Annotated in this window: 56 protein-coding genes, 2 tRNA genes and 1 pseudogene (1 of these 59 running past the window's edge); 32 read left to right on the plus strand and 27 right to left on the minus strand. The window is 59.3% G+C overall.

The window, feature by feature from the left end; translation table 11 throughout:
* A pseudogene (gene tuf, locus ACTG3X_RS00005) lies at positions 1-184 on the plus strand (elongation factor Tu); the annotation flags it as partial.
* A 67-nt stretch (positions 185-251) separates the two neighbouring features.
* On the opposite strand, the gene ACTG3X_RS00010 reads toward tuf, so the two are convergent.
* Positions 252-515, minus strand: coding sequence for a DUF6525 family protein (locus ACTG3X_RS00010; RefSeq protein WP_439109171.1), 264 nt, complete (start codon positions 513-515; stop codon positions 252-254).
* A 142-nt stretch (positions 516-657) separates the two neighbouring features.
* Between ACTG3X_RS00010 and ACTG3X_RS00015 the strand changes: the two genes are divergently transcribed.
* From ACTG3X_RS00015 to ACTG3X_RS00030, 4 genes are all read left to right on the plus strand, one after another.
* On the plus strand, positions 658-1,716 hold the full coding sequence (locus tag ACTG3X_RS00015) for a GSCFA domain-containing protein (RefSeq protein ID WP_439109172.1): 1,059 nt from the start codon (positions 658-660) through the stop codon (positions 1,714-1,716).
* The gene (locus ACTG3X_RS00020; protein ID WP_439109173.1) at positions 1,700-2,449 is read left to right on the plus strand and encodes a hypothetical protein; all 750 of its coding nucleotides are present in this window, start codon (positions 1,700-1,702) and stop codon (positions 2,447-2,449) included. The genes ACTG3X_RS00015 and ACTG3X_RS00020 overlap by 17 nt, the downstream gene beginning before the upstream one ends.
* A 38-nt stretch (positions 2,450-2,487) precedes the next feature.
* A tRNA-Trp gene (locus ACTG3X_RS00025) sits at positions 2,488-2,563 on the plus strand.
* A gap of 114 nt (positions 2,564-2,677) precedes the next feature.
* Entirely contained in the window at positions 2,678-3,175 is a 498-nt protein-coding gene (locus ACTG3X_RS00030) for a DUF4166 domain-containing protein (RefSeq protein ID WP_439109174.1), read from the plus strand.
* Here ACTG3X_RS00030 and ACTG3X_RS00035 read toward each other — a convergent pair.
* The 5 genes from ACTG3X_RS00035 to ACTG3X_RS00055 are packed head-to-tail and all read right to left on the minus strand — an operon-like array spanning position 3,165 to position 7,002.
* A complete protein-coding gene (locus tag ACTG3X_RS00035; RefSeq protein ID WP_439109175.1) occupies positions 3,165-3,959 on the minus strand; it encodes a dimethylarginine dimethylaminohydrolase family protein in 795 nt (264 codons plus the stop codon). The genes ACTG3X_RS00030 and ACTG3X_RS00035 overlap by 11 nt on opposite strands.
* A gap of 9 nt (positions 3,960-3,968) precedes the next feature.
* A complete protein-coding gene (locus tag ACTG3X_RS00040; RefSeq protein WP_439109176.1) occupies positions 3,969-4,664 on the minus strand; it encodes an ABC transporter permease in 696 nt (231 codons plus the stop codon).
* Positions 4,665-4,668: 4 nt separating this feature from the next.
* A complete protein-coding gene (locus ACTG3X_RS00045) occupies positions 4,669-5,382 on the minus strand; it encodes an ABC transporter permease (RefSeq protein WP_439109177.1) in 714 nt (237 codons plus the stop codon).
* A gap of 58 nt (positions 5,383-5,440) precedes the next feature.
* Complete coding sequence (locus tag ACTG3X_RS00050) at positions 5,441-6,190, minus strand: transporter substrate-binding domain-containing protein (RefSeq protein ID WP_439109178.1); 750 nt, start codon at positions 6,188-6,190, stop codon at positions 5,441-5,443.
* A 23-nt stretch (positions 6,191-6,213) separates the two neighbouring features.
* Positions 6,214-7,002 carry an ABC transporter ATP-binding protein gene (locus ACTG3X_RS00055; protein ID WP_439109179.1) on the minus strand — a complete coding sequence of 263 codons (789 nt, stop codon included), beginning with the start codon at positions 7,000-7,002 and terminating at the stop codon, positions 6,214-6,216.
* 333 nt (positions 7,003-7,335) lie between these two features.
* Between ACTG3X_RS00055 and ACTG3X_RS00060 the strand changes: the two genes are divergently transcribed.
* From ACTG3X_RS00060 to modC, 5 genes are all read left to right on the plus strand, one after another.
* A complete protein-coding gene (locus tag ACTG3X_RS00060) occupies positions 7,336-7,914 on the plus strand; it encodes a hypothetical protein (RefSeq protein ID WP_439109180.1) in 579 nt (192 codons plus the stop codon).
* Positions 7,915-8,033: 119 nt separating this feature from the next.
* Entirely contained in the window at positions 8,034-9,404 is a 1,371-nt protein-coding gene (locus tag ACTG3X_RS00065) for an aspartate aminotransferase family protein (protein WP_439109181.1), read from the plus strand.
* 72 nt (positions 9,405-9,476) lie between these two features.
* Positions 9,477-10,235, plus strand: coding sequence for a molybdate ABC transporter substrate-binding protein (gene modA, locus ACTG3X_RS00070; protein ID WP_439109182.1), 759 nt, complete (start codon positions 9,477-9,479; stop codon positions 10,233-10,235).
* Complete coding sequence (gene modB, locus ACTG3X_RS00075; protein WP_439109183.1) at positions 10,232-10,924, plus strand: molybdate ABC transporter permease subunit; 693 nt, start codon at positions 10,232-10,234, stop codon at positions 10,922-10,924. The genes modA and modB overlap by 4 nt, the downstream gene beginning before the upstream one ends.
* On the plus strand, positions 10,921-12,003 hold the full coding sequence (gene modC / locus ACTG3X_RS00080) for a molybdenum ABC transporter ATP-binding protein (RefSeq protein ID WP_439109184.1): 1,083 nt from the start codon (positions 10,921-10,923) through the stop codon (positions 12,001-12,003). The genes modB and modC overlap by 4 nt, the downstream gene beginning before the upstream one ends.
* Before the next feature lie 3 nt (positions 12,004-12,006).
* Here the strand turns inward: modC and ACTG3X_RS00085 are convergent, their stop codons facing one another.
* Positions 12,007-12,459, minus strand: coding sequence for a GNAT family N-acetyltransferase (locus ACTG3X_RS00085; RefSeq protein WP_439109185.1), 453 nt, complete (start codon positions 12,457-12,459; stop codon positions 12,007-12,009).
* A gap of 12 nt (positions 12,460-12,471) precedes the next feature.
* Positions 12,472-13,647: a hypothetical protein gene (locus tag ACTG3X_RS00090; RefSeq protein WP_439109186.1), complete on the minus strand. Its 1,176-nt coding sequence runs from the start codon at positions 13,645-13,647 to the stop codon at positions 12,472-12,474.
* A 130-nt stretch (positions 13,648-13,777) separates the two neighbouring features.
* On the opposite strand from ACTG3X_RS00090, the gene argS reads away from it, so the two are divergent.
* Positions 13,778-15,499: an arginine--tRNA ligase gene (gene argS / locus ACTG3X_RS00095; RefSeq protein ID WP_439109187.1), complete on the plus strand. Its 1,722-nt coding sequence runs from the start codon at positions 13,778-13,780 to the stop codon at positions 15,497-15,499.
* A gap of 256 nt (positions 15,500-15,755) precedes the next feature.
* On the opposite strand, the gene rpsU is transcribed toward argS, so the two are convergent.
* The 10 genes from rpsU to ACTG3X_RS00145 form a co-directional block, all read right to left on the minus strand.
* Positions 15,756-15,956: a 30S ribosomal protein S21 gene (gene rpsU / locus ACTG3X_RS00100; protein WP_439109188.1), complete on the minus strand. Its 201-nt coding sequence runs from the start codon at positions 15,954-15,956 to the stop codon at positions 15,756-15,758.
* Positions 15,957-16,282: 326 nt separating this feature from the next.
* Positions 16,283-17,833: a TRAP transporter large permease gene (locus tag ACTG3X_RS00105; RefSeq protein WP_439109189.1), complete on the minus strand. Its 1,551-nt coding sequence runs from the start codon at positions 17,831-17,833 to the stop codon at positions 16,283-16,285.
* Positions 17,830-18,327: a TRAP transporter small permease subunit gene (locus ACTG3X_RS00110; protein ID WP_439109190.1), complete on the minus strand. Its 498-nt coding sequence runs from the start codon at positions 18,325-18,327 to the stop codon at positions 17,830-17,832. The genes ACTG3X_RS00105 and ACTG3X_RS00110 overlap by 4 nt, the downstream gene beginning before the upstream one ends.
* A 63-nt stretch (positions 18,328-18,390) precedes the next feature.
* Complete coding sequence (locus ACTG3X_RS00115; protein ID WP_439109191.1) at positions 18,391-19,476, minus strand: TRAP transporter substrate-binding protein; 1,086 nt, start codon at positions 19,474-19,476, stop codon at positions 18,391-18,393.
* Between the two features lie 662 nt (positions 19,477-20,138).
* Positions 20,139-20,213: transfer RNA gene (locus tag ACTG3X_RS00120), tRNA-Phe, on the minus strand.
* A gap of 80 nt (positions 20,214-20,293) precedes the next feature.
* On the minus strand, positions 20,294-20,476 hold the full coding sequence (locus ACTG3X_RS00125; protein ID WP_439109192.1) for a DNA gyrase inhibitor YacG: 183 nt from the start codon (positions 20,474-20,476) through the stop codon (positions 20,294-20,296).
* Complete coding sequence (locus tag ACTG3X_RS00130; protein ID WP_439105160.1) at positions 20,473-21,507, minus strand: ribonuclease E/G; 1,035 nt, start codon at positions 21,505-21,507, stop codon at positions 20,473-20,475. The genes ACTG3X_RS00125 and ACTG3X_RS00130 overlap by 4 nt, the downstream gene beginning before the upstream one ends.
* Positions 21,504-22,079 carry a Maf family protein gene (locus ACTG3X_RS00135; protein WP_439109193.1) on the minus strand — a complete coding sequence of 192 codons (576 nt, stop codon included), beginning with the start codon at positions 22,077-22,079 and terminating at the stop codon, positions 21,504-21,506. The genes ACTG3X_RS00130 and ACTG3X_RS00135 overlap by 4 nt, the downstream gene beginning before the upstream one ends.
* Before the next feature lie 3 nt (positions 22,080-22,082).
* The gene (gene infA, locus ACTG3X_RS00140; protein WP_008186030.1) at positions 22,083-22,301 is read right to left on the minus strand and encodes a translation initiation factor IF-1; all 219 of its coding nucleotides are present in this window, start codon (positions 22,299-22,301) and stop codon (positions 22,083-22,085) included.
* Positions 22,302-22,370: 69 nt separating this feature from the next.
* The gene (locus ACTG3X_RS00145) at positions 22,371-23,264 is read right to left on the minus strand and encodes a carbon-nitrogen hydrolase family protein (protein WP_439109194.1); all 894 of its coding nucleotides are present in this window, start codon (positions 23,262-23,264) and stop codon (positions 22,371-22,373) included.
* Positions 23,265-23,458: 194 nt separating this feature from the next.
* Here ACTG3X_RS00145 and ACTG3X_RS00150 point away from each other — a divergent pair, with 194 nt between their 5' ends.
* On the plus strand, positions 23,459-25,339 hold the full coding sequence (locus ACTG3X_RS00150; RefSeq protein WP_439109195.1) for an acyl-CoA synthetase: 1,881 nt from the start codon (positions 23,459-23,461) through the stop codon (positions 25,337-25,339).
* 328 nt (positions 25,340-25,667) lie between these two features.
* Here ACTG3X_RS00150 and ACTG3X_RS00155 read toward each other — a convergent pair whose 3' ends face one another.
* The gene (locus ACTG3X_RS00155; RefSeq protein WP_439109196.1) at positions 25,668-27,335 is read right to left on the minus strand and encodes an acyl-CoA dehydrogenase family protein; all 1,668 of its coding nucleotides are present in this window, start codon (positions 27,333-27,335) and stop codon (positions 25,668-25,670) included.
* Positions 27,336-27,485: 150 nt separating this feature from the next.
* Here ACTG3X_RS00155 and ACTG3X_RS00160 point away from each other — a divergent pair, with 150 nt between their 5' ends.
* The gene (locus ACTG3X_RS00160; protein WP_439109197.1) at positions 27,486-28,253 is read left to right on the plus strand and encodes a sulfite exporter TauE/SafE family protein; all 768 of its coding nucleotides are present in this window, start codon (positions 27,486-27,488) and stop codon (positions 28,251-28,253) included.
* A gap of 59 nt (positions 28,254-28,312) precedes the next feature.
* Here the strand turns inward: ACTG3X_RS00160 and ACTG3X_RS00165 are convergent, their stop codons facing one another.
* The gene (locus ACTG3X_RS00165; protein WP_439109198.1) at positions 28,313-29,911 is read right to left on the minus strand and encodes a phosphoenolpyruvate carboxykinase; all 1,599 of its coding nucleotides are present in this window, start codon (positions 29,909-29,911) and stop codon (positions 28,313-28,315) included.
* 347 nt (positions 29,912-30,258) lie between these two features.
* Here ACTG3X_RS00165 and ACTG3X_RS00170 point away from each other — a divergent pair, with 347 nt between their 5' ends.
* From ACTG3X_RS00170 to ACTG3X_RS00200, 7 genes are read left to right on the plus strand one after another with little or no spacing between them, the layout of a single operon-like run.
* A complete protein-coding gene (locus tag ACTG3X_RS00170) occupies positions 30,259-30,960 on the plus strand; it encodes a response regulator transcription factor (protein ID WP_439109199.1) in 702 nt (233 codons plus the stop codon).
* A gap of 27 nt (positions 30,961-30,987) precedes the next feature.
* Complete coding sequence (locus tag ACTG3X_RS00175) at positions 30,988-32,685, plus strand: sensor N-terminal transmembrane domain-containing protein (protein ID WP_439109200.1); 1,698 nt, start codon at positions 30,988-30,990, stop codon at positions 32,683-32,685.
* A 6-nt stretch (positions 32,686-32,691) separates the two neighbouring features.
* Positions 32,692-33,129 (plus strand): HPr kinase/phosphorylase, encoded by a 438-nt coding sequence (locus tag ACTG3X_RS00180; protein WP_439109201.1) that lies wholly within the window; start codon positions 32,692-32,694, stop codon positions 33,127-33,129.
* A gap of 33 nt (positions 33,130-33,162) precedes the next feature.
* Entirely contained in the window at positions 33,163-34,059 is an 897-nt protein-coding gene (rapZ, locus tag ACTG3X_RS00185) for an RNase adapter RapZ (protein WP_439109439.1), read from the plus strand.
* A complete protein-coding gene (locus tag ACTG3X_RS00190; RefSeq protein WP_439109202.1) occupies positions 34,056-34,442 on the plus strand; it encodes a PTS sugar transporter subunit IIA in 387 nt (128 codons plus the stop codon). The genes rapZ and ACTG3X_RS00190 overlap by 4 nt, the downstream gene beginning before the upstream one ends.
* Positions 34,443-34,467: 25 nt before the next feature.
* On the plus strand, positions 34,468-34,746 hold the full coding sequence (locus ACTG3X_RS00195) for an HPr family phosphocarrier protein (protein WP_263765077.1): 279 nt from the start codon (positions 34,468-34,470) through the stop codon (positions 34,744-34,746).
* Between the two features lie 35 nt (positions 34,747-34,781).
* Positions 34,782-35,657, plus strand: coding sequence for a lysophospholipid acyltransferase family protein (locus ACTG3X_RS00200; RefSeq protein ID WP_439109203.1), 876 nt, complete (start codon positions 34,782-34,784; stop codon positions 35,655-35,657).
* 364 nt (positions 35,658-36,021) lie between these two features.
* Here ACTG3X_RS00200 and ACTG3X_RS00205 read toward each other — a convergent pair whose 3' ends face one another.
* The 6 genes from ACTG3X_RS00205 to ACTG3X_RS00230 all read right to left on the minus strand — a co-directional run bounded on the left by ACTG3X_RS00205 (position 36,022) and on the right by ACTG3X_RS00230 (position 40,259).
* Positions 36,022-36,948, minus strand: coding sequence for an electron transfer flavoprotein subunit alpha/FixB family protein (locus ACTG3X_RS00205; protein WP_439109204.1), 927 nt, complete (start codon positions 36,946-36,948; stop codon positions 36,022-36,024).
* Entirely contained in the window at positions 36,948-37,706 is a 759-nt protein-coding gene (locus tag ACTG3X_RS00210) for an electron transfer flavoprotein subunit beta/FixA family protein (protein WP_439109205.1), read from the minus strand. Before ACTG3X_RS00210 ends, ACTG3X_RS00205 begins: the two co-directional genes overlap by 1 nt.
* A gap of 255 nt (positions 37,707-37,961) precedes the next feature.
* On the minus strand, positions 37,962-38,534 hold the full coding sequence (locus ACTG3X_RS00215) for a cob(I)yrinic acid a,c-diamide adenosyltransferase (protein ID WP_439109206.1): 573 nt from the start codon (positions 38,532-38,534) through the stop codon (positions 37,962-37,964).
* Between the two features lie 4 nt (positions 38,535-38,538).
* Positions 38,539-38,742, minus strand: coding sequence for a twin transmembrane helix small protein (locus ACTG3X_RS00220; protein WP_439109207.1), 204 nt, complete (start codon positions 38,740-38,742; stop codon positions 38,539-38,541).
* 99 nt (positions 38,743-38,841) lie between these two features.
* Entirely contained in the window at positions 38,842-39,669 is an 828-nt protein-coding gene (locus ACTG3X_RS00225) for an SDR family NAD(P)-dependent oxidoreductase (RefSeq protein ID WP_439109208.1), read from the minus strand.
* 38 nt (positions 39,670-39,707) lie between these two features.
* Positions 39,708-40,259 (minus strand): SH3 domain-containing protein, encoded by a 552-nt coding sequence (locus tag ACTG3X_RS00230; protein ID WP_439109209.1) that lies wholly within the window; start codon positions 40,257-40,259, stop codon positions 39,708-39,710.
* Positions 40,260-40,428: 169 nt separating this feature from the next.
* Between ACTG3X_RS00230 and parC the strand changes: the two genes are divergently transcribed.
* From parC to ACTG3X_RS00270, 8 genes are all read left to right on the plus strand, one after another.
* Positions 40,429-42,768, plus strand: coding sequence for a DNA topoisomerase IV subunit A (gene parC / locus ACTG3X_RS00235; RefSeq protein WP_439109210.1), 2,340 nt, complete (start codon positions 40,429-40,431; stop codon positions 42,766-42,768).
* A gap of 101 nt (positions 42,769-42,869) precedes the next feature.
* Positions 42,870-44,054 carry a YjgN family protein gene (locus ACTG3X_RS00240; protein WP_439109211.1) on the plus strand — a complete coding sequence of 395 codons (1,185 nt, stop codon included), beginning with the start codon at positions 42,870-42,872 and terminating at the stop codon, positions 44,052-44,054.
* The gene (locus ACTG3X_RS00245; protein WP_439109212.1) at positions 44,054-45,181 is read left to right on the plus strand and encodes a M48 family metallopeptidase; all 1,128 of its coding nucleotides are present in this window, start codon (positions 44,054-44,056) and stop codon (positions 45,179-45,181) included. Before ACTG3X_RS00240 ends, ACTG3X_RS00245 begins: the two co-directional genes overlap by 1 nt.
* A gap of 228 nt (positions 45,182-45,409) precedes the next feature.
* Entirely contained in the window at positions 45,410-47,257 is a 1,848-nt protein-coding gene (locus ACTG3X_RS00250; protein ID WP_439109440.1) for an ABC transporter ATP-binding protein, read from the plus strand.
* Positions 47,257-49,089, plus strand: a complete 1,833-nt coding sequence (locus tag ACTG3X_RS00255; RefSeq protein WP_439109213.1) for an ABC transporter ATP-binding protein — start codon at positions 47,257-47,259, stop codon at positions 49,087-49,089. The genes ACTG3X_RS00250 and ACTG3X_RS00255 overlap by 1 nt, the downstream gene beginning before the upstream one ends.
* Positions 49,090-49,250: 161 nt before the next feature.
* Complete coding sequence (rpmB, locus tag ACTG3X_RS00260) at positions 49,251-49,541, plus strand: 50S ribosomal protein L28 (RefSeq protein ID WP_439109214.1); 291 nt, start codon at positions 49,251-49,253, stop codon at positions 49,539-49,541.
* Positions 49,542-49,639: 98 nt separating this feature from the next.
* Positions 49,640-49,987, plus strand: a complete 348-nt coding sequence (locus ACTG3X_RS00265) for a hypothetical protein (protein ID WP_439109215.1) — start codon at positions 49,640-49,642, stop codon at positions 49,985-49,987.
* Between the two features lie 43 nt (positions 49,988-50,030).
* A complete protein-coding gene (locus ACTG3X_RS00270) occupies positions 50,031-50,528 on the plus strand; it encodes a copper chaperone PCu(A)C (RefSeq protein ID WP_439109216.1) in 498 nt (165 codons plus the stop codon).
* Between the two features lie 197 nt (positions 50,529-50,725).
* Here ACTG3X_RS00270 and ACTG3X_RS00275 read toward each other — a convergent pair whose 3' ends face one another.
* The gene (locus ACTG3X_RS00275) at positions 50,726-51,418 is read right to left on the minus strand and encodes an NAD-dependent deacylase (protein WP_439109217.1); all 693 of its coding nucleotides are present in this window, start codon (positions 51,416-51,418) and stop codon (positions 50,726-50,728) included.
* Between the two features lie 80 nt (positions 51,419-51,498).
* Here ACTG3X_RS00275 and ACTG3X_RS00280 point away from each other — a divergent pair, with 80 nt between their 5' ends.
* From ACTG3X_RS00280 to rpoD, 4 genes are all read left to right on the plus strand, one after another.
* Entirely contained in the window at positions 51,499-52,176 is a 678-nt protein-coding gene (locus ACTG3X_RS00280) for a site-2 protease family protein (protein ID WP_439109218.1), read from the plus strand.
* A 272-nt stretch (positions 52,177-52,448) separates the two neighbouring features.
* Positions 52,449-52,760 carry a hypothetical protein gene (locus tag ACTG3X_RS00285; RefSeq protein WP_439109219.1) on the plus strand — a complete coding sequence of 104 codons (312 nt, stop codon included), beginning with the start codon at positions 52,449-52,451 and terminating at the stop codon, positions 52,758-52,760.
* A 35-nt stretch (positions 52,761-52,795) separates the two neighbouring features.
* Positions 52,796-54,787 (plus strand): DNA primase, encoded by a 1,992-nt coding sequence (dnaG, locus tag ACTG3X_RS00290; RefSeq protein ID WP_439109220.1) that lies wholly within the window; start codon positions 52,796-52,798, stop codon positions 54,785-54,787.
* Positions 54,788-54,903: 116 nt separating this feature from the next.
* Positions 54,904-55,205 carry the start of an RNA polymerase sigma factor RpoD gene (rpoD, locus tag ACTG3X_RS00295; protein WP_439109221.1) on the plus strand. It continues 1,687 nt past the right edge of the window, so only the first 302 of its 1,989 coding nucleotides appear in the window; it begins with the start codon at positions 54,904-54,906; its stop codon lies off the right edge, out of view.

Here is a 55,205-nt window from a genome sequence, read left to right on the forward strand (position 1 = left end):
TACAACGGACGTGACAGGCACAGTCGAGCTTCCAGCCGGCACCGAAATGGTTATGCCAGGCGACAACCTGAAGTTCGGCGTTGAGCTGATCGCCCCGATCGCGATGGAAGCGGGCCTCCGCTTCGCCATCCGCGAAGGTGGCCGCACAGTCGGTTCAGGCGTTGTTGCGAAAATCGTAGAGTAAGCTTTAGAGCTTACTGACATTGCGAAGGGCCGCCCGAAAGGGCGGCCCTTTTGCTGTGGGGGGCGCGTCAGCCCGACGCGGGGCGCTTGGCCGTTGCGGCGCGGGCCAGCGTTGCGGCTTCGGCCTTTGACAGCCTTGCGAGCACGCGCTCTATCGGTTCGCCGCGTGTGCGCGCGCGTGTCCATATTTTCTGACAGGAGGCCGGCGACCAAGGCATCTGTGCGTTGGCGATCCAGTGGCGCAGTTGCGGTGGCAGGCGGTCGTAGGTTTGCATCGGGTCCGCGGCGCGCTTCTTTTTGCGCAGCGGTGTCGATCCGAGGTTTGTCGTCATAGGGTGGCTCATGTCGGTTGGTTGGTTTGCTGGAGCTATTGTTATGTTATAACATTGCATCTGGCAAGTCTGAGCTGGGTTGTTGCTGTGCCGCTTGGGCTTTGCTACGGTTTTATAAATATATAAAAAGTAAGTTGAGCGTATGAGTAACCCCTATACATCCCTGCCGCGGAAAGCCTTCTGGCGCAAAGCGGTCGCTGAAAAAGGTGCCTTGGGGCTGGAGCAGCTTTGGCAGCCGAAGTTTCAGATCAGGCCAGATCATAAGATCGTCACGGCGGGCAGTTGCTTTGCCCAGCATATCGGACAGGCGCTTACGGCGCGCGGGTATGACTGGTTTGATGCCGAGCCTGCGCCCCCTTGGTTGCGCGCTCAGGATGCGCGGGCCTTTCACTACGGTATCTTCAGCTTTCGCACCGGCAATATCTACACCCCCAAGATGCTGTTGCAGTGGCTCACGCTGGCGTTTGAGGGCGGGGATACCGAGCTTTGGGAGCGGAACGGGCGCTGGTATGACCCGTTGCGCCCGGTGATCGAGCCTGAGGGGTTTGCCAGCCAAGACGAGCTTTTGGCCGCGCGCAACACCACGCTGGCCAGCCTGCGCCGGGCTGTGCGTGAGGCGAGTGTCTTTGTCTTTACGCTGGGGCTGACAGAATGCTGGCGCAACGCCAAGACAGGGCTGGAATATGCGCTTTGCCCCGGCACTGTGGCGGGCGCGTCCTTTGATGCAGCGCTGCACGGCTTTCACAACACGGGGTATGCGGAGCTATGCGCCGACCTTGAAGCGGCCATTGCGCTGATGCAGCGCGAAAACAGCGCCATCCGTGTGTTGCTGACAGTGTCGCCTGTGCCGCTTGTCGCCAGTGCATCGGGGGAGCATGTGCTCACGGCAACCTCTCACTCCAAGGCGCTTTTACGCGCTGTCGCGGGAGAGGTCGCGGCGAATGATGCGCAGATTGATTACTTTCCATCTTACGAGATCATCACGCAGCCGGTGTTTCGGGGCATGTTTTTTGCACCCAACATGCGCAGTGTGGTGCCGCAGGGGGTGGCAACGGTGATGGGCCATTTCTTTGCCGAGCAAGAGCGCGTTTTTGGCGCGGTTGAGCTGGAGGATGCGCCCAAACGCAAGCGCGCCCGCAAAGGGAATGTGCGGGCAGATGTGGCTTGTGAAGAGGAGCTGCTCAATGCCTTTGCCAAGTAAGCTTGTCGTTTTTGGCGACAGCAACATCGCAGCGGTGCGCCATGCTTATGATGCGGGGCTGTTGAGCTTTGAGGGCTATGAAGTTGAGTTCTGGGGCGCGGCTGGCCCCGAGTATCGCCATATCCACTATAACAACGGTGGGCTGCGGCCGATGAAGCCTGAGGCCAAAAAGCAGGTGCTGATGGTCAATGGCCACGGGCGCGAGGTGTTGCGGCCCGACGACTTTGACGTCTTTGTGTTTTACGGGGTGCGGCTACGGCTGGCGGAGTTTTTCAGCGCTTATCTTGATCTTTTGCTGGATCCTGAGCGCGCGGTGAGCGAGGCCGCATTGGCGCGGGCGGCGGCACAGTTTTTGCAAGAGCGGCGCGCCGTGCGTATGGCCGCGATGATGAAGGCGGATGGTGCGAAGCGGATTGTCTTTGTCTATGCAGGCTTCCCTTGTTGGGGCGTGGTGGATCATGCTGAGGCGGGAGGCATCCTTGAGAGCTTCCCGCGTGTGCGGGACGCGGGGGAGGCGCTGAGACTGCGACTGTGGAGCGCGCTCACGCAGGCGTTTGATGCGCTTGGCCTGGAGCTTGTGCGCCAACCCGAGGAAACGGTGGTGCAAGGCATGTTCACCGACGCGGCCTATGCGGTGGCTGGAGCTGGCGAAAGTGGCGATGCCATTCACAAAGCGCCGGGCTATCCTGCCAAGGTTTTGGAAAAGCGCTTCGGAGCGCAAAAAGCGCCTTGATTTCCCCGCCGTGTCGATTTATCTCACAGGTCGGCCTTAGGGGTATAGCTCAGTTGGTAGAGCGACGGTCTCCAAAACCGTAGGCCCACAGTTCGAGTCTGTGTGCCCCTGCCATTTTCCTTCTTTACGACCATAAGGCCTGTCCCGAAAGGGATTGGCTTTTCTGGTGTTTTCCGCAAGACACGCGTAGAAGCGCGAAGGAAGTGCGCGTCAGAAAAGGGTGATGTCATGAGGCTATTTGAGCGGATCTTGGGCACGCAGTTTGCTGAGCTCGCACCTGAGGTGCAGGCAGTTCATGCGCAAGTCGGCGTGAAAGAAGGCGAGATCAGTTTGCGCGCTTCACCTCTTATGCAGCTCTTCGGCTTTCCGCCGCCATGCAAAGATGCGCCACTCTGGTTTGGCACGCGCGAAGAGGAAGAGATTGCGATCTGGCGACGCCAGATCAAAGACCGTGAGCTGCGCTCCGAGCTTTGGCAAACAGGCACTGAGGTGAGCGAGCGCATGGGTGCTGCGACGGTCACATCAAGATTGGTGGTCAACGAGGGCGCGCTTGAGCAGGTCACAACGGCGGTGCGGCTGTTTGATATCCCGCTGCCGCGCATAGTTTGGCCGCGTGTGACAGCGCAGGAGTGGGGCGCAGGCGGCAAGTATCACTTCCAGGTAGAAGTGCGCGCACCGCTCGCCGGGTTTGTTCTGCTGGCCTATGAGGGCTGGCTCAGGCTTTAGGCGGGCTGAAGCGCAAGCTGAGGCAGGACATGCCACCATCCAGCTTTGCGGCCTCTGAATTGCCGACTTCGCGTACGGTGTAGCCAGCCTTATCAAGCGCCTCTGCGGTTCGTGGGAAGCCCGCGGGCATGATCACCAGCTCGTTAAAGCGGATGGTGTTGCCGCAGGCTTCTTCGCCCTCGGCGGTATGGATCACGCGGTAGCCCTCAAAGCAGCCGGATGCGGCGAGACGCTCTGTGGAGAGGATGGTCTCCTCGTCCAAAAGCGAGCAGTCGGTTTTGAAGTGCAAGACGCCTGCGGGGGTGGCCACTTCGCGCACGGTGTAGCCCCAGTCGGCGGTGGCGCGGCGCAGCGCCTCGATACCACCCGATGTGGTGCGGGCGGAGGTGCCGACGAGGATCTCTGTTTCGGTTGTCAGAATATCGCCGCCTTCGATGAAGTCGGGCGCATCGATTGTGCGGATGTCTTTGTAGAACTTGGCGAGTGTCGGGGCCATGATGGCCGCCTCGCCAAGACGGGAGGGTGCGCCGGGACGCATGACGACCGCACCTTCGGGCAGGCAGAGGGCCGCATCTTCGACAAACACGCTATCGGGGAAGTCTTCCAGCGCGTCGAGCAGCTCGACATGCGCACCTGTTGAGCGCAGTGCGGCGACATAGTCGGCATGATGTGCCTCAAAGAGTGCAAGGTCGGGCGTGCCTGTATCGACGGCGCGCAGGCCCTGAACAATACTTTGTGACGGTTTGCGCGAGATGGCGTGTGTGAAGCTGTATGAGCGAGACATTGGGAGCCTTTAACTGCGGGTTTGTTTGGGGATGCGGTTTTCCAGATAGCGGAAACCGAGCACAAGAATACCTGTGAGGCACAGATATATCGCGGCCACGAAGAGGAGTGGCTCATAAATTTTGTAGGTTTCCTGCCGCACGATAGAGCCGATGCCGTAGACCTCGAACACCGTGATGGTGGCGGCGAGTGGCGTGGCCTTGAGTGTCAGGATGAACTCGCCTGTGAGCGTTGGGAATGTATTTTGCAAAGCACGCGGCAGCCAAACGCGGCGCAGCACCTGAAAGGGCGTCATGCCAACAGCGCGGGCGGCTTCAAGCTCGCCCTTGGGCACACCACGGAACGCGCCGCGCATGATCTCGCCTTCATAGCCTGCCACCGAGAGCGAGAAGGCCAGAACAGCATAGGGGAAGGCATCGCGCAAGACAGGCCAGAGAAAGCTTTCGCGGATGCCGGGTATCGAGGGGAAGAGAGAGCCGACACCGTAGTAGATCAGCCAGAGCTGGATCAGCAGAGGCGTGCCGCGAATGACCGTTGTGAAGCCGCGCGCGAGCCATGCCAGCGGGCGTGGGCCTGTGACCTGAACAAGGCCAATAGGAATCGCGAGCGACATGCCAATGAGGATTGACCAGAACAGAAGCTGGAGCGTGAGCCAGAGGCCTTCGGCAAAGCGGGGCAGATATTCGGGGAGCCAGGACCAATCCATGCGCTTAACTCTGGCTTGGCTGGCCGCGGCGGAAGTGCCGCTCGACCAGAGCAAAGACGCCTGTAGAGGCGAGGGACAGGGCAAGGTAGAGCACGGCTGCCGCCACGTAGAACATAAAGTACGCTTTGGTTGCCCCGGCGGCTTGCTTGGTTTCCAGTGCCAGCTCGGAGAAGCCGACGACGGCCAGAAGCGCAGTTTCTTTGGTGGCAATCAGCCAGAGGTTTGCGAGGCCCGGCAGCGCGAAAGGGATCATCGCTGGAAGGATGATGCGCCAATGCGCCTTGAACGCGCTCATACCGATGGCGCGCGCGGCTTCGATCTGCCCGAAAGGCACAGCCTGAAACGCGCCGCGCAGAACTTCGGTAGAGTAAGCACCTTGCACAAAGCCGATGACATAGATGCCAGCCCAGAGGCCCGAGATATCCATGCGCTCAAACCCCATCGAGGTGAGCGCCATATTGAGCAGGTCGGTGCCGAGGTAATACAGCAGCAAGATCAGCACAAGCTCGGGCACGGCGCGGATGACTGTGGTGTAAACCGTGAGCGCACCGCGCAAGACGGGGCCACCGTATATTTTGCCAAAGGCGCCAAAGAGGCCGAGGGCAAGGCCGAGCGCATAGGCTCCAGCCGCAATCTGGAATGTGCTCCAGAGCCCGCGCAGCAGGTTACCGCCCCAGCCGGGGGGCGAAAGTGCGAGGAGTTCGAGCGCGTTTTCCATGAGATCCGATCAGAAGACTGCGCGCGCCAAAAAGCTCTGGCGCGCGCGATAGGGGCGTTTAGCCGCCGTAGATATCAAAGTCGAAGAATTTCTTGCCGATGGCATCATATGTGCCGTCTTCGCGGATCTGTTTGATCGCTGCGTTGAACTTGGCGGCAAGCTCTGTGTCGTCTTTGCGCATACCAACGCCAACACCCGGGCCAAAGACGGCTTCGTCTGTCAGCTCGGCTTTGACTTCCATGTCGGGTGTGGCTGCGAGGTAGTCAGCGAAGGCGATCGAGTCACCGACGACGGCATCAACGCGGCCAGCTGTCAGGTCTTGGTTGTGCTCATCAAAGGTGCTGTAGGTTTTGATATCGGCACCACCAAAATGCTTCTCGGCATAGTTCTGGTGAATGGTCGAGACCTGCACACCGATGATTTTGCCATCTGTGCTGTCTGCGCTCATGTCTGATGTCTTGGGCGCCACCAGAACGGCGGGTGTGTTGTAGTATTTGTCTGAGAAGTTGATCGTTTTCAGACGCTCTTCCGTGATCGACATCGAGGCGACGATCGCATCGATCTTGCCTGCGAGCAGGGCGGGGATGATGCCGTCCCATGCCACGTCAACAACTGTGCACTCTTCTTCCATGGCGGCGCAGAGGGCGTTCTTGAGATCAACTTCAAAGCCTTCCCATTCGCCAGCTGCGTTTTTGGCTGTGAAGGGGGGGTAGGCTTCGGCTGCGAAGCCGATTTTGATGTCGGCTGTGGCCGCTGTCGCTGTAAGCGCCAGTGCGGCGGCTGATCCGAGGATTGATGTAAGTTTCATTTTTATCTCCCGTTTTCTGTTGGTTAGTATGTTGTTTGAATGAACGAGGCAAAGCGCTCACTCGTTGGGTTCGTGAAGATGTCTTCTGGCGCGCCGCGTTCTTCGACGCGGCCTTCGTGCAGATAAACAACTTCTGACGACACATCGCGCGCAAATCTCATTTCATGCGTCACGAGGATCATGGTGCGGCCTTCTTCGGCAAGGCCGCGAATAACTTTGAGCACTTCGCCCACCAACTCTGGATCAAGCGCCGAGGTCGGCTCGTCAAAGAGCATGACTTTCGGCTCCATCGCCACAGCGCGGGCGATGGCGGCGCGCTGTTGCTGGCCACCTGAGAGGAACGCGGGATATTGCTCGCGTTTGTCATAGAGACCAACGCGCTCGAGAATGGCCTCAGCGCGCTCTCGGGCTTCGGCTTTGGGCACGCCCAGCACCTGGACCTGGCCTTCCATCACGTTTTGCAGAACGGTCATGTGCTGCCAGAGGTTAAAGCTTTGAAACACCATGCCAAGCTGGGAGCGCAGGCGCGCAACCTGCTTCTTGTCGGACGGCACACGGGCCGCACCGTTGCCTTTGAACTTCACTTCCTCACCAGACAGGCGGATCAGGCCGGATGTGGGCAGCTCCAACAGGTTGATACAGCGCAGAAATGTGCTTTTGCCCGAGCCAGACGAGCCGACAATAGACACAACATCGCCTTCACGGGCGGTCATAGAGACACCTTTGAGGACTTCTAGGTCCCCAAATGATTTGTGCAGATCGTCAACTTCAAGTGTGGCAGCCGTGCTGTTTGCAGATGTTTTATCGGTCATGCGCTTATTATTTTTCTCCCCATGCGAACAGAGAATCTAATGTTCGCAACGCGCTGAGCTTAGTTTCTTAACCCCGATTGGCAATCGTTTTCTCTGCGTCAGAGGCTTGACCCTTGGGAAACGCACAAAAAACAGGCAGCGCAAAAGGGGCCTGAAGCCACCAGAAAATCAGGGTCTCAGCCGGGTGCACTGTTGGGCCGCGCGGCCGCTGTGCCTTTTATTTCAACAGAGTGTTTACCATGTGCAGGGCTGACGCAGGAGGCCGACTGTGGTTTCACAGGGAGGGGATACGGCGGGCACTGTTTTGAAGCCACGCCGATGAAGGGGGCCAGAATGGTTGAGACAAACGGACAGCGACACGCTGTGGCAACAGGCGCTTTGGCGGCAGAGCGGCTTGCGCCGCGCGCTGCGCGTGTTGCAGGACTTTTTGGCACAGCAGAAGCGGCACGCGCACAGCTTAGGGCTGCCGCGCATGTCCGCCAGTTTGAGCGCGTTCTGGTTTTCTCGCACGATACCCAGGGCGCCGCGCGCTGCGCGGTGGAGCTAGGGGCGGCGCTCGGTCTTGACGGGGAGGTCATGACCGACGCTGCAGCTCTGTTCGGCGCGTGCGATTTTGTTGTTGGGGATGGCGCTGCGCTGCGGCCTGACTGGCTTCATGCGGGGCTGCATGTGACCCTGCTGAACAGCGCAGAGGGGATTAACGCCGATGTCCTCGCCACTGCGGATGTGGTGGCCGCTGAAAGCGCCAGTGAGGAGACGCTTGCTCTGGAGGATGTGATTGGCGGCGCGGTAGAAGGGCGGCGGTCTGAGGCGGATATTACCATTTGCGCGCTTTCGGCGGCCGCGCCGATGGCGGTTTCGCCCGATGTGGCGCAGATGATGAAGGACATGAGCGCGAAAATCGCGGGCTAGGTCAGTTTGTTCTGGAAACCCATGCCGCATTTTGGCAGGTATGAAGGTGCATTAACCCAACCATCTGCACGCTGAGCTCCGGCATAAAGGTGAGATGCCTAACCATAGGAGCAATTCGCATGCTTAAAAACGACCAACTGGAACAGTGGGATCGTGACAACTTTTTCCACTCATCAACGCATCTTGCCGACTTCGCGCGTGGAGATTTGCCACAGCGCGTGGTGACGGGCGGGCAGGGCTGCCACATTGAAGACCGCGACGGCAACCGCTTGCTTGACGCATTTGCAGGGCTTTATTGTGTGAACGTCGGCTATGGCCGTCAGGAGATCGCCGAAGCGATTGGCGCGCAGGCCAAAGAGCTGGCCTACTACCACTCCTATGTAGGGCACGGCACCGAAGCCAGCATCACGCTGGCCAAGATGATCATGGATCGTGCGCCTGCACATATGAGCAAGGTCTACTTTGGCCTCGGCGGCTCGGACGCCAACGAAACCAACGTGAAGCTGATCTGGTATTACAACAATATCTTGGGCCGCCCCGAGAAGAAAAAGATCATCAGCCGCTGGCGCGGCTACCATGGCTCGGGGCTTGTGACAGGCTCGCTGACGGGGCTTGAGCTGTTTCACAAGAAGTTTGATTTGCCGCTGGCGCAGGTGGTGCACACCGAAGCGCCCTATTACTTCCGCCGTGAGAACCTTGAGCAATCAGAGGCGCAGTTTGTGGCCCATTGTGTGGCCGAGCTTGAGGCGCTGATCGAGCGGGAAGGCGCTGACACGATTGCCGCCTTCATCGGGGAGCCTATTTTGGGCACAGGCGGAATTGTCCCGCCGCCAGAAGGCTACTGGGCGGCCATTCAGGAGGTGCTTGAGCGCCATGATATTATGCTGGTGGCCGATGAGGTTGTGACGGGCTTTGGCCGCCTCGGCACAATGTTCGGCTCCGAGCACTACGGCATGAAACCTGATCTCATCACCATCGCCAAGGGCCTGACTTCGGCCTATGCGCCGCTTTCGGGCTCTATTGTGAGCGAGAAAATGTGGAAAGTGCTTGAGCAAGGCACCGACGAAAACGGCCCCATCGGTCACGGCTGGACTTACTCTGCCCACCCCATCGGTGCGGCGGCAGGTGTGGCCAACCTCAAGCTGATTGATGAGCTAAACCTCATTCAGAACGCGGGCGAAACGGGCGCCTACCTCAACGCGGCGATGGCCGATGCACTGGGCGCACACGCCCATGTTGGCGAGATCCGCGGCGAAGGCATGCTGTGTGCTGTCGAGTTTGTGAAAGCGCGCGAGGGGCGTGTCTTCTTTGATGCGTCAGAGAAGATCGGCCCGCAGATCGCGGGTGCTTTGCTCGCCGAAGGCGTGATTGCCCGCGCGATGCCGCAGGGGGATATCCTTGGCTTTGCGCCGCCCTTCTGCCTGACACAGGCCGAGGCCGACGAGGTCGTCGGCAAGACGGCCAAAGCGGTGAAATCTGTTCTGGGCTAAGACGTTAGGCTCTGACATTATGGCCCCGATGTTTGAAAAAGCATCGGGGCTTTTTCATGAAAGGCAAAGGCTATGCTCTGGTTTGGCAGATCGGTTTTGGCGCTGTGGTTTGCGGTGATGCTTGGCAATGCGGCCTTGGCAGACCGTGTCAGCATTTTTGCGGCGGCAAGCCTGAAGACGGCGCTGGACGAGATTGCGCCTCTGATCGAAGCCGAGACGGGGCATGAGCTCAGGCTTGTTTATGCGGGCTCTTCCACATTGGCGCGCCAGATTGAGCAGGGTGCGCCTGCGGATCTGTTTATTTCGGCCAATGTCGCATGGATGGATCATCTTCAAATCAATGGCAAAGTCGATGCCTCAAACCGCGTTGACCTTTTGTCAAACGAGTTGGTGCTGATTTCGCGCCTGCCGGCCCCTGATCTGCGCCTTGGTGACGCAAGCAGCTTTGGCCCCGGGCGGATCGCCATGGGGCTGGTCTCGGCGGTGCCTGCCGGTATCTACGGGCGTGAAGCGCTCGAAACGCTGGGGCTTTGGGGCGCGTTACAGTCGCAGGTTGTGCAGACTGATAATGTGCGCGCGGCGCTGGCGCTTGTGGCGCGGGGCGAGGCGCGCTTTGGTCTTGTCTACGCCAGTGATGCTGTGGCCGAACCCAAGGTGCAGGTTGTGCTGCAGCTTCCAAGTGATACGCACAGCCCGATCATCTACCCCGTCGGGCGGCTTTCGCCCTCTGAGGCGGCGGCAGATGTCTTGGCGTCCTTGCAGGGCGCTGCTGCGCAACGTGTTTTTGAGGCGCAGGGGTTTGGCCTCCTTGGCGTGAGGCCTGCCCAGTGAGCTGGCTTGGCCCCGAAGAGTGGCAGGCCGTCGCGCTCTCGCTCAAGGTGGCACTTTGGGCCACGGTGCTCAGCTTGCCCCCTGCGATCGCTGTTGCCTATGCGTTGGCGCGCGGGCGCTTCTGGGGCCACGGTCTGCTCAACGGGCTTGTGCATTTGCCGTTGGTTTTGCCGCCTGTTGTGACGGGCTATCTCTTGCTGTTGTTCTTTGGCTCGCAAGGCTTGGGCGGGCGCGTGCTTGAGGCTGTGGGTCTTCCGCTGGCCTTCCGCTGGAGCGGGGCCGTCTTGGCCGCAGCGATTATGGCGTTTCCGCTCGTTGTCCGCGCGATCCGCCTGTCTATCGAAGCGGTCGACCCCCGCCTTGAGGCTGCGGCTGCCACGCTTGGCGCGTCGCCTCTCAGAGTGTTTGCAACCGTGACATTGCCCATGGCGATGCCCGGTGTTTTGGCGGGGTCTGTGCTTGGTTTTGCCAAGGCCATGGGTGAGTTTGGTGCAACCATCACCTTTGTCTCCAATATCCCCGGTGAAACGCAGACATTGCCCTCGGCTGTTTACAGCTTCTTGCAAGTGCCAGGGGGCGAGAGCGCAGCAGCGCGGCTGGTTATTGTTGCCATCGTCGTTGCGATGGCGGCGCTTCTGCTGTCTGAAGTCCTGGCGCGGCGTATGGCGCGTAAGGTGGCAGGCGCATGAGCTTGAAAGTGGATATCGGCAAAGCCTTACATGGCTTTACGCTCAACGCGCGGTTTGAAGCGCCCGCGGGGATCACTGTTTTGTTCGGGCCTTCTGGGTCGGGCAAGACAACTCTGATCAACGCTGTTGCGGGGTTGATCACCCCGGATCGTGGTCACATCGGGCTGGGGGGGCGCGTGCTCTATGATGCGAAATCAGGTGAGAACCTGCCGGCTCACAAACGCGGTGTCGGCTATGTGTTTCAGGATGCACGGCTGTTTCCGCATTTGAGCGTGGAGGCCAACCTCAACTATGGGCGCAAGCTCGCGCCAACACCGCCTTCGGATGCAGAGTTTGACCGTATCGTGACGCTTCTGGGCATTGGCGCGCTTCTGGCGCGCCGTCCTGCGAAGCTGTCGGGGGGAGAGGCGCAGCGCGTGGCGCTGGGGCGTGCGCTGTTGAGCGGGCCAAAAATGCTTTTGGCAGATGAGCCGCTGGCGGCGCTGGATGGCGCGCGCAAGAGCGAGCTTTTGCCTTATTTCGAGCGGCTGCGGGACGAGCGCGCACTGCCTATTCTCTATGTGACCCATTCGGTCAGCGAGCTTGGGCGGCTGGCGGACCACGTTGTGACACTGGAGACGGGGCAAGCCTCGTCCCTGTGTCGCCCCGAAGATGTCTTGGCTGATCCAAAGCTAGTGCAAGGCGGTGTGCGCGCTGTGGGCGCGATGATCGAGGCCGTTGTGGTGGCACACCATGCCGACGGGCTCAGCGAACTGGTGGCGGGGGGTGTGCCGCTGTTTTTGCCCAAAGTGCCCCAAGAGATTGGGGCGCGGTTGCGGGTGCGGATTGCCGCGAGCGATGTCATTTTGGCACGTAGGAAGCCGGAAGGGCTTTCGGCGCTGAATATTTTGCAGGCAACTGTCACGGGGCTGCGCAGCGGAGACGGGCCCGGCGCTCTTGTGGCGCTGCACACGGCGGCTGGCAAGATACAGGCGCGCATCACCCGCCGCTCTGCCAAGGCGCTGGGCCTTGATGTGGGCGTTGCGGCCTATGCGATTGTCAAAACAGTTTCGATTGCACAGGAAGATGTGGGCGGGTGAGCCTCAGCCAACGGGCTTGTTGTATTTGATGAACGGTGTCAGCTCTGCCACGCGGTCATAGAGCTTGCGCGCCGTTGCGTTGAACTCCTGTGTCATCCAGTAGACGCCTGTTGCGCCGGCCTGTGTTGCCTCGGCATGAACCGCCTCGATCAGTGCGCGCCCCGCGCCAGTGCCGCGCACCTCGGGGTCAACATAGAGATCTTGCAGGTAGCAGGTGTTTTCGACCGACCACATGTGGCGGTGAAACAGATAATGCGTAAAGCCTATGGCTTGCCCGTCTTTGAGGGCAATCAGGCCTTTGAATTCGGTCTCTGAGCCCGAGAGCAGCCGCGCAAACGAGCTGTCATAGACCTCTTGGGGACGCGAGGTTTCGTAAAAGGTCAGATAGGCGGTGAACAGGCGCTGCCATTCGGGGCGATCAGCCTCTAGGATGGGGCGTAGGGTCAGCTCGGTCATGGGACTTCCTTTTCAAAGGCCAAGCGCGCGGCGCATTTGGCTCAAGGCGGTCTTCGCCGCAGGGTGCGCGCTGCCTTTGGCAAGGCTTTGGGCGGCAAGATCATCCGCCGTGGCAAGCAGCAAGTGCGGATTGCGCGCCTCGAAGGCCTCTGTGAGAGCTGGCTCGGCCATGAGCGCAGCATCAGCGGGCGCATCAGGCAGCTCGAGCATAGCAAGGCTATCGGCCTCGGCGCGCGCGAGCGCTGCGCGGGTGGGCTCGTCGCAGGCCAGTTCAAGCGGTGTGCCTGGTGCGTGGGCCAGAAAGAGGCGGCGCAAGAGCGGTGCGCCGTAAAAGGCCAGAAGCGCCTCAAGCGAGGGCAGGCCATTGTCAAACGGTGCGCGCGGTGACGGCTCTTCGCCCGTTGCAGGGCGCACAGGGTCGATCAGGCAGACTGACAGCTTGGCTTTGCCTGCGCTCATCAGGTCGATGCCTGCCACAAGGCCCGGGGCATAGCTGGAATGATCCTTGCGGAAGACATCAATCAGCATGTCAAAACCGCGCTCTAGCTTGTCGGAGTGGTAGGCCAGATCACCGGCATAATAGGTGAAGCGCCCGTCTGCATCTGTAAGGGGCCGTGGGCGCAGATCGCCGCGCGGAACGGTATCAAGCATCAGCCGCTCGGTCTGCGTTTCTGGCGCCGGGCTGACGAGGTTGCCCGATCTGTCCATCAGCGCATCTTTGGCCGCAAAGTCGTCTAAAAGCCGTGTGAGCGCCCCGCCTGTTTCAAGGCCGCTTTCATGGGTGAACACATCAAAGCGCACATCGAGGTCTGCCAGCCCCTCGCGGATGCTGGCCATGGCCGCGTCAACGGCTGCGCGGCGTACGGGCGCGAGCCAGTCGGCCTCGGGCGCGGTGAACAGATGTTCGGGCAAGCCTTTGCGCACGGCAGCCGCCAGCGCCGTTATTTCGTCGGTGTCAAACTCTGCAGGCGCAACGCAGCGTGCATAAACCCCGCGCGCCAGAGCATCAGCCTGTGGGCCCGCATCGTTGACGTAGTACTCACGGGTCACCTCATGGCCGAGCGCATCAGCCATGCGCGCGAGCACATCGCCGATGATGGCTGCATAAGCATCTTCGCCCCGAAGGGGGCGGGACGGGTAGGCCGAGACGAACTCGACATTGATGCGCTGTGGCTTTGAGGTGGTCATAAGAATTTGATAACAGTTAAATCAGCCCGATGGGAAGCCTTGCCAGCATGAATTGGCCCTTTTCCTCAGCGCACAAGCTCGGTATGCAAAGCCCGACTTTGACACTCCCTGCCAAGAAGGCCCGCGCCCCATGCAAAAGACCCTGATTGAGACCCTTCAACAGATGGTAAACGCCGCATTTGAACGCGCGGGGTATGACACCAAGTTTGCCGCGGTGCGTGTTTCCGACCGCCCAGATCTGGCAGATTTCCAGTGCAACGGCCTTATGGGCGTGGCCAAGAGCCAAAAGATGAACCCGATGGAGGCAGGCGCGGCAGTTATGGAGGCGCTTGACCTTGGTGAGCTCTTTGAAGCCGACTTTGTGAAGCCCGGCTTTTTGAACTTCAAGGCGACAGATGCCGCGTTGCGCGGGCTTGTTGCGGCCTCGGTGGCTGATCCGCGCGCTTTGGCAGCAACCGAAACACCTGCGAAAATCATGGTTGATTATGGTGGCCCCAACCTGGCCAAGGAAATGCACGTGGGGCATTTGCGCTCTGCCATCGTAGGGCACGGGCTGATCAACCTCTTGGAGTTTGCGGGCCATGACGTTGTGAGCGATGTGCATCTGGGAGACTGGGGCTTGCAGCTGGGCCAGCTCATCACCCAAATTCAGGAGGTGCGCCCTGATCTCTTTGACGAGACAGTGACCACACCGATTACGATGCTTGATTTGCAAGAGTGGTATCCTGCTGCGTCTGCAAAGTCGAAAGCCGATGAAGCTTTCCGCGAGCAGGCCCGCGAGGCGACCTCGGCGCTGCAAGCCGGAGATGAGCGCTACATGCGGCTTTGGCAGCGCATTGTCGATGTGAGCATCGCCAGCCTGCGCCGTGACTACAACCGCTTGGGCTGTGAGTTTACCTACTTCTATGGCGAAAGCCGCTACCAAGATATGCTCGGCCCGCTTGTCTCAAGCTTGGAAGACAGTGGCACAGCGGTGCTGGATGACGGCGCGATTGTTGTGCATCTGGGAGAGGACAACAAGCTGCCCCCGCTCATGCTGCGCAACTCCAACGGTGGCTATGGCTACGGTGCGACCGACCTTGCCACGATTGTTGACCGCCTGAACCACGATAAGCCTGACTACATTCTCTATGTCGTTGATGCGCGCCAGAAAATGCACTTCCAGCAAGTGTTCCTTGGCATGGAAAAGACGGGGCTGCTGGGCACGACAAAGCTTGAGCACACGGCCTTTGGCACGGTCAACGGCACTGATGGCAAGCCTTTCAAGACCCGCGAAGGCGGTGTCATGCGCTTGCACGATCTTATGGAAGAGATGAACGCCGCAGCCCGCGCCCGCCTTGAGGCGATGGGCAAACTCGAGGGCGACGCGCTTGAAAAAACAGCCGAGCAGATCGCTATTGCGGCGATTAAGTTTGGCGAGCTGTCCCACGACCGCGAGAGCAATTATATCTTTGATATGGAGCAGTTCCTGCAGTTTGAAGGCAAGACGGGCCCTTATATCCAGTACACCTGTGTGCGCATTGCATCACTGATGGAGAATGCCCGCGCCGCAGGGCTGACGCCGGCTGCGTTTGACACAGTGTCTGACGGCGCACGCGCGCTTGTGCTGACGCTTGATGAATTCCCGGCCAAGCTCGCCCGTGCTGTCGAAACCCGCAAGCCGAGCAACATGGCGATGCATGTCTACAAGCTCGCCAACGCAACCAACTCCTTCTACCAGTCAAACCGTGTTTTGGCTGAGGGCGTTGACCCTGCCGTTGCGGCCTCTCATCTTGGCTTGCTGACGGCAGCCAAGGCGCAGCTCGAGCTTGGCCTTGGCCTCTTGGGGATCGAGGTTCCTGCAAAGATGTAAGGTATGGCAGGCTGCCCCTGCAGCCTGTTGCCAAGACAATCAGCTCGTAAAAAAGCCCCCAGCGGATGCATCCACTGGGCGCGTGGTGTGTCCCAAAATAAACCCCGCCGTTTGAACACACAGAAATGCCGCGCTCACCATGAAAGCGAGCGCGGCATTTGATCTGTTGGTCTCACGCACTTAACGGTGAGGCCGACACGGCGGTAATCAGTGCCATTGCGTCAAGCTAGACTGCTCTATCTTGACCGCCTTTGGCTTAACCGTCGCGGAGCGCCTTCTTGCGCGCCAGTTTACGCTGGCGGCTGATCGACTCTTTTTTCTCGCGTGCTTTGCGCACGGAGGGCTTTTCGAAATGTTCTTTCAGCCGCATTTCACGGAAAACGCCTTCGCGCTGTAGTTTCTTCTTCAGCGCACGAAGCGCCTGATCAACATTGTTGTCGCGAACACTTACTTCCATTTCAGCTCTTCTATCTTGCTAGTAAAATTTGGGTGCATATTGTCTCCAGCCACAGTAATTTCAAGCGAAATCTTTGAATCTGGGCGTATTGGTCCATAAATCGCCACTCAGGGCGGCGAAACCACACCATATGGCCGTATATCTCTCGCCTTCGCCTCGGGGCAGGCAACTATGTCGGCAGCATAAGCGCATATAGCCATGACTTTGGCGCTATGACGCTGCGCAACTAAGTTTATTTGCCCCGCCCACGCCGTTGGGAAGAATCGGTCACACCATTTATAGTGTTGCTCGATGAGCCATCTTGCCACAACGCAAACTGTGGCTGCTTAAAACAGAACTGACGGAAGCCAAGTGGCAAGCGTTGGCACAAACCAGATAAACACGACGCCTATGGCTTGTATGCCAATAAACGGAATAACGCCTGCATAGATATGGCGGGTTGTGATCTCTTTGGGCGCTGCGCCTCTCAGGTAGAACAGTGAAAAGCCGAAGGGCGGGGTCAGAAAACTTGTTTGCAAGTTGATAGCAATAAGGATGCCCAGCCAGATGGGGTCATGGCCCAGAAGGATCAGGGTTGGGGTGACAAGGGGTAGGACGATGACCGATATCTCCACGAAATCAAGGAAGAACCCCAAGAAGAAGATGAAGACCATGCAGAAGACAAGCGCGCCGGTTGCGCCACCTGGCATACTGCTCAGGATGCTGGCCACGCGTTCTTCACCACCCAAGCCGATGAACACGAGGCTGAAGACTCCTGCGGCGAGTATGGTGGCAAAGATCATCGAGGTCATTGTGAGGGTCGATTCAAGGGCTCCGTGGACAACTTTTTGGTTGAGTGCCGGCTTAAGCGCGGCGAGCACAGCCATCATGCCGCAGATTGCAAGGCCTGCGTAGACAAGGCCCAAGGCGAAATCGGCATTGCTAAGATCATTGCGCTGGAAGCGAACAGGAAAGGCTCCAGCGAGAACGCCTAACGCGATGAAAGCAGCAGCGCCTGTCAGGATCAGTTTGGGGCTTGCCCCCATCTTGTGACCCGTCATCAGGAGCGCGCCGATGGCACCGACGGACGCGGCCTCAGTCGGCGTTGCAATCCCGCCAAGAATTGCACCCAAGACAGCAAAGATGAGGAGAATTGGGGGAACAACGGCGCGGAGTATTTCAGCACGGTCAGGTTTGGCCAGGTCGGCAGGCGCTGGTGGCATGTCTTGTGGGCGGATCCAGCCACGCAGCAAGACATAAACGAGATAGAGGGTAACGAGCAGAAGCCCCGGAATCACGGCTGCTGCAAAAAACTGGCCGACTGACAGGGCTTCAACCGAGAACTTCCCTTGTTCATACTGTGCTTGCTGAAACGAATTAGACATTACATCCGCGAGGATGATCAAAAGTGTAGAGGGCGGAATGATTTGCCCCAGTGTGCCTGCCGTACAGACGATGCCAGAGGCCACACGCGGGTCATAGCCTGCCCGTAGCATGGCGGGTAGGGCGATCATGCCCATGGCGACAACGGTCGCACCGACAATGCCTGTTGAGGCGGCCAAAAGCGCTCCCACCAAAATGACCGAAATGCCGAGGCCACCATGCAGCTGGCCAAAGAGGCGCCCCATGGTGTCGAGCAGATCCTCGGCTATGCGGCTCTTTTCCAGTACCGCTCCCATGAGAACAAACAGCGGAATCGCAATGAGGACATTGTTGGACAACAACCCAAAGACACGCTGGCCCATCGCGCCAAGAAGGGTGATGTCCATATGGCCCGTGTACCAGCCGATAAATGCAAAGATTATACCGACACCCGCGATAGAAAATGACACGGGAAATCCAAGAAGGATCGCCCCCATAAGGGCTGCGAACATGATTAGGTCGAGATATTCCATCATGGAGTTGGCCTTTGCAGCATGAGACGGATCAGGAGGGAAACGGATTGCAACATCACGAGGACGCAAAACGCTGGAATGAGCGATTTCATGAGAAATACGGCTTCAATACCGCCGACAGACAGCGGGCCTTCCAGTATCTTCCATGAGTTGCGCACAGAGGGCCAAGACCAGTAGAGCAAAGTGCCCATGGAGGGCAGTAGCAGGAAGAGGTGCCCGAAAATATCGATACGCCTTTTGGTCTCTGGGCGTGCCTTGCTATAGAAAACATCCACGCGGACATGCTTGTCGACAAGTAAGGTGTAGCTGGCTCCGAGCATAAAAAGCGCCGCATGCATGTAAAGCACGCTCTCTTGTGCTGCGATCGAGTTCACGCCAAAGGCATAGCGGCCAAGAACAATGGTGAATTGCACAAGAACCATGAAAAGAGCGAGCCATCGAACAAAAGTGGCAACACCTGTGTTCAGTGCATCGATCGCGTTTGCCAGTTTTTCCATCATGCGCTCCCAAAGTGGCGATTGTGCCTGCGCGCAATTTCATATGCGCGCAGGCGGGTCGGTTTAGTAACCCATGACCGCTGCGCGCGCGTTCATTTGGCCGTTGTCAGCATAAACCATGTAGCTGCCAACGGAGTCACGGTATGCTACGAAGCTCTCCGCAATGCGCTTGACTAGCTCGTCATCATCTTGACGCAGCTCGTCGATCACTTCAGCGGCGGCTTTGCCCATTGCAGTGATGACATCTTCAGGGAACATTTTGACCTGCACACCCTCATCAGCAACCAGCTTTTGCAGCGCAGCTGCGTGTTTGGTCGTATATTCCGTCCAAACCGGGTTGTAGAGGCTTTCGCACGCAAGGCTGACAACCTGCTTGAGGTCATCGGGCAGCTCCTCAAAGGCAGCAGAGTTCACACCGCATTCTTCGGCAGAAGATGGCTCGCCGACACCTGGCCAATAGTAGTTTTTGGCCACTTGATGATAGCCAAGCGCACTGTCTGTCCAAGGGCCGATAAACTCGCCTGCGTCGAGCGCACCTGTTTGCAGAGCCTGAAACATGGCAGGCCCAGACATCGCTTCTGCGGCCATTCCGAGCTTTGCAGCCATTTCCGACGCAAGGCCCGTTGTGCGGAATTTAAGTCCCTTGAGGTCTTCAGCCGAGTTGATGTCGTTGCGGAACCAACCGCCCCACTGTGGGCCCGAATTACCGCAGAGGAAGGGTTTGATGCCGAAACGGCCATACATTTCGTCATAAAGGGCTTGGCCGCCACCGTGGTACATCCAACCAAACTGCTCATCGGCACGCAGGCCAAACGGCTGCGAGCCAAACAGAAGAATGCCCTTGGATTTTGAACCCCAATAGGCTGGAACCGCGTGATAAAGCTCGGCAGTGCCTTCACTCACTGCATCAAAGACACCGCGACCAGGCACGAGCTCACCAGCAGGGAAGAGCCGGACTTCAATGCGTCCGCCAGACAATGTGGTGATACGATCAGCGAGTGTTTGTGCTGCAACACCCGGTCCAGGTAGGTTTTTCGGCCATGCCGTAACCATCTTCCATTGGCGCTTATCTTGAGCAATTGCAGGGGCCGCCAGAGTTGCGGCGGCGGCGCCTACACCGGCTGTTGTGAGAAATTTACGTCTGTCCATTTGTTGTTCTCCCTATGGATCATTTTGGTCTTTGTCGTTTCTTGTTCTTCTGCTGTTTGGAGCCCTTCCGGGCCATAGCATCACATTCTGGTAGAAGCGGCAGTGGGGATTGGCTTGAGGGTCTCACCATCTTGAAGTCCAATGAAGCGGCGCTCTGGCTGGCGCAGCCGTTTTGCGACTTGAAGTGGTTTAGTCCGGTTCGGATCAACTCCTTGGCTAAGCGCAATTGCGGCTTCGTTCGGTCGATGGAGGCCGAGCTTCTGCCCCTTTCTCATCAAATAAAGACGATGTTCACAGCAAGCACTCAGCTAAGAGCGCTCATTAAATTAATATGTGTGCACTTATTTAAGTCAAGAAATTACTCACACTAAAAGTATTTATTTAAAGCAGCGGGTTAGTCTTTTTCGGCGTCTGATAGCCGTCTGCACAAACTTTAACCTTCAGAGAATCGCATCTTTAGCAGGGGTTTCTGGTGTGGCTGTGGGGGTTCACATAGCTCATGGCTACAACGAGTTAGCTCGGGGCTTTTGGCCTAGAAAACGTATAAAAGTGAGGTGAGCTTCATATCACGGCGCAAGCATCGAAATGCAGGCCAAACCAATATGACAGCACAGCAAAAGCTGGCGCTATAGGCATGTAAGCGTCTGTTTCATTTGATATAATGGTGCCCGGGGGCGGAATCGAACCACCGACACGAGGATTTTCAATCCACTGCTCTACCCCTGAGCTACCCGGGCACGGAATGAACGCTAAGCGTTCTGGGTAGCGGCGTTCTAGGCGAGGGGAGGGGCGGTGTCCAGAGGCTTTTTGCAAATAATCAGTGAGGCTTTTGCGCGTGGTTTTCCAGCTCCTCCAGAAGCTGGTCTGCATCCTCGGGATCATTGGAGGGAATCGCGTATCCCCCGCCCAACCACTTGGCCAGATCGACATCCGCGCAGCGGCGTGAGCAGAAGGGTTTGTAGCGCGCGTCGGTCTTATCGGCACAAATCGGGCAGCTCATGCATCCAGCCTCGTCAGCAGCTCCGTAAGCGGGAGGCGTGCACGTTTGCGTTGCAATTCATAGTGCCCCAAAGGTGTGAAGCCTGCAAGCACCGTGTCGATGCCATCAGCCTTCAGGGCGCTTTTCAACGCAGCCTCAAAGCCGCGACGGTCTTTCTTTGGCATGGGAGCAAGGTCGATGGTAATTTGTCCGCCCAGTCCGCGCAGGCGCAGTTGGCGTGGCAAGTCTTTGGCGCAGGCAAAGTTGGCCCGCGTTCCGGCTGCAAAGGATCCGTCTGCGCCTGTGTTCACGTCAACAGCGGTGAGGGCGCGTGTCGGTTCAATGTAGAGCGAGGCACCGCCCGCAAGGCGCACGTAGGCGTTCTTGAGCGCGTCAATCGCCTCTAACACACCGTGGCTGTCAAAGCTGCCGGCTTCCGTCACCACATCTGCGGGTTCAACCCAGTCGCGCCACGCGAGGACATGTGGGCCGTCGCCTTCGGTGAGGGTCTCGGGGGTGTTGCCCGTTTCGCCCACAACCGTTTGCGCCAAATCAACCATCGCCCGCAGATCCTCGGCGATATCCTCATCTGCTGCGTCTTCACAGGAGGAGCGCAGGATAAGGCCCATGTCCAGTCCCTGCATTTCGTCTTTGGCAATCATCATCAGCGTGTCGCGGCGGTCGTCGTCGCGGATCTGGCGCGAGATGTTCAGGCCAGGCGCGTCGGGGGTGACAATCGCGTAGCGAGATTTGAACAGCAGTTTGCCCGTTACGGGCAGGGCTTTGCCTTCTTCGGCGTAGCCCGTCAGCTGCACGGTCATCATGTCGCCCGGCGCAATGCCCTTAACTTGCTTCAAAAAAGCGTTGCCATCGGGTGTTTCCAGAAACATGCCGCCCTGGCCCTTAACAGGCTTCATCGCACGGGCGCGATAAATGGTTCCGGGGCGGGGTGCATCCGCGTCGATAAGCAGGTCGTGGAGCTGCCCGTCGACCATAAGGGCGGCGGCTTCGCGCGTGCCCAGGTGGTCCAAAATAATCTGACGGCCCTTCATGATGCCCTCCAAAGCGGGTAGCCCGCGGCTTGCAATAGCCCTGCCGTTTCTGCCAGTGGCAGGCCGACAACGGCGGTGAAAGAGCCTTCGATCCATGGGATCAGAGCACCAGCGGGGCCCTGAATGCCATAGCCGCCTGCTTTGCCCTGCCAATCGCCTGTGGCGATGTAGCCAGCAATTTCGGACTCCGACAGGCGCTTTATTTTGACCGAGGTGACGACATCACGTTCCCAAAGGCTCTCGCCTTTCTTTACGGCGACAGCGGTGATCACACGGTGTCTGCGCCCTGACAGCGCGCGCAGAAAGCGTTCGGCTTCTGTGGCGTCGTCGGGCTTGCCCAAAATGCGCCGTCCAAGCGCCACAGTGGTGTCTGCGCAGAGCACGATCTCGTCAGGCGTGGCTACAACAGCCAACGCCTTCTCCCGTGCCATCCGCGCACAATAGGGGCGCGGCAGCTCGGCTTTCAGAGGTGTTTCGTCAATGTCGGGTGGACGAATGTCATCGGCCACAACGCCAATTTGCGCCAGAAGTTCCTTCCGACGCGGGCTGCCTGAGCCGAGAACAAGTTTCATAGCTTATTTAAAGCGGTAGTTGATCCGACCCTTCGTCAGATCATACGGCGTCATTTCGACTTGGACTTTGTCGCCAGCCAGAACGCGGATGCGGTTCTTGCGCATCTTGCCTGCCGTATGTGCGATGATCGTATGGCCGTTTTCCAGCTCGACCAGGAATGTCGCATTCGGCAGGAGTTCCTTTACGACACCGGGGAATTCGAGCAGTTCTTCCTTGGCCATGGTCTCTCCTAGAGTTTCGCGCGCCACATTTGGCAAGCGCGGCTTAAATGCGCCTATCGGGCAGGTTTTTCAAGGCTTTTCTACGCCGAGGCTTTCATATGTGACTTCTGAGGCGCGCGGGCCTTGCTCTGGCCAGTGTTTTACACCCAAGACATGGCCATCGGCGCGGATATGCGCGATCTTTTCGGTGTTGAGTGTGGCATAGGTCCAGCCTGCTTTGTTGAGGCTGCCCTCCGCCATAACACCTGTCGGCGGGAAGCCTTCATCCATGGGGGAAAAGATGCCGCCCATGCCTGAGTTTTCCTCGACACCAAAGAGCCTCGGTTCTGTGCCAATCAAGCTTGACATCACTGTGACGCATTGCCCCTCAAGCGCGCGCGCCATAGCCCCGATGCGGACACGCCAGTAGCCTTCCAAAGCCTCTGTGCACGATGGCACAAGGATGATCTCGGCCCCCGCCTCGACAAGCGCGCGGCCCAAGAGCGGGAACTCGCTGTCATAACAGATCAACACTCCGATTTTGCCCAGCGCTGTGTCAAAAAGCTTGAGCGGCCCGCCGCCCGAAACGCCCCATTCATCGCGTTCAAAACGGGTCATGATCTGCTTGTCCTGAAATCCGGCTGCGCCCGTCGGGGTGAAAAGGGTGGCGCGGTTCACTGTTTTGTCCGCTTCCCGCACAGGTGCCGAGGGGGCGAGGATATGCATGGCAAACTCCTCGGCCAGCCCTGCAAAAAGCGCGTTGAGCTGAGGCACGCGCGCGCTCACCGCATCTATCGAGCCGTTGATGTCGGCGGCAACTGAAGCGCCCTCAAGCGCGGCCAGCTCCATTGCGCCGTATTCCGGGAAAACCAGCAGATCTGCCCCGTTTGCGGAGGCGCTCATCACCCAGTCGCGCTGCTTCTGGGCGTAGATTTCCCATGTCGAACACCAGCTAACAGGGTAGGCGGCGGTGGCAATTTTCATGGGCTGGTCTCCAATAGGCGTGGGGGGGGCTTGTGCTGGCAAACATAGGGCGCTTTGCCCGCCTTGGAAAACGCAAATCTGGCCGTCGGCGGGAAATTGACGTTGCGCCGCGGCCCTTGCGCGATGTGGGAAAGCGCGACACTATCGCGCAGAGGAGGGGCCCAAAGACGACGGGCCAAAGGGGAGGATCACCTATGAAGCTCGGGACGCTGCAAGACAGTCTTGATATGACAAACGAAATGCCGTGGAGCGCGCGCGACGTGCCGACCACGGTTTATGACATGCTCGCGATCACGGCCGCCAAGTTTCCAGAGCGCCCGGCTGTCAGCTACCAGCTCTTGTCAGGGCCAAACGACAAAGCCGAAACACTGAATTGGCGTGCCTTTCACGAGCAGGTCTGTCAGGCGGCCAATCTGTTCCGCGCCCTCGGGATTGGTGAAGGCGATGTCGTCGCGCTTGTGATGCCCAACGCCACCGAAACAGCGGTGGCACTGCTGGGGGGAATGACCGCAGGCATCGTCAACCCGATCAATCCACTGCTTGAGGCCGAACAAATTGCAGCCATCTTGCGCGAGACGAAAGCCAAGGTCGTCGTGACGCTCAAGAACTTTCCCAAGACAGACGTGGCCCAGAAGACAGCGGAAGCCGTCAAACACGCGCCAGGGGTCCATACCATCCTCACGGTTGACCTCAATCGCTACCTGACCCCGCCCAAGAGCTGGATTGTGCCGCTCGTGCGGCCCAAGATGACCGTAAATCACCATGCTGACGTCAAGAGCTTCAACGCAGAGCTGGCCAAACAGCCCAAAATCCTCACATTTGAAGACCGCAAGTTTGACCGTGTGGCTGCCTACTTCCACACAGGCGGCACAACAGGGATGCCCAAGGTTGCGCAACATACCAACTCGGGCATCGTCTACCAAGGCTGGCTCGGCCACGAGCTTCTGTTTGATGAGCATGAAAGCGTCATGTGCCCCTTGCCGCTCTTTCACGTTTTCGCCTGCCACGTGATTTTGATGTCCATGGTCAAATCAGGTGCACATGTCGTCTTTCCCACACCTGCGGGCTACCGTGGCGATGGTGTGTTTGACAACTTCTGGAAGCTTTGCGAGCGCTGGGGCACGACCTTCATCATCACTGTGCCCACAGCTGTTTCGGCGCTTATGCAGCGCCCCGTCAACGCCGATGTCTCGACAGTCAAAAATGCGTTTTCAGGCTCGGCCCCCATGCCGCTTGAGCTCTTTAACCGCTTCACCAAATCAACCGGTATCCAGATTATTGAGGGCTACGGCCTCACCGAGGCCACTGTTCTGGTCAGCATCAACCCTGTGCATGGCGAAAAGCGGGTCGGCTCTGTCGGTATCCAGTTCCCGTACACCGATGTGAAGATCATCGCCCAAAAAGGCAGCGGCCCGCAGGAATGCGCAGCTGACGAGATCGGCGAAATCTGTGTCTCAGGGCCTGGTGTCAACGCACCCGAAACCTACACCGAGGCTGATAAAAACGCAGACCTCTATTATCACGAAACCTACCTGCGCACCGGAGATCTGGGCCGCAAAGACCCCGAGGGCTACATCTGGATCACAGGCCGTGCCAAAGATCTGATCATTCGCGGCGGCCACAATATTGACCCTGCCGAAATCGAAGATGCGCTTTTGGCCCATCAGGACGTTGCCTTCGCGGGGGCTATTGGCCAACCTGATGCGCACTCAGGCGAGCTGCCTTGCGCCTATGTCGAGCTGATCGGGGGCGGAACAGCCACTGCTGAAGAGCTGATGGCGCACGCCAAAAAGCACATCCACGAGCGTGCGGCCTTCCCCAAGCATATCGAGGTGCTTGAAGAGCTGCCAAAGACCGCCGTGGGCAAAGTCTTCAAGCCCGATCTGCGGAAATCAGCGATCCTGCGTGTTTACAACAAAGCGCTGGAAGATGCGGGAGTCGCAGCCCGTGTGACGGCAGTTGTTGATGACAAAAAGCGTGGGCTGGTGGCACAGCTTGCGGCCAATGGTGCGAGCGAGGCGACTGTTGGCGAGGTGCTGGGCAGCTTTACCCGCCCTTGGGAGTGGGCGGCCTAAATCAGCCTAGATATTCTGCACCAAGGGCCGCTGAGCAAACGCTTTGCGGCCCTTGGGTTTTCCCTTCAACGCAGTACGAACGTGGCCGGCATGACCCAGTAAAAGATAATTCTCTTCATCATGTTTGCCCCCCCCCCGCGCGCCGCAGGGGTAAACAGCTGGCTGGTCGGCAAAACCCATATGGAAGCCGACGCCGAGGGCATGGCGCGCCTCGTCCTTGGCAGGAGATCAAGACGTCCAGATACGTACAAAGAGATAAGGATACGGCAATCGTCTGGGGGCAAAGCCCCCAAACGGTCTGATTTACACAGCAAAGCCGAAGACGTGTCTAGCCGAGCAATCTGCGCGCGATGACCTGAGCCTGAATTTCGGCAGCGCCTTCAAAGATGTTCAGAATGCGCGCATCACACAAGATACGGCTGATCTGATATTCCAGCGCAAAGCCGTTGCCGCCGTGGATTTGCAGCGCATTGTCTGCTGCGGCCCAAGCGACGCGCGCGCCGAGAAGTTTGGCCATCCCAGCTTCAAGGTCGCAGCGGCGGTCATTGTCTTTTTCCCAAGCCGAGAAATAGGTGAGCTGACGCGCAACCATGATTTCAACAGCCATCATGGCCAGCTTGCTCGCCACGCGCGGGAAGTTCACAAGCGACTTGCCAAATTGCTTGCGGTCCTCGGCATATTGCAGGCCCACATCAAGCGCGGATTGGGCCACACCCACAGCTCGCGCAGCTGTCTGGATGCGTGCAGCCTCAAATGTCTGCATAAGTTGCTTGAAGCCTTGCCCCTCTTCCGAGCCAAGCAGGTTTTCGCGCTTCACTTTGAAGCCGTCAAACGCCAGCTCGTATTCTTTCATGCCACGGTAGCCAAGCACTTCGATTTCGCCGCCTGTCATCCCTTCGGTGGGGAAGGGGACCTCTTCTGTGCCGGGTATCTTCTCGGCCAGAAACATTGATAGCCCCTTGTGATCGGTGCTGTCAGGATCGGTGCGCGCCAAAAGCGTCATCACATGGGTGCGCGTCGCATGGGTGATCCATGTCTTGTTGCCTGTGATCTCATAGTCGCCCTCGGCGGTCTTCACAGCACGGGTGCGCAGCGCGCCAAGGTCCGAGCCTGTGTTCGGCTCGGTAAAGACAGCCGTTGGCAGGATTTCAGCCGAGGCAAACTTGGGCAGCCAATATTCTTTCTGCTCTTGGGTGCCACCTGCCAGAATAAGTTCGGCGGCAATCTCGGAGCGCGTGCCCAGCGAGCCGACGCCGATATAGCCGCGTGACAGCTCTTCGGAGACAACAACCATCGACGCTTTGGTCAGGCCAAATCCGCCGAATTCTTCAGGGATTGTCAGGCCAAACACGCCCATCTCGGCCAGCTCTTCAATCACCTCCATCGGGATGAGCTCATCCTTGAGGTGCCATTCGTGGGCAAAGGGGGCCACCTTGTCCAAAGCATAGCGGCGGAACTGTTCGCGGATCATCTCCAGTTCTTCATCAAGGCCCGTCTTGCCAAATGTGAGCTCGGCCTTGCCCTCTTGCATCAGCGCGACAAGCGCGAGGCGCGCGGCTTGGGTGTTGCCTTGCTCACAGAGCAGGCTTACCTCGGCTGTCATCAGCCCGCGGGCCTCCTCTGCTGTGAGGCCGATGTCTTGCAGGCGGACAACTTCACCCTGGTTCATCTGCATACCGCCAGCAATCTGCCAGAGGTATTCACCGAAGGCGATCTGGTGGATCAGTTGCTCCATCTGGCCAAACTGGCCCTTGGCCTCAAGCCCCTCGGCCCATTTCTGCATCTGGCGCAGGCTCTCGACATATGTCGCCAGCCAAGCCAGCCCGTGAGCGGCTGTCTGGTGCGCTTCCAAAAGGCCCGCCGAGACACGGCCATCGGCGCTCACAGTGTCGCGCACACGGGACGTCGCAATATCCAAAAGCGTCTCTACGGGGGGTACGGCTTTTGTCGTCAGGCCGAGTAAATCTGGGAGCAGCGTGTTTTGAGCCATTGTCATTTGTCCGTCCATGAGTGAATCAGCCTTCTTCTGGGTCAGGAGTGGTTTAGCGCATTATGCAGGTGCAGCGCAATATTGCTACGCCGCAGTGCGTCAATAAGATCAAAAATTACGCGTGCGCTTCGAAAAAACGAGGCGTATGAGACGCTTATGGATATATTTCTCTCTGGCTTGACGCCCTCGCTCTTTCTTATCGCCCTCACTGTAACGCTCCTGGCCGGGGTCGTGAAAGGGATGGTGGGGTTTGCCATGCCGATGATCATGATCTCGGGCCTGTCGAGTTTTATCGCGCCCGAGCTGGCGCTCGCCGCGCTCATTTTGCCCACCGTGGCCACCAACGCTTTGCAAGCGCTGCGCCAGGGCCCGCGTGAGGCGTTGGCCTCGGTCAAGTCGTTCAAGGTGTTTCTGCTGGTTGGTGGCGTGATGCTGCTGCTCTCGGCCCAGCTTGTCAGCATAGTGCCTGCGCATATCCTGCTCTTGGCCATTGGTGTTGTGGTGAGCCTGTTCACGGGCCTCCAGCTTTTGGGCTGGTCGCCGACGGTTTCAAGCGCCTCAAAGGGGCTTGAAGCGCTGTTTGGCGCTGTGGCTGGCGCCATCGGCGGTATCTCGGGTATTTGGGGGCCGCCCACGGTGATGTACCTCAACGCGATGGATGTCGCCAAAAAAGAAGCGCTGCGCATTCAAGGTGTCATCTACGGTCTCGGCGCGGTGTTGCTCCTGATCTCCCATATCGGATCAGGCGTGATCAATGCGCGCACACTGCCGTTCTCGGCCATCATGCTTTTGCCTGCGGTCGCAGGTCTCTGGATCGGCTTCAAGCTGCACGACCGGATTGATCAGAAGAGCTTTCGCCGCCTCACACAGGTTGTGCTGTTTATCGCAGGCCTCAACCTCGTGCGCCGCGGCTTGATGGGCTAACAAAAAACGGCGCCTCATTTAAGAGACGCCGTTATTTTCATATCATATGTGCCGAGCGCTTAGCCGATGGCGGCGGCTTTCACATCTTCGTCGATGTAGGGTAGATACTGCTCAAAATTCGCCGAGAACATTTCCACCAGCTTCTGCGCCTGTGCGTCATAGGCCGTACGGTCTTCCCATGTGCTGCGCGGGTCGAGCAGGGCTGTGTCCACACCTTGCACCGTCACAGGTACTTCAAAGCCGAAGTTCTCGTCTTTGCGGAAGGTCGCATCGTTGAGCGAGCCGTCAAGTGCGGCGGTCAGAAGCGCGCGCGTGGCCTTGATTGGCATACGTGAGCCGGTGCCATAAGCGCCGCCTGTCCAGCCTGTGTTGACGAGCCAGCAGGTTGCGCCGTGCTTTGCGATCTTGTCGCGCAAGAGGTTGCCGTAGGCTTCCGGGCGGCGTGGCATGAACGGCGCGCCAAAGCAGGTCGAGAAAGTGGGCTCGGGCTCTGTGATACCGCGCTCTGTGCCCGCAACCTTTGAGGTGAAGCCGGAGAGGAAGTGATACATCGCCTGCGCAGGTGTCAGACGCGCGATGGGAGGCAGAACGCCGAAGGCATCACAGGTCAGCATGATCACGTTCTTGGGGTGGCCCCCAAGCGCCGTCTCTGAGGCGTTTGAGATATAGTTGAGCGGATAGGCGCAACGCATGTTGGCTGTCAGGCTGTCATCGTCAAAATCAAGCTCTTTGGTCTCTTCATCAAAAACCATGTTCTCGATGACTGTGCCGAACTTCTGCGTGGTCGCGTAGATCTCTGGCTCGGCCTCAGGGTTGAGGTTGATGGTCTTGGCATAGCAGCCGCCTTCAAAGTTGAAGGTGCCCTTGTCCGACCAGCCGTGCTCGTCATCACCGATGAGGGTGCGCGCAGGGTCGGCTGAAAGGGTTGTCTTGCCTGTCCCAGAGAGGCCAAAGAACACAGCCGTGTCCACAGGGTTGCCCGTCGCGTGGTTGGCGGAGCAATGCATCGGCATCACGCCTTTTTCCGGCAGCAGATAGTTCAAGAGGCTGAAAACAGACTTCTTGTTCTCGCCCGCATACTCTGTGCCGCCGATGAGGATCATCTTGCGATCAAAGTTCATCGCGATCACTGTTTCGCTGCGGCAGTTGTGCTTGGCAGGGTCGGCTTGAAAGCTCGGGCAGTTGATCACTGTAAAGTCTGCAATAAAGCTGTTGAGCGCCTCGCGCTCGGGGCGGCGCAGCAGGTGGCGGATAAAGAGGTTGTGCCACGCCAGCTCGGTGACCATGCGCACGTTGATGGCAAGCTCGGGATCAGCCCCGCCCACCAGGTCTTGCACATAGTAGTCACGGCCCTTCATGTGGGCGAGCATGTCTTCATACAGCGCATCAAAGCCCTCGGGGCTCATCTCGGCGTTGTTCTCCCACCAGATGGTGTCGGCCACAGAGGGCGTCTTTACAACATGTTTGTCTTTGGGCGAGCGGCCCGTGAACTTGCCGGTGGTCACAAGGAATGTGCCGCCTTGGCCCAATGTGCCTTCGCCCTTCTTGAGAGCCGCTTCAACAAGCGCAGGCTCCATCAGGTTGTAGTAAACAGCGCCAAGCCCTGTGATACCTTGATCGTCGAGGGTGAATTTGGGGTTTACGCGTCCTGAGGTCATGCGTGATGCTCCTTAGCCTGTCTTTGGCAATTCTTGTTGATGGTTCGAACCAACACTGCCGAACCATGATTGGCATGCTCTTAACATGACGCATTTGTGTCGCAACAGACCGCAATGACGCAGTTAGCGCAATCAAGCTCAGTTTAGCGCAACCAGAGGGCCTATATGGGCCGCATTGTTCCGATGTGAAACAGAAAGTGAGGCAATTTAGCCATTTCTCAGGACTTTGTGAGGCAAAATCGACTCACAAGAGCACCCGATTCGCTTCAAGGGATTGATCAGACGGCCGAAAAAGGCAATGGTGGATGAAAAAAGTAGGCAGTACGAGTAGTATAAGGAACAATAAAATGTCCAAGATCGCCCTTGTGGACGATGACAGGAATATTCTGACATCAGTAGCTATGTGTCTCGAAGCCGAAGGCTTTGAGGTCGAAACCTATCACGACGGTCAGCAAGCGCTGGACGCATTTAACAAGAAACTTCCAGACATGGCTGTGCTCGACATCAAGATGCCGCGCATGGACGGGATGGATCTGTTGCAACGCCTGCGCCAGAAAACAACGATGCCGGTTATCTTCCTCACGTCCAAAGACGATGAGATCGATGAGGTGCTTGGCCTGCGCATGGGCGCGGATGATTATGTGAAAAAGCCGTTTTCACAGCGTCTTCTCGTCGAGCGTATTCGCGCACTTCTGCGCCGTCAGGATGCGATCTCGGGTGAATCGATCCCCGAAACCGAAGAAACAAAAGTCATGGATCGCGGTGATCTGCGCATGGACCCTTTGCGCCACGCCGTTGCCTGGAAGGGCAAGGATGTGTCGCTCACCGTCACAGAGTTCCTGCTTCTGCAAGCGCTCGCGCAGCGGCCCGGCTTTGTCAAAAGCCGCGACCAGCTGATGGATGTGGCCTATGATGACCAGGTCTATGTCGATGACCGCACCATCGACAGCCATATCAAACGCCTGCGCAAGAAAATGCGCTCTGTGGACGATACCTTCTCGGCAATTGAGACGCTGTACGGCATCGGCTACAGATATAACGAAGAATAATTAGCCGAATAGGGCAGGGCCAAGAGGATGGTGGTGCGAAATCTAGCACCTGAGCGTAACGGTGATGTTGTACTGGGCGACGATTTCGTCGCCCCGCACAGCACCGTTGATGAAAATATACGCGCACGCCGGGAGCGGCGCGGCTTCTTCTCGTTGCGCCAGTCTCCGCTGGCGCGCAAAATTATCACCTTCAACCTGATTGCCATGTCGCTCATGTTGGCAGGCATTCTCTATCTCAACTCCTCTCGCGACGGGCTTGCGCTGCAACGTGCCAAAGCCCTGATCAGTGAGGCCGAGCTTGTCGCCGACGTGATCGAGGCGCAAATGCCCGTTGGCGCGCCTGTCAATCTTGCCACAGGCGACGGGATCGACCCCGCCGCCGCCCTTGATGGCCTTGATCTGCGCGAGGGGCTTGAAGTCTTGCTGTTTGACAGCGCCGAGACGCTTGTGGCCCGCATGCAAGGGCGCGGCCTCAATGCCGATCTGGACAGCGCCACCGCACGCCCTCAAAGCACCCATCTGACAGATGGGCTCAGCGCAATCTGGTCGCTCTTTTCCAGCCCCTTTGGCGGCAATGCCGCCACAGCGCCAACTGCCTTGGAAGATCAGGCGCGCGACATTGTTGTTGCGGCCATGGGCGGGCGCGCCCAGATCAACAATGCGCTCGACACGGGCGGGAACTTCACAGTGGCCACGCCAGTGCGCCAAGGGCAGGATGTTGTCGGCGTGATCGTGCTTGCCTCCACCTCTGGCGAGATCGACTATCTCGTGCGCCTTGAGCGCGAACGCGTGCTTCAGATGTTTCTTGTGGGGGTGATCATCTCCATTGGCCTCAGCCTCGTTCTGGCCTCTACCATCGCCAATCCCTTGAGCGATCTGGCCGCCTCGGCCGAGCTGGGCCGCGACCGCGACAGCCGCAATGTGGCCCCGGGCCGCATCCGCATCCCCGATCTCACAGCGCGCCCCGACGAAATCGGCCGCCTGTCCGGAGCGCTGCGCGGCATGGTCTCGGCGCTCTATGACCGTATTGACGCCAACGAACAATTCGCCGCCGATGTCGCCCACGAGATCAAGAACCCGCTCGCCTCGCTGCGCTCTGCCGTGGGCACGCTGCGGGTTGCCAAACGGGATGATCAGCGTGACAAACTTCTCTCTGTCATCGATCATGATGTGCGCCGCCTTGACCGTTTGGTCAGCGATATCTCCAACGCCTCGCGGCTTGATTCAGAGCTCGTCAAAGAAGAGCAGGAAGACTTCAACCTGTTAAAAATGCTTGATAATCTCTGTCAGTTCCTCGGGGAAGATGCCAAATCAAAAGGCATCGACTTTATCTCTGATCTGCCCCAGACACCCATTGTTCTGGCCGGGCTGGAAGCGCGCGTGGCACAGGTCTTTGTCAATCTGATCAGCAATGCGATCTCCTTCTGCGAAGATGGCGATGCCATCCGCGTCTGGGCGCGTCAGCGCGAAAACCGCGTGCTTGTTGTGGTTGAAGACACAGGCCCCGGCATCCCTGAAGAGGCGCTGACCAAAATCTTCAAACGCTTCTACTCAGAGCGCCCCGAACAGCAGTTTGGCAACAACTCAGGCCTCGGCCTTGCGATCTCCAAACAGATTGTCGAAGCCCATGACGGTGTGATCTGGGCCGAGAACATCCGCCCAACAGATGCCGATATCACCTCCGAGCCGCTCGGTGCGCGGTTTGTCGTCGGCCTTCCGGTCTAAGCCGCTATGGGGCAAGCCCGCGCGCCTCTGTCCCGAACCGTTCATGCCACCTGCGTGGCCTTTCAGGGCCAGGCGCTTCTCATCACGGGCGCGTCTGGCAGCGGCAAATCTGCGCTGGCACTTGAGCTGATGGCGCGGGGCGCTGCGCTCATCGCCGATGACCGCACCATCCTCACCCAACAAGGCGGGCAGCTCATCGCCTCCTGTCCCGACACGATACGCGGCCAGATCGAGGCGCGCTGTGTGGGCATCTTATGCGCAACGCCGGCAGAGCCAACGGCTGTGGCTCTGATCGTTAATCTTGATCATGTGGAGCGTGAGAGGTTGCCGCGCGCGCGCCAAGAGGTCATCATGGGGCAATCGCTTCCATCTCTTCACAAATGCGAGGGCAGCCATTTTCCTGCGGCGCTCTTGCAATATCTTAAGGAAGGGCGCTACGACTGAGCGCTCGCCAACCGAAAGTCGCCACTCGTGGATATGCCGCAAAAACAGCTCGTTCTCGTGACCGGCCCCTCAGGGGCAGGGCGCGGCACCGCTATCAACGCGCTGGAAGATCTGGGCTATGAGGCCATCGACAATCTTCCGCTCAGTCTTGTTTCGCGCTTGCTTGACGGCCCGCCGCTCACACGGCCGCTGGCGCTTGGCCTTGATGTGCGCAACCGCGACTTTTCTGCCAGTGCGCTGTTGGAGGTGCTGGAAGAAGCGATCACCCAACATGGCTTTGAGGCCGAGCTGCTCTATCTGGACTGTTCCCAGGATGTGCTCATGCGCCGCTACTCCGAGACGCGTCGCCGCCATCCGCTCGCCCCCAATGACGACCCCGCCGTGGGCATTCTGCGCGAGCATGACCTTCTGGCGGCTGTGCGCACCCGTGCGGATATTCTGCTCAACACAACCGAGTTCACCCCCCACGATCTGCGCGCCGAGCTGGCACGGCTCTTTGGCGGCGAAGAGGGCGCGCGCCTGTCGGTTATGGTGCAGTCGTTTTCCTACAAGCGCGGCTTGCCGCGGGGGGCCGATATGGTTCTGGATACGCGGTTTCTGCGCAACCCCCATTGGGAGGCGAGCCTGCGCAGCCAGAACGGGACATCGCTCGCCGTGCAAGACTATGTGGCCGCAGATGCGCGCTTTGACAGCTTCTTTACGCGCGTGTCCGGCCTCGTTGAAGAGCTGCTGCCCGCCTATAAAGAAGAGGGCAAAACCCACTTCGCTATCGCCTTTGGCTGTACGGGCGGGCGTCACCGCTCGGTTACCCTAACGGAAAGACTTGCGAAAGCACTTGCAGAAACAGGTTGGCAAGTGTCAATTAGACACCGCGAATTGGAGCGTGGCGAGATGCTGTCTGGCGCGCCACTAAAGGACCAAAAGACTTGATCGGGATTGTGATTGTTGCACATGGCGGGCTGGCGCAAGAATATCTTGCAGCCGTTGAGCATGTCGTGGGCCGCCAGCAAGGCGTGCGCGCTGTCACAATCGAAGCCGATTGCGACCGCCCCGCCAAAGAAGACGAGATCTGCACCGCTGCAGACAGCGTTGATCAAGGTGAAGGGGTTGTCGTGGTCACCGATATGTTCGGCGGATCGCCCTCCAACCTGTCGCTTATGGCCTGCCGCTGTGACAACCGCCGCATCTTGTATGGTGCCAATCTGCCCATGCTCGTCAAACTGGCCAAATCGCGCCATATGCCCGTGCCTGATGCGGTGCGACTGGCGCTCGATGCGGGCCGCAAATACATAGACAGCCAACAAATTACATAAGCTCACATATAAAAGGAGCGCCGCGATGTCGGGGACACATCAGAAGCGACTGGAAATAATCAACGAAAAAGGGCTCCACGCCCGCGCCTCGGCCAAGCTTGTTGAGGTCGTCGAGGGGTTTGATGCCCGCGCCGAAGTCTCAAAAGATGGCATGAGTGCCAGCGGCGATAGCATCATGGGACTTTTGATGTTGGCAGCAGCGCGTGGAAGTTCTATTGACATCGAGACGTCTGGACCAGACGCCGAGGCTTTGGCGCAAGCGCTTGAGGCTCTTGTGGCGGATCGGTTCGGAGAAGACATGTAGGCGCAAGTCGCGCTTGGCCAAAGCAGGACACACGAGTGGTAGAGCACACGCAAAACAAGCCGATCGTGACAGAAGAGGGCGTCGTGACCAACACGTACGACCGTCGTTCGCTCACCTATGCCAACTCGTTTGACAGCCCCAGCAAGGCGCTGGTGATCAAGACGATCGAGTGGTTCACAGGCAAGCTGACGATCCTGCGTCTGGTGCGCAAGTTCGAGCGGCAAGGCCCGCCCACGGGGCAGGCCTTCTGGCCTGCGGTGCTCAAGGTCATGGGCATCGAGCTCAAGACCCCGCAAAACCAGCTTGATCGTATTCCGCTTGATGGCCCCGTTGTGGTTGTTGCCAACCACCCCCACGGGCTTGTCGATGGTATGATCTTTGCCGATCTTATTGGCCGCGTGCGCAATGATTACCGCATTCTCACGCGCGCGCTGCTCACAGGAATTGATCAGGCCGCGACCGAATATATGATCCCTGTGCCCTTTCCCTATGAGGATGATGCGCAGAAGAAATTTGTCGAAATGCGTGCAAAAGCCATGGCGCACCTCAAGCAGGGGGGGCTTGTCGCGCTCTTTCCCTCGGGCGTTGTGGCCTCAAGTGATACAGCCTTTGGCCCCGTCATCGAGCGCGAGTGGAATGTCTTCACAGCCCAGATGATCCGCCGCTCCGGCGCGCGTGTTGTGCCGATCTTCTTTCCCGGGTCCAACTCGCGCTGGTATCAGATCGCCAACCGCATCTCGGCGACCCTGCGTCAGGGCTTGCTGTTGCATGAGGTCGTTCACAGCTGCAACAAGGATCAGGCCCCTGTCGTTGGCCACCCGCTGACCGATGCGCAAATGGAGCTGCTGGAGCAAGACCCGCGTGGCTTCATGGCATGGCTGCGCGAGCATACGCTTTCTCTGAAAGACTAGGGTTGAAAACTCTCTGAACGGTGGGTTTGAGCCCAGAGAGAACCTTCGATTAGGAGCACCAAGCCGGTTAACAGCCGCGGAGCGGCCCGGCTATCGTCAGCCCCTCTCTTGGGCTGGCGATTTGGCAGATGCAGGCGCGCCATTCGTTCTGAGGATGTGCTTGGCGGGCATAAAGCGCCTTTCCAAAACCGTCAGGTCGCCACCCCAGGGGCTGACGTTAGCCTGCGTCGCGAACGGCAGCTTCGTCCCGCACAGCTGACATTTCAGCAAGCTCTTTCAAGCCCGTATCCCTCGACAATGGGCTGCCAAAATGAAAAAGGCCCGCCAGATCAGCGGGCCTTCTCTATATCGGCATCAAACGTGCTTACAGCTTTTCAAGCAGCTCTGGCACAGCCGTGAAGAGGTCCGCCACGAGGCCGTAATCAGCCACTTGGAAGATTGGCGCTTCCTCGTCTTTGTTGATGGCGACGATGATCTTACTGTCTTTCATACCCGCAAGGTGCTGGATCGCACCCGAGATGCCGACAGCAACATAAAGCTCGGGGGCAACAACCTTACCGGTCTGGCCAACTTGCCAGTCGTTCGGCGCATAGCCCGAGTCAACAGCGGCGCGCGAGGCACCCACGGCAGCGCCGAGCTTGTCAGCCAGCGTCTCGATGAGTTTGAAATCATCCAGCGAGCCAACACCACGGCCACCCGACACAACCACACCCGCAGATGTAAGCTCTGGGCGGTCAGACGCCGCAACCTTGTCTTCCACCCATGAGGAGAGGGCAGGGTCGGCAGCAGCTGAGATGGTCTCAACAGAGGCAGAGCCGCCTTCGCCAGCCGCATCAAAGGTCGATGTGCGGAAGGTGATGACTTTTTTGGCGTCCGACGATTTTACAGTCTGGATTGCGTTGCCCGCATAGATGGGGCGCTCGAATGTGTCGCCATCGACAACGCCTGAGGCGTCAGAGATGATCATCACATCCAGCAGCGCGGCCACACGTGGCATCACGTTTTTGGCGTCTGTCGTCGCTGGAGCCACGATATGCGTGTAATCGCCCGCAAGCGAGACGATGAGCGCGGCCGTTGGCTCTGCAAGGCGGTGGCCCAGCGAGGCATCTTCCGCGACAAGCACTTTGCTCACGCCGTCGATTTTGGCAGCGGCGGCACCGGCTGCGGCAGCCGAAGCCCCACAGGCCAGAACGGTCACATCACCAATTTTCTTGGCGGCGGTCACGGCCTTGGCCGTTGCGTCCATGGCAAGCTCGCCGTTGTTTACTTCTGCAAGTAGGAGAACTGACATTACACTGCCCCCGCTTCTTTGAGTTTCGCCACAAGCTCGTCAACCGAGCCAACAATTTCACCTGCTTTGCGCGCTTCTGGCTCCGTGGTGGAGACAATCGTAAGGCGCGGTGTCACATCAACGCCGTAGTCGGCAGCTGTCTTTTCATCCAGCGGCTTCTTCTTGGCTTTCATGATGTTGGGAAGGCTCGCATAACGCGGCTCGTTGAGGCGCAAATCAACAGTGATGATGGCAGGCATCGTCACGTTGATGGTTTGCAAACCGCCGTCAACTTCACGCGTCACCACGGCTTTGTCGCCGTCAATGTCGAGCTCGGAGGCGAATGTGCCCTGTGACCAGCCGAGCAGCGCCGAGAGCATCTGGCCTGTCGCGTTCATATCGTTGTCAATCGCCTGCTTGCCCGCAAGCACGATACCGGGCTGCTCTTCTTCCACAACTTTCGCGAGGATCTTGGCAACAGCCAGTGGCTCGATGTCCTGGTGCACATCATCTGTGGCCACAACAAGAATAGCGCGGTCCGCGCCCATGGCCAGAGCCGTGCGCAGTGTTTCCTGCGCCTGCTTTACACCGATAGATACCGCGATAATTTCGTCGGCCTTGCCCGCTTCTTTCAGGCGGATCGCCTCTTCTACGGCAATTTCGTCGAATGGGTTCATCGACATTTTTACGTTGGCGAGATCAACACCCGATCCGTCCGCTTTGACGCGCACTTTCACATTATAGTCGATGACGCGTTTGACAGGCACAAGCACCTTCATTGGCTCTCACTCCTTTAAGGTTTCGTTAGGCCGCTGACGCGACTCTTTGGTCTCCTTGGTCTGAATACCGTTTCAGGCCATGGCGCAACAGAGCAAAATCGTCACGTTTTGTCTCAGCTACGCCGCGTCAGAGGGTTTTGGCCGCTGATCTTTGCGAAAATGTTGCAACGCGGCAGGGCTGCCTGCCTGTCAGGCGCTCAAACGCAAAACGCCCCGCACTGGGCGAGGCGTTCATTTTGTCGGTGTGTGCCGCTCTTAGCGGTTGGCGCCCGGAACCCAGAGCACATCGGCTTTGCCGCCATCATTCATGCTGCGCGCCGCCACGAAAAACCAGTCGCTCAGGCGGTTGAGATACTTCACCGCCCATTCGTTGACCTCTTCGATCGAGGCCAGCTCGGTCGTCTTGCGCTCGGCGCGCCGTGAGACGGTGCGGCAAATGTGCAGATGCGCCGAAAGGGCAGACCCCCCGGGCAAGATAAAGCTGCGCAGCGGTTCCAGATCGGCGTTCATCGCGTCGATCTCGGCTTCCAGCCGCTTGATCTGCTCTTCGATCATCCGCAGGGGCGGGTACTCGGCTTCGTCATCTTTGCCGATGTCAGGCGTGCAAAGGTCTGCACCCAGATCAAACAGGTCGTTCTGGATGCGCGCAAGCGCGGCGTCCATCTCGCCCGTTGCATGAAGCCGCGCGACGCCGATTGTGGCGTTGAGCTCATCAGAGGTGCCATAGGCCGCCACGCGCGCAGAGTGTTTGGCCACGCGCATACCATTGCCCAGAGCGGTGTCGCCCTTGTCGCCGGTGCGTGTGTAGATTTTGTTGAGTACAACCATCGTGTTAGCCTCCTTGGCGCAGCCAGACGAACAGCAGGATCAGCGCCACAGCAATAAACTGTGCGCCGATGCGCCAGCGCATCAGTCGGTTTGCATGTTTGCGATTGAAATCACCGCCCTTGGCAAATCCGCCAACACCGATCACCAGAATGATCAGCACAGCAAAACATGCCAGCGCAGCGATAATGAAGAGTGGATCGTTGGCCATAAGATGCCTCCCTCGGTTGGGCGTTTATCCCATCTAGAGGTTTTTGCAGAGAATGCGAGTAGAAATCTGGCGCGCAAGGCGGCGCGCCATGCCGCGCTCTCAGCCCTTTGCGATCAGCCAGTCAAGGGTGCGCGTGGGCAAAAGCCGCCGCAGGGCGGCCATCAGATAGGTGGGGGTGGTGACAAAATAACGCGGTTTGGGGCGCGCGCTCTCAAGCGCGTGGATCAGTTTTTGCGTCACAGCCGATGCCGGCAGCTCAAAGCGGTCTGGCCCACGGCTCTCATACAGGCGCGAGAGCAGATTGGCCTCATATTGCGCCCGCCGCGGCGAGGCCTGCCAGTTGATAAAGCGCTCAAACGGCGCGATCGAGTTCTGGCGGATATCCGATGTGATGGGCCCGGGCTCGACCGTAATAATGTGAATGGGCGTGTCGCGCATCTCGATGCGCAGCGTGTCTGTCAGGCCTTCCAGTGCAAACTTGGTGCTGGCGTAAGCGCCGCGCCAGCGCAGCGGCACAAGCCCCAAAACCGACGAGCAGTTGATGATCCGCCCATGCCCCTGAGCGCGCATCACAGGGATGACCTCACAGGTCAGCTCATGGACACCAAACAGGTTGGTCTCGTATATGGCGCGCAGGCCCTCGCGCGGCAGGTCTTCGACAGCCCCGGGCAAGGCAAATGCACCGTTGTTATAGAGCGCATCGAGCGTGCCGCCCGTGCGTGCCAGCGTTTCGGCGACAGCGGCCTTGATGCTATCGCTCGACGTGTAGTCGAGTTGGAAGCTTTCCAGCCCCTCGGCGCGCAGGCGTGCGCAATCTTCTTCGCTGCGGCAGGTCGCAAACACCCGCCAGCCACGCTTGGCCAGCCCGTGTGCCGCGTCATAGCCAAGCCCCGAAGAACAGCCGGTGATCAGGATTGATTTGCTCATATCGCCCGCTTACGCGCCGCCCTTGCTCAAGGCAAGGTTCAGTTGGAGGCTGTCAAAAGGAAGTCGGCCATGTAGCCGATGCGCCCTGTGTCGCGCACGCGCAGCTTCACCCAGCCGTTTTCTTCCGACAAGACGCGCACTTCTGTGCCGCGTGTCAGCTTGGCGATGGGGTTGAACTTTGTGCTCGGCCCACGGCGCAGGTTCACACGGTTGCCCGTGACTTCGCGGATGTCGTCTTGCGGCTCTTCTGCGGCCACCTCGGTGAGGGCTTGAGCCTTGCCAAGGTCAACAGGCGGGCTGATCAGCGCGGCCACATCGGGCTTGGGCAGCGCGTTGCCCTGAGCCGAGGCCAGTGTCACCATCGCATCGCCACCCGTGATAATGTCAGTGGCAGCTGTCACAACAGGGGTGGGGGCAATTTCTTTGGGTTTGGATTGGGCAAGGGCGGTGCGCTTTTGGTCAGCCGCAACAGCGCGCTCGGCAGCCAGCGCTTGGCGTGAGCCTTCGGCGGGGCTGTAGTCTGCGCCGCCACTCAACTGATAAAACGCCAAAAACAAAAAACCGAATGTCGTCACAATAAAACGCCACATACCGTGGAAACCCCCTAAGCAAAATACCGCTCACCCATGACAGCACCTTACACGATTCGCGATGCCAATTGGGGAGAATCTGCACAGGAATTTCCCCGTTTTGTATAAATGCCACGTCAAGTTGCATTTTGGGATTCAATCCGCCCGCGAAAGCCTCTAAAGACGGAGCATGAGCGATTTGCTGGATGATGAAGATACGCCCGAGGTCGAGTACCTTGAGCCGCTGCGCCGCGCCATTGGCGAGCGCTATCTCACCTATGCGCTCTCAACAATTATGCACCGCGCGCTGCCCGATGCCCGCGACGGCCTGAAGCCGGTTCACCGCCGAATCCTTTATGCGATGAGTCGCTTGCGCCTCAGCTCGACAGGGGGCTTCCTCAAGTCAGCCAAGATTTCGGGCGACACGATGGGGGATTTCCACCCCCACGGTGACGCCGCAATCTATGACGCCATGGCGCGCCTCGCCCAGGACTTCAACGTGCGCTACCCGCTTGTTGACGGTCAGGGCAACTTTGGCAACATTGATGGCGATAACCCCGCTGCAGCCCGCTATACAGAAGCGCGCATGACGGTTGTGGCCGAAAGCATGCTCGAAGGGCTGGCCGAAAACGCCGTTGATTTCCGCCCGAACTATGACGGGCGGCTTGATGAGCCTGCGGTTTTGCCAGCAACGTTCCCGCATCTGTTGGCCAACGGCTCCACAGGGATCGCTGTGGGCATGGCCACCAACATCCCGCCGCACAATATTGTCGAGCTGGTCGATGCCTGTTTGCATCTCATCAAAACACCCGATGCGCGCGACGACACCTTGCTCAATTTCGTGCCCGGCCCCGATTTCCCCACAGGCGGGATCATCGTTGAGCCGCGCGAAAATATTGCGCAAGCCTATCGCACAGGGCGCGGCTCGTTCCGTCTGCGCTCCAAATGGGAGGTCGAAGACCTTGGCCGCGGCCAGTGGCAGATCGTTGTCACCGAAATTCCCTATCAGGTGCAAAAGTCCAAGCTGATCGAAAAAATCGCCGAGCTGATCCAGCTCAAGAAAATTCCGATTCTGGGCGACGTGCGCGATGAAAGCGCCGATGATATCCGCCTTGTGCTGGAACCCCGTTCCAAAAATGTCGACCCTGACGTTTTGATGAACATGATGTTCCGCAACTCCGATCTTGAGACCCGTTTCAGCCTGAACATGAACGTGCTCATCGACGGGGTCACACCCAAAGTCTGCAGCATGAAAGAAGTGCTGCGCGCCTTCCTTGATTTCCGCCGCGAAGTGCTCATCCGCCGCTCCACGCACCGCATGGAAAAGATCGATGCGCGCCTTGAAGTGCTGGAAGGCTTCATCATTGCCTTCCTCAATCTTGACCGCGTGATCGACATCATCCGCTATGATGAAGAGCCCAAGGCCGCGCTCATGCGCGAAGACTGGGGCCAGACCTTTGTGCGCGCCACCGACGAGCGCGACTATGTCTCGCCCAAGGCAGGCGCCGCCGACGGGCTGACAGAGCCACAGGCCGACGCGATCCTCAACATGCGCCTGCGCTCTTTGCGCAAGCTCGAAGAGATGGAGCTGGTGGCCGAGCGCGACAAGCTCATGGAAGAGCGCGCAGGCCTTGAAGACCTGCTCGACAGCGAAGATCTGCAATGGTCGGCCATTTCCGACCAGCTTAAAGACGCCAAGAAAACCTTTGGCAAAGACTACGAAGGCGGCGCGCGCCGCACGATGTTCGCCGAGGCGGGCGTTGTCGAAGAGGTTCCGCTGGAAGCCATGATCGAGAAGGAGCCGATCACGGTTGTCTGCTCCCAGATGGGCTGGATCCGCGCCATGTCGGGCCACATTGACCTGACCCGCGAGCTCAAGTTCAAAGATGGTGACGCGCCGCGCTTTGCCTTTCATGCCGAAACGACAGACAAGATCGTGCTCATGGGCTCCAACGGGCGCTTTTACACGCTTGGCGCCGTCAACCTGCCCGGTGGGCGCGGTATGGGCGAGCCTGTGCGCCTGATGGTTGATCTGCCCAATGAAGCCGAAATCGTCTCGCTCTTCGTGCACCAAAAGGGCCGTAAACTTGTGGTGGCCAGCTCTGAAGGCAACGGGTTTGTCGTTCCTGAAGATGATGTGATCGCCCAGACCAAAACAGGCAAGCAGGTGCTCAACGTCAAAGACGCAGCCCGCGCGATGATCTGTAAGCCGCTGACAGGTGATCATGTCGCCATCGTCAGCCAGAACGGCAAGTTCCTTGTCTTCCCCGTGGCCGAGCTGCCCGAGCTGGGCCGTGGCAAAGGCGTGCGCTTGCAGAAGTATAACATGGCGCGCGGCAAGCAGGGCGCACTTGAGCTTGACGGCGGCTTGTCAGACCTCACCACATTCACCTGGGCCGAGGGCCTGAGCTGGGCCATGGGCGGGGGCAAAACCCGCACCGAGACCGATCTGTCCGACTGGCTCGGCAAGCGCGCAGGGATCGGCAAGCGCCCGCCCTACGGCTTCCCGCGCAGCATGAAGTTTGACTAACTCCCACTTATTTCGCTTGCTTTGAGCGCGCCACGCGCAGCATAACGCTAGGGAAAGTAGCGGCCGCAAAGAGCCGTTTTTTTGGACAGTAAGGATATTTTATGAGCTCTTCCAACGACATTCACGGCCAATATCGCGGCACGCGCGGTGAGCTGTTTCCCCTCGCCGTTACCGTCGCACTGCTTACGCTGGTCACGCTCGGCATTTACCGCTTCTGGGGCAAAACCCGCATCCGCAAATACATCTGGTCGTCGACTGTGGGGGATGGTGATGCGTTTGAGTATACAGGCACGGGCCTGGAGAAATTCCTCGGCTTCCTCGTCGCTGTGGTGGCGCTGGCAATCTACCTTGGCGTCGTTCAGATGCTCTTGTTCTTTGCGGGCCTCAACTACGGGTTTGATCCGTCAACACCTCAAGGGCTGCTCGCGCTCAACGCCCTCATCTACATCAACATTCTCGCGCTCATGCCGCTGATCTTTTATGCCATGTACCGCGCGCGGCGTTACAAAATGGCGCGCACCCGCTGGCGCGGTGTGCGGTTCGGGATGGAAAAAGGCGCATGGGGCTTTGCCCTGCGCGCGGTTGGCTACACTTTGCTCAACATTGTGACCGTTGGTGCGCTCTTCCCGCTCGCCAACTTCAAGCTCGAGAAATACATGGCCGACCGCAGCTACTTTGGCGATGCGAAGTTTGAGCAGGGCGGCAAGTGGACCAAGCTTTACGGCGCGGCGAAACATGTTTTCATCGGTCTGGTCGTGCTCATTCTTGGGGTTGGTGTCGGTGGCGCAACAGGCAATGAGGCTCTCATGGTGATCGGCACCATCGTGGGCTACATCTGGCTGCTTGCCGGCTTTGTCTATTACCGCGTGCACAGCTTCCGCTACATGACAGCCCACCGCACATTGGGCGGTGAGATCACCTTCACAGCCGAGCCGACCACAGGCGAAGTTATCAAGATCTACATCATTGGCAGCGTGCTGATCTCGCTGACCTTGGGTGTCTTTGTTCTTGTCGGCTCGCTGCTTGTCGGGGCGATTATGAGCATGATGCCCTTTGGTGGTATGGGGCTTGTTGGCGTGGTTGTTGTGGTTGGCTATGTGGCCGCACTCGTCTTCTCGGGTGCGATGGCGCTGATCTTTATCACACAGCCCACCATTGCCCATTTCATCACCTCGTTCACGGTGCACAATGCCGAGGCGCTCAATGACATCCAGCAGCGCGCGACAGAGACAGGCGTTGATGCCGAAGGCTTCGCCGATGCGCTCGATATCGGTGGCGCCATATGATGCTGGAGGCGGATGGCAGTTTCTTTGACGGCTCATCCGCCGCCAAACACAAAGTCACCCTGCGCCTTGATGAGGCGCGGGGTTTTCTCCTTTTTGACGGAGAGGCGCTTGAGCAGCCCGAAGCCTGGCCGCTCGCCGAGCTGCGCCTCTTGCGCGACCAGCCCGCAGGCGGCTGGCTGACCTTTGCGCTCCACATCGAGGGCGAAGACGAAACACTGCACCACGAGGCGCGCCTCTCTTGCCGCGATGGCGCGATGAACGCCGCCTTACGCCTCGCAGCACCCAACCTGAGCCGCCGCGACATTCACAAAGGCACAGGCGTAAGCGTTTTCACCAAGCTCTCGCTGGCCGTGGTGGCTGTCTTGGCGATGATCTTTGTGATCTTGCCCGCCATGGCCACAAGCCTTGCCTATCTCATGCCGCGCGAGCGCGAGGTGCAGTTCGGGCAGGCCGTGGTCAACCAGATGGAGTGGTTTCTCTCGGGCGCGCGCACGGGCGAGCTGGCGTGCGATAGCCCCGAAGGCCTCGCAGCTCTCGCCAAGATGGAGACCCGCCTCACCGAGGCACGCGAGATGGAGTATGAGCTCGACATCAAGGTCTTTGATCACCCGATGGTCAATGCCTTCGCCGCCCCCGGTGGCCAGATCGTGATCGTGCGGGGCCTTCTTGACAAGGCCACAAGCGCCGAGGCCGTCGCAGGGGTGCTGGCCCATGAGATCGGCCATGTCGAAAACCGCGATGCCACCATCGGCGCGCTGCGCGCGGCGGGCTCTGCGGGCCTGCTCTCGATGGTGCTGGGGGATTTTTCGGGCGGGGCGCTGGCGGTGCTCGTCACTGAGCACCTGATTTCCAGCAGCTACACCCGCGAGGCCGAAGGGCTGGCCGATGACTTTGCCCTTGAGACACTGGCAAAGGCCGACGTGAGCAGCGAGGGCTTGGCCAGCTTCTTTGACTATATTCTCAGCCTTGAGGGCGGCAGCGGCAGCAGCCTGCCGGGCTATCTGAGCACCCATCCCCCCTCGCAAGCACGCGCCGACAAAAGCCGCAGCTTTGCCACAGCCCAAGCTGTCACACGCCCTGTTTTGTCGCCAGAAGACTGGGCCGCGCTCAAAGCCATTTGCGACTGATACGCCTGTGCCCTAGCGTTCCTTTTTGGCCCACCTGAAAACAGGTGCAAAAGGGGTGACACTCCCGCGCGCCTCCGCTACCCTTCACAGGTGAAGAACGGAGGGACGCATGTTTTACGGGATCTGGAACAAGATCGGGTGATCGCCTGGCCCCTGGCTGAACACTCATAAGCCCGCACCCGCGTGTGCGGCCCTATTTCTTTTCCAAGGTCATAAGACATGAAAAAAATCTTCACCTATTTCGAAACCCTCGTTGACCCCTATGGCCCTTACCCGCGCGAAGATGTGCCCCCCAAGACGCTCTGGCGCTTCATGCTGGGCTATACACAGCCCTTCAAGCGCGTGTTCTGGGCGGCAGGGCTTTTGTCGGTGGCTGTCGCGGGGATCGAGATCGCGCTCATTTACTACATGGGCTGGCTCGTTGATCTGCTCGCAGGCCCACCCGCCCAAGTCTGGGCCGAGCATGGCAGCTTTCTGATCTGGCTGGCGCTGTTTGTGCTGCTCATCCGCCCGTTCATCCAGCTTCTGGATGTGCTGTTGCTCAACAATACGATCTTGCCCAATGTTGGCACGCTGGTGCGCTGGCGCGCGCACAACCATGTTTTGCGCCAGTCGGTCGGCTGGTTCGAGAATGATTTTGCAGGCCGCATCGCAGGGCGCATCATGCAAACACCCCCCGCCGCGGGCGAGGCGGTGTTTCAGGTCTTTGACGCGCTGACCTTTGCGCTGGCCTATGTCGTCGGGGCCGCACTCATGCTCTATGGCGCAGATGCGCGCCTTGTTGTGCCGCTTCTGGCGTGGTTTGCGGGCTATGCTGTGCTCATGCACTGGACACTCAAGCGCGTTGGCCCTGCCTCGCAAAAAGCCTCCGATGCCCGCAGCGCTGTGACAGGGCGGGTGGTGGACAGCTACACCAACATTCACTCGGTCAAAATGTTTGCCCACCACGATGGCGAGATCAATTTCGCCCGCGAAGCGATCGAGGAAGCGCGCCGCACCTTTGTTGAGGAAATGCGTATCTATACCACGATGGATTTTGTCCTTGTCGCCCTCAACGGGGTGCTGATCGTCGGTGTCGTCGGTTGGGCGATCTATCTCTGGATGCAAGGCCTTGCCAGTGTTGGCGCGGTTGCGGCGGCATCGGCTCTTACGCTGCGCCTCAACGCCATGACAGGCTGGATCATGTGGGCGCTCACCTCCTTCTTCCGCCAGCTTGGTGTGGTCGCCGAGGGTATGGAAACCATCGCCCAGCCGATTGATCTGGTCGACGCGCCCGAGGCCCAGGCGCTCACCATCGGCAAGGGCGAGATCCGTGTGGAAAACCTCACCCACCGCTACGGGCGCGCCACAGGCGGGCTTGAGGGTGTCAGCCTCACCATCAAGGCTGGCGAAAAAGTCGGTCTCGTGGGCCGCTCGGGGGCGGGCAAGTCCACGCTCGTGAAGCTGCTTTTGCGCTTTTATGATGCCGAGGCAGGGCGCATCCTGATTGACGGACAAGACATATCCCGCGTCACCCAGGACAGCCTGCGCCGCCAGATCGGCATGGTGCAGCAAGACAGCTCTCTTCTGCACCGCTCCCTGCGCGAAAACATCGCCTATGGCCGCCTTGAGGCCAGCGATGCCGAAATCTGGCAAGCCGCCAAAGAGGCCGAGGCGCTCGAGTTTATCGATACGCTGGAAGACCTTGAGGGCCGCCGTGGCATGGCTGCGCAAGTGGGCGAGCGCGGCGTCAAGCTTTCGGGCGGGCAGCGCCAGCGCATCACCCTCGCACGGGTGATCCTGAAGAATGCACCGATCCTGCTGCTGGATGAAGCCACAAGCGCGCTTGATTCCGAAGTCGAGGCCGCAATTCAGGACACGCTCTATGGCATGATGGAGGGCAAAACCGTGATCGCCATCGCCCACCGCCTGTCCACCATCGCCCAGATGGACAGGATCGTGGTGCTCGACAAAGGCCGCATCATCGAAGACGGAGCCCACAGCGACCTGCTGGCCAACGGCGGCGTCTACGCCGACCTCTGGGCGCGCCAGTCGGGCGGCTTTCTGGGCGATGAAGACACCGAGGATACCCCCTGATGACCGACACCGCCTACAGCCGCCTTGTCTGGCGCGCCGCCAGCCTGATTGACCCCGAGCGCCCTGCGCGCGGTGCGCCGCCCACAGAGCTTTGGGCCTTTGCGCGCTGGTGTATCGCAGGGGCTTGGCCCGTCATCGCGCTGGCGGGGTTTATCTCGGCGCTGTCTGGTGCGTCCGAAGTGCTCTCTATGTATGTGCTCGGCGAGGTCGTTGACCTCGCAGCCACCGATGCGCCCTTGTCCGAGCATATCTGGCTCCTCCTGTTCGGGGCGTTTCTGCTTGTTGGGCTGCGGCCTGCGTTTTTCGGCCTCAATGCGGCGTTCCAGTCGGTTGTGCTGGGGCCAAACCTCTTCAAGCAAATTCTGGGCCGCCTCAACCGCTGGACGCTGGGCCAATCGGTTGGTTACTTTGATGACGACTACGCTGGCCGCCTTGCACAAAAGCAGGTGCAAGCCACACGCTCGCTCACCGAAGTGGTGATCGAAACAGTCAACGCGATTCTCTTTGCGCTGGCTTCTGTGGTCGGCTCGGCGCTTCTGGTCGCGGCCATCGACATGCGGCTCCTGCTAATCCTCTTTGGCTGGATCCTCCTGTATGGCGCTTACCTGCGCTTCTTTCTGCCGCGCATCCGGGCTCGCTCCAAAGTGCGCGCGGCGGCGCAAGCCATGGTCTCGGGGCAGGTGGTGGACACCATCACCAATATCAAGACGGTCAAGCTCTTTGCGGGTGACGCGGTCGAGGAAGCCGCCACAGCCGATGTGCTCGAAACCCTGCGCCACCGCGCAGTTGATTTTGGCGAGCTGTCCTCTGTCTTTCGCTACGGCCTGATCCTGATTGCGGGGCTGTTGCCTGTTGCGCTCCTTGGGGCAGCGCTTATGTGGCGCGACAGCGGCGTCACCCCCGGTGATATCGCCGCCACGGGCGCGGTCTCGATCCGTCTGGCGCAAATGTCGGGCTGGATCAGCTTTGTGCTCATGACCATCTACATGCACCTTGGCGAGGTGGAAGACGGGATGCGCACACTCGCCCCCGCCAAACGCCTGCGCAAAGGGGCCGAGGCCGAGCTGAGCGTGCCCGGCGGCGAGATCACCTTTGACGATGTCACCTTCTCCTATGGCCGCGATGTGGGCGGGGTGCAAAACATCTCCCTCACCATCAAGGCCGGCGAAAAGCTCGGCATCGTCGGCGCCTCGGGCGCGGGCAAGTCCACGCTCGTCTCGCTGCTTCTGCGCCTCTATGACCCCGAGACAGGCGCGCTGCGGATTGATGGTCAGGACATCTCCGATGTGACAGAGCCGTCCTTGCGCCGCGCCATTGGCATGGTCACGCAGGAAACCGCGCTCTTCAACCGCTCTGCGCGCGACAACATCACCTATGGCCGCGAAGATGCCCCCGATGCGGCGCTGATCGCCGCGATCACCAAGGCCGAGGCGTCAGACTTCATCGAGACGCTGCAAGACGGGCAGGGCCGACGCGGGCTTGAGGCACATCTGGGCGAACGGGGCGTCAAGCTCTCGGGCGGGCAGCGCCAGCGCATCGCGCTTGCGCGCGCCATTCTCAAAGACGCGCCCATCCTTGTGCTGGACGAGGCGACCAGCGCATTGGATAGCGAAGTGGAGGCCTCTATCCAGATGGCCCTGACACGGGTGATGGAGGGCAAAACCGTGCTGGCCATTGCCCACCGCCTCTCGACCATCGCGGCGATGGACCGCATTATCGTGATGCGCGCGGGGCAGATTGTGGAAGAGGGCAGCCATGACGCACTCATCGCCCAAGGCGGACTCTATGCCGATCTTTGGGCGCGCCAGTCGGGTGGCTTTCTCGCGCCATAAGAGATATACCCACATTTGGCAGCTGCTTCTGCCATATCGGCTTGACGCCTCAGGCGATTCCGCCTAATGAGCGCAAACAGAATTCACGGGAAGCCGATTTTCGGCACCCTTCGTATGGTCGCTGGACACTGGCGGCATCAGAACAAGATGAGGATGAACCCATGTCACGCGTTTGCGAATTGACCGGAAAAGGCCCGATGGTTGGCAACAACGTAAGCCACGCGAACAACAAAACGCGTCGTCGCTTCCTGCCAAACCTCAACGATGTAACGCTGCAGTCCGAGACGCTCGGCCGCGCGTTCAAACTGCGCATCTCAGCACACGCGCTGCGCTCGGTCGATCACCGTGGTGGTCTGGACAAGTTCTTGGCAAAAGCCAAAGACGTAGAGCTCTCGGCTCGTGCCCTGAAAGTCAAAAAAGAAATCGCCAAGGCCCAAACAGCCGCAGCGTAAGCTTCTGATTTCAGACAGATTAAAACAGCCTCGCCTCTGGCGGGGCTGTTTCATTTTGACCTCTTGTATCTTGCCGGTAGGGCGTTACATCTGGGCGTATGAAAACACTGCGCGCATATTGTTCGGCTCTGCTTGTGGCCGTGCTTGTCCTCACAGGGCAAGCCATGGCCGAAGCGCGCGCCATGACCTCGCCTGCGGGCGAGATTGTGCTCTGCACAGGCACAGGCCCGCTGAGCATATTGGTGGATGCCGACGGCAAGCCGACAGGCCCGCCCTACATCTGCCCTGACTGCGCGCTGGCGCTGTTTGCCGACATCACCGCCCCTGTGAGCACACCCGAGCCGATCTTGCGCACAGTTGCGCTGTCAGGCTTTGGCGCGCTGGCGCGGCTTGTGGCGCAGCGCAGCGTTGCTGCCAGCGCGCGGGGGCCACCTGCCTTTATCTGATTGTTCACGTCTTACTCAAAACACTCAGAAGAAAGGTAGAGCCATGTCTCTCAAATCAACACTCCTCGCGGCGGTTGCCGCTGCCACCCTTGCCATGCCAGCTTTTGCCGAAGGCATGATGGTCAAAGACAGCTACGCCCGCGCGGCGGGCATGAGCGCCAAAGCGGGCGCGGCCTTCATTGTGATCGAGAATCACACAGGCCAGGATGACCGCCTGATCAGCGCAAGCTCCGACATCGCCAAGCGCGTCGAGCTGCACACCCATATCGAAGATGAAAACGGGGTCATGAAAATGACCCACGTGGAAGAAGGCTTCCCCGTGGCGGCTGGCGAGATGATCATGATGCAGCGCGGCGGCAAGCACGTGATGTTCATGGGCCTCAACGACACCATGGACCAAGATGATATGGTCAGCGTGACGCTCACGTTTGAAAAAGCCGGCGATGTTGTGGTCGACGTGCCTGTTGACCTTGAGCGCAAGCCTATGCACGGCTCCATGGGCCACAATCACGGCCACATGAAGAAAGACGGCGACAGCTGATATCTCTAAGTGTGTGACAGGGAGGGCCATGGCGCGTGTAAAGCGGGCTGTGGCCCTTTTCTGATCTGTGAGGCTATGAGGTTTTGCGCCGCGGCTTCGCCGCGTCGCCCGGCGGGGGGCTCTGCCCCCCGGATGCAAAACCTGCGGTTTTGCATCTCCCCCCGGGATATTTGGGGCAAAAAGAAAGGCAGAGCAGTTCAGCGTTGTGTGAGCGTAGCGACCCAGTCAGGAACAGTGGTGCTGGCGGGGCCGATGCGGGTTTCGTCAAAGAGAGCGGCCCCTGCGGAGGGGGCAAGGTTGATCTCCACAGTCCGAACTCCGAGGCGGCTGGCCTCTGCGACAAACCCTGCTGCAGGGTAGACATTGCCGCTGGTGCCGATGGCGGCAAAGAGCGTGGCTGTGCTGAGGGCTGCGTTGATCTCGTCCAGACCGTAGGGCATTTCGCCAAACCAGACGATATCGGGCCGTGTGGCCTGTGCTGCGCAGACGGGGCAGGGGTCTGACACGGTCATCACCATGGGCGCGTCCCACTCGGCAGCGCAGGTTGCGCATTTGGCGCGCGCGAGGCTGCCGTGCATGTGGAGCACGTTTTGTGCACCGCCCGCTTCGTGCAGCGCGTCTACATTCTGGGTGACGATCAGCACATCATGGGCGCGCTCAAGCGCGGCAAGCGCTGTGTGGGCCGCATTGGGCGCGGCTTTTGCCGCCTCCGCACGGCGCATATTGTAAAACCAGTGCACAAGCTCGGGGTCGCGCTCGAAGCCTTCGGGTGTGGCCACATCTTCCACACGGTGCTCGGCCCAAAGCCCGCCCTGGTCCCGAAAGGTGCCAAGCCCGCTTTCTGCCGAGATCCCGGCACCTGTCAAAATCACAATCCGCTCCCGCGCCATGTCACACTCCCTTTGGCCAAATGGCGCTGACCGCTGCTTTCCTCTTGCCGCAGCCAGCGCTTCGGGCCAAACATGCCTCTATGTTTCAAACGGGTCCAACGCTTTTCTCTTTCCGTGGTCTTCTTGGCGTGCCGGTCGAGGTCTCCCAGTCGCTTGTGATGCTGGCGGGGTTGCTGCTCGTGCTCTCGGGGTTTGGCAATATCATCTGGGTCGCCATTTTGGTGGCGATGCTGCTCACCTCGATCTATCTGCACGAACTTGGCCATGCGTGGGGCTGCCTTGTACAGGGCGTGCCGGTGCGGCGGATTGTGCTGCACGGGGGCGGGGGCTTTTGTGAACACGCCCGCTCGGCGCGCCGAAACGAGCAAGAGCTGATCATTGCCATGGGCCCCATCGTCAACCTCGCGCTCTGGGCGCTGTCGTCTTTGGGGGCATGGCTGATCTACTCAAGCCCCGATATGGGGCTTGATACGGTGGGCAGCTACCTCTTCCTTTTCGCGCGGATCAATATTGCGCTCTTTGTCTTCAACCTGCTGCCGGTGCAGCCACTTGACGGTGGTAAGCTCTTTCAGCTCGGGCTGCTGCGCTTTCTGTCCCAAAGTGCCGCCATGCGCACAGCGGGCGCGGTGGGGTTGGTCTTTGCTGTGCTCTGGTGGCCCGCGCTGATCTATATCTATTTCACCATGGGCTGGCTCTTGCTCTTTGCGCCGCCCATTATGCTGCACTGGCACATGGCGCGCGGCACGTATCGCGCTTAAGCGCACGCTGCCTTTACCAATTTTCACGCGCGCTCAGGCGCGCCACCCGGTGCACAGGGGGTGCACGCGTTGTGCACGGGTTTCACCCCCCCCTGTTTGAGGCTTTGCCGCCGCGTTAACGCTTGCGCGCGCTGTGGTGACACATGGCTTTGCGCAGCTTGTGTCAAGGGCGGTGCGGGGCCAGCGCACGCCACGCATATTTTGCGCTTTCACGGCTGACTCTGGTGGCGGCCTTCGCTAGGTTCCCCTCAAGCACAAGACAGGAGCCGCCCATGAAACATCTGCTCACAACCACAGTCGCCTTCATGCTCATGACAGGCGCATCCACTGCCGAAACCGCTGAAGAGCGCACTGCCCGCTGCGAAGCCCAAGGCGAGATCGTCGCCAAAGCGGTTGAACTGCGCCTCAAGCGCAGAGGCGAGGCCAAGGCCAAAGACGAGATCAAAGCCACCACAGAAGAGGCCATTCAGGGCGCTATTCCGCTGCTTGTGGGCTATATCTACACGTTGCCGCGCAAAGACCTGAAGACCAATGATGTGCCGGCAGCCTTTGTCGAACAATGCGCAGCGCTCGAGATTGAGTGACTTGCACCCCCGCCAGATCTGACCATATATGAAGCATGTCGCTGCCACCCGGATTTCTTGATGAGCTTCGCAACCGCACCTCGCTCAGCCAGGTCGTGGGCCGCAAGGTTATCTGGGATCAGCGCAAATCAAATCAGGGCAAAGGCGATATGTGGGCACCGTGCCCCTTTCACCAGGAAAAATCCGCCTCGTTTCATGTCGATGACCGCAAGGGCTTTTATTATTGCTTCGGCTGCCACGCCAAAGGCGACGCCATCGGCTTTATCAAAGACACCGAGAATGTCTCGTTCATGGAGGCCGTCGAGATCCTTGCGCGCGAAGCAGGGGTGCCTATGCCCGCCCGCGACCCGCGCGCGCAGGAAAAGGCCGACAAACACACCGAGCTGGCTGGTGTCATGGAACAGGCAGTGCAGTTCTACCGCCTCCAGCTCAAGACAGGTGCAGGGGCGGCGGCGCGCGACTATCTTGACAGGCGCGGCCTGAAAGAAGCCACCCAAGAGCGCTTTGAAATCGGCTTTGCGCCCGAAGGCTGGCAAAACCTCTGGGATCACCTCACAGGCAAAGGCGTGAAGCCCGAGCTGATCATAGAGGCGGGCCTTGCCAAGCCCAGCAACAAGGGCGGCAAGCCCTATGATACCTTCCGCAACCGCATCATGTTTCCGATCCGCGACGCGCGCAAACGCGCCATCGCCTTTGGCGGCCGCGCGATGGACCCGTCGGACAACGCCAAATACCTCAACTCGCCCGAAACCCCGCTCTTTGACAAGTCGCGCACGCTGTACAACCTTGCGCCTGCGCGCGAGGCGGCGGGCAAGGGCGCGCCGCTTGTGGTAGCCGAGGGCTATATGGATGTGATCGCGCTCTCTGAGGCGGGGTTTGGGGCCTCTGTTGCGCCGCTGGGCACGGCTGTCACCGAGCACCAGCTCCAGATGCTCTGGCGCGTCTCTGACGAGCCGGTGATTGCGCTGGATGGCGACACAGCGGGCCTGCGCGCGGCGCACCGGGTGATTGATATTGCCCTGCCGCTGCTTGAGGCGGGCAAGAGCTTGCGCTTTTCGCTCATGCCCGAGGGCAAAGACCCTGATGATATCCTGCGCTCCGAGGGGGCAGGGGCCGTGCGCAAGCTTCTGGAAGAGGCCATGCCCATGGTCAACCTGCTCTGGAGCCGCGAGACAGAGGGCCGTGTCTATGACAGCCCCGAGCGTAAGGCCGCGCTCGACAAGGCGCTGCGCGACAAGATCAAACTCATCCGTGACCCTTCCATTCGCAGCCACTACGGCGAAGCGATCAAGGAAATGCGGTTTCAGCTCTTTCGCCCCAAGCGCGAGGCTTGGGCGCCGTCAGGTGGCGGCAGTGGCGGCGGCAAGGGCAGCTTTCAAAAAGGGCGTGGCAAGGGCGGCTGGCAGCCGGCCCAGCCCCCTGTGCTGACCGAAACCAAGAACAGCTACCTCGCCGCGGGCAATGAGGCCGCGCAGGAGCGGATGCGCATCACCGTTATTCTGGCCGTGCTCTTGCGCCACCCCTCGCTTTGCCGCGATTTTGATTATGCGCTTGAGCGGATCGATTGCCCTGACAGCGAGCTGGCTGCCCTGCGCACCGTGGTTTTGAGCCTGCGCGCCCAAGAGCGCGAGGCCGCCTTTGAGGAGGCGGCCGAAAGACTTGGCCACGAGACGCTTGAAAACCTGCTCTCGGCCCCCCATCTGCGCATAGTCCCCGCGCTCAAAGAGGCGGCGGACGCTGACCTTGTGCGCACGACTGTGGCAGAGGAACTCGCCAAGCTTGAGGCCAACCGTGGCCTCAAAGCCGAAATAGCCGAAGCCGAAGAAGACCTTGCTGACCTTGCCGATGAAGCGGTCACATGGCGCTTGTCACAGGCCGCTGCGGCGGTGGGGCGGGCCCAAAGCGGGGGCACAGAAGACAACACCGAGTACCACCTCGGGAAAAACGGAGCCCGAATCAGCAAGAGCGAAAGAGAGGCCTTTGCAGCCTTAATGGCGCAAATTGGTCACACTGATTCGTCCGATTAATGCGTTTTCGTGAGGAAGCGCTAACGAAAACAGGGTAAACGGGTTGCGAATCACTTCGCATAGCCCATGATTCGGATTAACGAATCACCCGCGATCCAGTTCTGAAGGAGCAACCCATGGCTGCAAAAGACAACGATGAGCGCAAGCCCGACGGAGAAGAAGAAAACTCCCTCGACATGAGCCAGGCGGCCGTCAAAAAGATGATCGCCGAGGCGCGTGAGAAGGGCTACATCACCTATGATCAGCTCAATCAGGTCTTGCCGCCCGAACAAGTCAGCTCCGAGCAGATCGAAGATGTTATGTCGATGCTCTCGGAAATGGGCATCAACATCATCGAAGATGAAGAAGCCGAAGAAGAAGAGCAAAAGCAGGGCGATCTTGTCGCTGTGGGCCAGAAGGGCGAGCTGACGCTCGGCTC

The sequence above is a fragment of the Lentibacter sp. genome (assembly GCF_965658795.1).
Lineage (GTDB): Bacteria > Pseudomonadota > Alphaproteobacteria > Rhodobacterales > Rhodobacteraceae > Lentibacter.

Coding starts and splice junctions, on each gene's coding strand:
- ACTG3X_RS00010 (WP_439109171.1), bottom strand. CDS start 515: ATGACGACAAACCTCGGATCGACACCGCTGCGCAAAAAGAAGCGCGCC.
- ACTG3X_RS00015 (WP_439109172.1), top strand. CDS start 658: ATGAGTAACCCCTATACATCCCTGCCGCGGAAAGCCTTCTGGCGCAAA.
- ACTG3X_RS00020 (WP_439109173.1), top strand. CDS start 1,700: ATGCCTTTGCCAAGTAAGCTTGTCGTTTTTGGCGACAGCAACATCGCA.
- ACTG3X_RS00030 (WP_439109174.1), top strand. CDS start 2,678: ATGAGGCTATTTGAGCGGATCTTGGGCACGCAGTTTGCTGAGCTCGCA.
- ACTG3X_RS00035 (WP_439109175.1), bottom strand. CDS start 3,959: ATGTCTCGCTCATACAGCTTCACACACGCCATCTCGCGCAAACCGTCA.
- ACTG3X_RS00040 (WP_439109176.1), bottom strand. CDS start 4,664: ATGGATTGGTCCTGGCTCCCCGAATATCTGCCCCGCTTTGCCGAAGGC.
- ACTG3X_RS00045 (WP_439109177.1), bottom strand. CDS start 5,382: ATGGAAAACGCGCTCGAACTCCTCGCACTTTCGCCCCCCGGCTGGGGC.
- ACTG3X_RS00050 (WP_439109178.1), bottom strand. CDS start 6,190: ATGAAACTTACATCAATCCTCGGATCAGCCGCCGCACTGGCGCTTACA.
- ACTG3X_RS00055 (WP_439109179.1), bottom strand. CDS start 7,002: ATGACCGATAAAACATCTGCAAACAGCACGGCTGCCACACTTGAAGTT.
- ACTG3X_RS00060 (WP_439109180.1), top strand. CDS start 7,336: ATGGTTGAGACAAACGGACAGCGACACGCTGTGGCAACAGGCGCTTTG.
- ACTG3X_RS00065 (WP_439109181.1), top strand. CDS start 8,034: ATGCTTAAAAACGACCAACTGGAACAGTGGGATCGTGACAACTTTTTC.
- modA (WP_439109182.1), top strand. CDS start 9,477: ATGCTCTGGTTTGGCAGATCGGTTTTGGCGCTGTGGTTTGCGGTGATG.
- modC (WP_439109184.1), top strand. CDS start 10,921: ATGAGCTTGAAAGTGGATATCGGCAAAGCCTTACATGGCTTTACGCTC.
- ACTG3X_RS00085 (WP_439109185.1), bottom strand. CDS start 12,459: ATGACCGAGCTGACCCTACGCCCCATCCTAGAGGCTGATCGCCCCGAA.
- ACTG3X_RS00090 (WP_439109186.1), bottom strand. CDS start 13,647: ATGACCACCTCAAAGCCACAGCGCATCAATGTCGAGTTCGTCTCGGCC.
- argS (WP_439109187.1), top strand. CDS start 13,778: ATGCAAAAGACCCTGATTGAGACCCTTCAACAGATGGTAAACGCCGCA.
- rpsU (WP_439109188.1), bottom strand. CDS start 15,956: ATGGAAGTAAGTGTTCGCGACAACAATGTTGATCAGGCGCTTCGTGCG.
- ACTG3X_RS00105 (WP_439109189.1), bottom strand. CDS start 17,833: ATGATGGAATATCTCGACCTAATCATGTTCGCAGCCCTTATGGGGGCG.
- ACTG3X_RS00110 (WP_439109190.1), bottom strand. CDS start 18,327: ATGGAAAAACTGGCAAACGCGATCGATGCACTGAACACAGGTGTTGCC.
- ACTG3X_RS00115 (WP_439109191.1), bottom strand. CDS start 19,476: ATGGACAGACGTAAATTTCTCACAACAGCCGGTGTAGGCGCCGCCGCC.
- ACTG3X_RS00125 (WP_439109192.1), bottom strand. CDS start 20,476: ATGAGCTGCCCGATTTGTGCCGATAAGACCGACGCGCGCTACAAACCC.
- ACTG3X_RS00130 (WP_439105160.1), bottom strand. CDS start 21,507: ATGAAGGGCCGTCAGATTATTTTGGACCACCTGGGCACGCGCGAAGCC.
- ACTG3X_RS00135 (WP_439109193.1), bottom strand. CDS start 22,079: ATGAAACTTGTTCTCGGCTCAGGCAGCCCGCGTCGGAAGGAACTTCTG.
- infA (WP_008186030.1), bottom strand. CDS start 22,301: ATGGCCAAGGAAGAACTGCTCGAATTCCCCGGTGTCGTAAAGGAACTC.
- ACTG3X_RS00145 (WP_439109194.1), bottom strand. CDS start 23,264: ATGAAAATTGCCACCGCCGCCTACCCTGTTAGCTGGTGTTCGACATGG.
- ACTG3X_RS00150 (WP_439109195.1), top strand. CDS start 23,459: ATGAAGCTCGGGACGCTGCAAGACAGTCTTGATATGACAAACGAAATG.
- ACTG3X_RS00155 (WP_439109196.1), bottom strand. CDS start 27,335: ATGACAATGGCTCAAAACACGCTGCTCCCAGATTTACTCGGCCTGACG.
- ACTG3X_RS00160 (WP_439109197.1), top strand. CDS start 27,486: ATGGATATATTTCTCTCTGGCTTGACGCCCTCGCTCTTTCTTATCGCC.
- ACTG3X_RS00165 (WP_439109198.1), bottom strand. CDS start 29,911: ATGACCTCAGGACGCGTAAACCCCAAATTCACCCTCGACGATCAAGGT.
- ACTG3X_RS00170 (WP_439109199.1), top strand. CDS start 30,259: ATGTCCAAGATCGCCCTTGTGGACGATGACAGGAATATTCTGACATCA.
- ACTG3X_RS00175 (WP_439109200.1), top strand. CDS start 30,988: ATGGTGGTGCGAAATCTAGCACCTGAGCGTAACGGTGATGTTGTACTG.
- ACTG3X_RS00180 (WP_439109201.1), top strand. CDS start 32,692: ATGGGGCAAGCCCGCGCGCCTCTGTCCCGAACCGTTCATGCCACCTGC.
- rapZ (WP_439109439.1), top strand. CDS start 33,163: ATGCCGCAAAAACAGCTCGTTCTCGTGACCGGCCCCTCAGGGGCAGGG.
- ACTG3X_RS00195 (WP_263765077.1), top strand. CDS start 34,468: ATGTCGGGGACACATCAGAAGCGACTGGAAATAATCAACGAAAAAGGG.
- ACTG3X_RS00205 (WP_439109204.1), bottom strand. CDS start 36,948: ATGTCAGTTCTCCTACTTGCAGAAGTAAACAACGGCGAGCTTGCCATG.
- ACTG3X_RS00210 (WP_439109205.1), bottom strand. CDS start 37,706: ATGAAGGTGCTTGTGCCTGTCAAACGCGTCATCGACTATAATGTGAAA.
- ACTG3X_RS00215 (WP_439109206.1), bottom strand. CDS start 38,534: ATGGTTGTACTCAACAAAATCTACACACGCACCGGCGACAAGGGCGAC.
- ACTG3X_RS00220 (WP_439109207.1), bottom strand. CDS start 38,742: ATGGCCAACGATCCACTCTTCATTATCGCTGCGCTGGCATGTTTTGCT.
- ACTG3X_RS00225 (WP_439109208.1), bottom strand. CDS start 39,669: ATGAGCAAATCAATCCTGATCACCGGCTGTTCTTCGGGGCTTGGCTAT.
- ACTG3X_RS00230 (WP_439109209.1), bottom strand. CDS start 40,259: ATGTGGCGTTTTATTGTGACGACATTCGGTTTTTTGTTTTTGGCGTTT.
- parC (WP_439109210.1), top strand. CDS start 40,429: ATGAGCGATTTGCTGGATGATGAAGATACGCCCGAGGTCGAGTACCTT.
- ACTG3X_RS00240 (WP_439109211.1), top strand. CDS start 42,870: ATGAGCTCTTCCAACGACATTCACGGCCAATATCGCGGCACGCGCGGT.
- ACTG3X_RS00245 (WP_439109212.1), top strand. CDS start 44,054: ATGCTGGAGGCGGATGGCAGTTTCTTTGACGGCTCATCCGCCGCCAAA.
- ACTG3X_RS00255 (WP_439109213.1), top strand. CDS start 47,257: ATGACCGACACCGCCTACAGCCGCCTTGTCTGGCGCGCCGCCAGCCTG.
- rpmB (WP_439109214.1), top strand. CDS start 49,251: ATGTCACGCGTTTGCGAATTGACCGGAAAAGGCCCGATGGTTGGCAAC.
- ACTG3X_RS00265 (WP_439109215.1), top strand. CDS start 49,640: ATGAAAACACTGCGCGCATATTGTTCGGCTCTGCTTGTGGCCGTGCTT.
- ACTG3X_RS00270 (WP_439109216.1), top strand. CDS start 50,031: ATGTCTCTCAAATCAACACTCCTCGCGGCGGTTGCCGCTGCCACCCTT.
- ACTG3X_RS00275 (WP_439109217.1), bottom strand. CDS start 51,418: ATGGCGCGGGAGCGGATTGTGATTTTGACAGGTGCCGGGATCTCGGCA.
- ACTG3X_RS00280 (WP_439109218.1), top strand. CDS start 51,499: ATGTTTCAAACGGGTCCAACGCTTTTCTCTTTCCGTGGTCTTCTTGGC.
- ACTG3X_RS00285 (WP_439109219.1), top strand. CDS start 52,449: ATGAAACATCTGCTCACAACCACAGTCGCCTTCATGCTCATGACAGGC.
- dnaG (WP_439109220.1), top strand. CDS start 52,796: ATGTCGCTGCCACCCGGATTTCTTGATGAGCTTCGCAACCGCACCTCG.